Source organism: Halomonas sp. C22 (genome assembly GCF_007655045.1).
In the GTDB taxonomy this organism is placed as follows: Bacteria; Pseudomonadota; Gammaproteobacteria; order Pseudomonadales; family Halomonadaceae; genus Vreelandella; species Vreelandella hamiltonii.
The window spans coordinates 397,734-454,864 of the sequence record NZ_VBVC01000001.1 but is presented as its reverse complement, the minus strand read 5'-3'; the positions used below and the strand labels follow the sequence as shown (position 1 = coordinate 454,864).

General features: G+C 61.0%; 53 protein-coding genes and 2 pseudogenes (2 of these 55 cut by a window edge). 14 read left to right on the top strand and 41 right to left on the bottom strand.

What is annotated here, in order from left to right; translation table 11 throughout:
- Positions 1–77 carry the final stretch of a ZIP family metal transporter gene (locus FEU76_RS02125; RefSeq protein ID WP_016916429.1) on the top strand. 706 nt of this gene lie to the left of the window's left edge, so 77 of the gene's 783 nt are visible here — the last part of the coding sequence; its start codon lies off the left edge, out of view; the stop codon is at positions 75–77.
- Positions 78–105: 28 nt separating this feature from the next.
- Here FEU76_RS02125 and FEU76_RS02120 read toward each other — a convergent pair whose 3' ends face one another.
- Positions 106–564 (bottom strand): MerR family transcriptional regulator, encoded by a 459-nt coding sequence (locus FEU76_RS02120; protein WP_144979945.1) that lies wholly within the window; start codon positions 562–564, stop codon positions 106–108.
- An 86-nt stretch (positions 565–650) separates the two neighbouring features.
- Between FEU76_RS02120 and FEU76_RS02115 the strand changes: the two genes are divergently transcribed.
- From FEU76_RS02115 to FEU76_RS02100, 4 genes are read left to right on the top strand one after another with little or no spacing between them, the layout of a single operon-like run.
- Positions 651–2,837, top strand: a complete 2,187-nt coding sequence (locus tag FEU76_RS02115) for a heavy metal translocating P-type ATPase (RefSeq protein WP_144979941.1) — start codon at positions 651–653, stop codon at positions 2,835–2,837.
- On the top strand, positions 2,834–3,337 hold the full coding sequence (gene lspA / locus FEU76_RS02110; RefSeq protein ID WP_016916426.1) for a signal peptidase II: 504 nt from the start codon (positions 2,834–2,836) through the stop codon (positions 3,335–3,337). Before FEU76_RS02115 ends, lspA begins: the two co-directional genes overlap by 4 nt.
- Positions 3,338–3,341: 4 nt before the next feature.
- A complete protein-coding gene (lnt, locus tag FEU76_RS02105) occupies positions 3,342–4,874 on the top strand; it encodes an apolipoprotein N-acyltransferase (RefSeq protein ID WP_016916425.1) in 1,533 nt (510 codons plus the stop codon).
- 53 nt (positions 4,875–4,927) lie between these two features.
- A complete protein-coding gene (locus FEU76_RS02100; RefSeq protein ID WP_016916424.1) occupies positions 4,928–5,971 on the top strand; it encodes a L,D-transpeptidase family protein in 1,044 nt (347 codons plus the stop codon).
- Between the two features lie 126 nt (positions 5,972–6,097).
- On the opposite strand, the gene FEU76_RS02095 is transcribed toward FEU76_RS02100, so the two are convergent.
- The 6 genes and pseudogenes from FEU76_RS02095 to FEU76_RS02070 form a co-directional block, all read right to left on the bottom strand.
- Positions 6,098–6,715, bottom strand: a complete 618-nt coding sequence (locus tag FEU76_RS02095; RefSeq protein ID WP_232068200.1) for a hypothetical protein — start codon at positions 6,713–6,715, stop codon at positions 6,098–6,100.
- 806 nt (positions 6,716–7,521) lie between these two features.
- Complete coding sequence (locus FEU76_RS18795) at positions 7,522–8,610, bottom strand: TniQ family protein (protein ID WP_081139052.1); 1,089 nt, start codon at positions 8,608–8,610, stop codon at positions 7,522–7,524.
- A pseudogene (locus tag FEU76_RS02085) lies at positions 8,610–9,412 on the bottom strand (TniB family NTP-binding protein). The gene FEU76_RS18795 and the pseudogene FEU76_RS02085 overlap by 1 nt, the downstream one beginning before the upstream one ends.
- Positions 9,413–9,477: 65 nt before the next feature.
- Positions 9,478–11,406, bottom strand: coding sequence for a Mu transposase C-terminal domain-containing protein (locus FEU76_RS02080; protein WP_016916422.1), 1,929 nt, complete (start codon positions 11,404–11,406; stop codon positions 9,478–9,480).
- On the bottom strand, positions 11,399–12,079 hold the full coding sequence (locus FEU76_RS02075) for a heteromeric transposase endonuclease subunit TnsA (protein WP_022521280.1): 681 nt from the start codon (positions 12,077–12,079) through the stop codon (positions 11,399–11,401). Before FEU76_RS02075 ends, FEU76_RS02080 begins: the two co-directional genes overlap by 8 nt.
- Positions 12,080–12,199: 120 nt before the next feature.
- Positions 12,200–13,258 carry a transposase gene (locus FEU76_RS02070; RefSeq protein WP_016916420.1) on the bottom strand — a complete coding sequence of 353 codons (1,059 nt, stop codon included), beginning with the start codon at positions 13,256–13,258 and terminating at the stop codon, positions 12,200–12,202.
- Between the two features lie 190 nt (positions 13,259–13,448).
- Between FEU76_RS02070 and FEU76_RS02065 the strand changes: the two genes are divergently transcribed.
- Positions 13,449–13,943 carry an NfeD family protein gene (locus FEU76_RS02065; protein WP_039175771.1) on the top strand — a complete coding sequence of 165 codons (495 nt, stop codon included), beginning with the start codon at positions 13,449–13,451 and terminating at the stop codon, positions 13,941–13,943.
- Between the two features lie 2 nt (positions 13,944–13,945).
- Positions 13,946–15,001: an SPFH domain-containing protein gene (locus tag FEU76_RS02060; RefSeq protein WP_039175769.1), complete on the top strand. Its 1,056-nt coding sequence runs from the start codon at positions 13,946–13,948 to the stop codon at positions 14,999–15,001.
- Positions 15,002–15,075: 74 nt separating this feature from the next.
- Here the strand turns inward: FEU76_RS02060 and FEU76_RS02055 are convergent.
- Together FEU76_RS02055 and FEU76_RS02050 are read right to left on the bottom strand one after the other, a co-directional pair.
- Positions 15,076–16,556, bottom strand: a pseudogene (locus FEU76_RS02055) (sodium:solute symporter family protein).
- On the bottom strand, positions 16,549–16,776 hold the full coding sequence (locus FEU76_RS02050) for a hypothetical protein (protein WP_039175766.1): 228 nt from the start codon (positions 16,774–16,776) through the stop codon (positions 16,549–16,551). Before FEU76_RS02050 ends, FEU76_RS02055 begins: the two are co-directional and overlap by 8 nt.
- Before the next feature lie 21 nt (positions 16,777–16,797).
- Here FEU76_RS02050 and FEU76_RS02045 point away from each other — a divergent pair, with 21 nt between their 5' ends.
- Complete coding sequence (locus FEU76_RS02045; protein ID WP_222114772.1) at positions 16,798–18,099, top strand: glycosyltransferase; 1,302 nt, start codon at positions 16,798–16,800, stop codon at positions 18,097–18,099.
- Positions 18,100–18,249: 150 nt separating this feature from the next.
- Here FEU76_RS02045 and FEU76_RS02040 read toward each other — a convergent pair whose 3' ends face one another.
- The 10 genes from FEU76_RS02040 to fabV form a co-directional block, all read right to left on the bottom strand.
- Positions 18,250–19,278 carry a methionine synthase gene (locus tag FEU76_RS02040; RefSeq protein WP_144979938.1) on the bottom strand — a complete coding sequence of 343 codons (1,029 nt, stop codon included), beginning with the start codon at positions 19,276–19,278 and terminating at the stop codon, positions 18,250–18,252.
- A gap of 26 nt (positions 19,279–19,304) precedes the next feature.
- Positions 19,305–20,282 (bottom strand): DUF1852 domain-containing protein, encoded by a 978-nt coding sequence (locus tag FEU76_RS02035; protein ID WP_081192364.1) that lies wholly within the window; start codon positions 20,280–20,282, stop codon positions 19,305–19,307.
- A 210-nt stretch (positions 20,283–20,492) separates the two neighbouring features.
- Positions 20,493–21,842, bottom strand: coding sequence for an N-succinylarginine dihydrolase (gene astB, locus FEU76_RS02030; protein WP_144979935.1), 1,350 nt, complete (start codon positions 21,840–21,842; stop codon positions 20,493–20,495).
- Positions 21,839–23,311 carry a succinylglutamate-semialdehyde dehydrogenase gene (gene astD, locus FEU76_RS02025; protein ID WP_100731912.1) on the bottom strand — a complete coding sequence of 491 codons (1,473 nt, stop codon included), beginning with the start codon at positions 23,309–23,311 and terminating at the stop codon, positions 21,839–21,841. Before astD ends, astB begins: the two co-directional genes overlap by 4 nt.
- 74 nt (positions 23,312–23,385) lie before the next feature.
- Positions 23,386–24,417: an arginine N-succinyltransferase gene (gene astA, locus FEU76_RS02020; protein WP_016916412.1), complete on the bottom strand. Its 1,032-nt coding sequence runs from the start codon at positions 24,415–24,417 to the stop codon at positions 23,386–23,388.
- Positions 24,417–25,481, bottom strand: a complete 1,065-nt coding sequence (locus FEU76_RS02015; RefSeq protein ID WP_144979932.1) for an arginine N-succinyltransferase — start codon at positions 25,479–25,481, stop codon at positions 24,417–24,419. Before FEU76_RS02015 ends, astA begins: the two co-directional genes overlap by 1 nt.
- Positions 25,482–25,516: 35 nt before the next feature.
- A complete protein-coding gene (locus tag FEU76_RS02010) occupies positions 25,517–26,731 on the bottom strand; it encodes an aspartate aminotransferase family protein (protein ID WP_100731903.1) in 1,215 nt (404 codons plus the stop codon).
- Between the two features lie 100 nt (positions 26,732–26,831).
- Positions 26,832–27,806 (bottom strand): GlxA family transcriptional regulator, encoded by a 975-nt coding sequence (locus FEU76_RS02005; protein WP_170919521.1) that lies wholly within the window; start codon positions 27,804–27,806, stop codon positions 26,832–26,834.
- 186 nt (positions 27,807–27,992) lie between these two features.
- A complete protein-coding gene (locus tag FEU76_RS02000) occupies positions 27,993–28,208 on the bottom strand; it encodes a hypothetical protein (protein ID WP_016916408.1) in 216 nt (71 codons plus the stop codon).
- Positions 28,209–28,290: 82 nt separating this feature from the next.
- Complete coding sequence (gene fabV / locus FEU76_RS01995; RefSeq protein WP_144979929.1) at positions 28,291–29,496, bottom strand: enoyl-ACP reductase FabV; 1,206 nt, start codon at positions 29,494–29,496, stop codon at positions 28,291–28,293.
- 160 nt (positions 29,497–29,656) lie between these two features.
- Between fabV and FEU76_RS01990 the strand changes: the two genes are divergently transcribed.
- On the top strand, positions 29,657–30,040 hold the full coding sequence (locus FEU76_RS01990) for a DUF7079 family protein (RefSeq protein ID WP_039175751.1): 384 nt from the start codon (positions 29,657–29,659) through the stop codon (positions 30,038–30,040).
- A gap of 5 nt (positions 30,041–30,045) precedes the next feature.
- On the opposite strand, the gene FEU76_RS01985 is transcribed toward FEU76_RS01990, so the two are convergent.
- On the bottom strand, positions 30,046–30,531 hold the full coding sequence (locus FEU76_RS01985; RefSeq protein ID WP_016916405.1) for a glutathione peroxidase: 486 nt from the start codon (positions 30,529–30,531) through the stop codon (positions 30,046–30,048).
- Positions 30,532–30,632: 101 nt separating this feature from the next.
- Positions 30,633–31,250, bottom strand: a complete 618-nt coding sequence (locus FEU76_RS01980) for a LysE family translocator (protein ID WP_144979926.1) — start codon at positions 31,248–31,250, stop codon at positions 30,633–30,635.
- 238 nt (positions 31,251–31,488) lie between these two features.
- Here FEU76_RS01980 and FEU76_RS01975 point away from each other — a divergent pair, with 238 nt between their 5' ends.
- Positions 31,489–32,220: a YebC/PmpR family DNA-binding transcriptional regulator gene (locus FEU76_RS01975; protein WP_100731086.1), complete on the top strand. Its 732-nt coding sequence runs from the start codon at positions 31,489–31,491 to the stop codon at positions 32,218–32,220.
- 4 nt (positions 32,221–32,224) lie between these two features.
- Here FEU76_RS01975 and FEU76_RS01970 read toward each other — a convergent pair whose 3' ends face one another.
- From FEU76_RS01970 to FEU76_RS01960, 3 genes are read right to left on the bottom strand one after another with little or no spacing between them, the layout of a single operon-like run.
- Positions 32,225–32,986, bottom strand: a complete 762-nt coding sequence (locus tag FEU76_RS01970; RefSeq protein ID WP_144979923.1) for a DUF429 domain-containing protein — start codon at positions 32,984–32,986, stop codon at positions 32,225–32,227.
- Positions 32,983–33,813, bottom strand: a complete 831-nt coding sequence (locus FEU76_RS01965; RefSeq protein ID WP_144979920.1) for a mechanosensitive ion channel family protein — start codon at positions 33,811–33,813, stop codon at positions 32,983–32,985. Before FEU76_RS01965 ends, FEU76_RS01970 begins: the two co-directional genes overlap by 4 nt.
- Before the next feature lie 8 nt (positions 33,814–33,821).
- Positions 33,822–34,988, bottom strand: a complete 1,167-nt coding sequence (locus tag FEU76_RS01960; RefSeq protein ID WP_144979917.1) for a hypothetical protein — start codon at positions 34,986–34,988, stop codon at positions 33,822–33,824.
- Between the two features lie 137 nt (positions 34,989–35,125).
- Between FEU76_RS01960 and FEU76_RS01955 the strand changes: the two genes are divergently transcribed.
- On the top strand, positions 35,126–35,389 hold the full coding sequence (locus FEU76_RS01955) for a hypothetical protein (protein WP_016916399.1): 264 nt from the start codon (positions 35,126–35,128) through the stop codon (positions 35,387–35,389).
- A gap of 156 nt (positions 35,390–35,545) precedes the next feature.
- Here FEU76_RS01955 and FEU76_RS01950 read toward each other — a convergent pair whose 3' ends face one another.
- The 6 genes from FEU76_RS01950 to ybaK all read right to left on the bottom strand — a co-directional run bounded on the left by FEU76_RS01950 (position 35,546) and on the right by ybaK (position 42,714).
- Positions 35,546–36,553, bottom strand: coding sequence for a zinc-dependent alcohol dehydrogenase family protein (locus tag FEU76_RS01950; RefSeq protein WP_081192372.1), 1,008 nt, complete (start codon positions 36,551–36,553; stop codon positions 35,546–35,548).
- Positions 36,554–36,612: 59 nt separating this feature from the next.
- Complete coding sequence (locus tag FEU76_RS01945) at positions 36,613–38,505, bottom strand: ABC transporter ATP-binding protein (protein WP_144979914.1); 1,893 nt, start codon at positions 38,503–38,505, stop codon at positions 36,613–36,615.
- A gap of 48 nt (positions 38,506–38,553) precedes the next feature.
- Complete coding sequence (locus tag FEU76_RS01940; RefSeq protein ID WP_081192376.1) at positions 38,554–39,597, bottom strand: AbrB family transcriptional regulator; 1,044 nt, start codon at positions 39,595–39,597, stop codon at positions 38,554–38,556.
- 106 nt (positions 39,598–39,703) lie between these two features.
- Positions 39,704–40,561: a PA4780 family RIO1-like protein kinase gene (locus FEU76_RS01935; RefSeq protein WP_081139037.1), complete on the bottom strand. Its 858-nt coding sequence runs from the start codon at positions 40,559–40,561 to the stop codon at positions 39,704–39,706.
- A 20-nt stretch (positions 40,562–40,581) separates the two neighbouring features.
- Complete coding sequence (gene dbpA, locus FEU76_RS01930) at positions 40,582–41,979, bottom strand: ATP-dependent RNA helicase DbpA (RefSeq protein ID WP_144979911.1); 1,398 nt, start codon at positions 41,977–41,979, stop codon at positions 40,582–40,584.
- A gap of 267 nt (positions 41,980–42,246) precedes the next feature.
- The gene (gene ybaK, locus FEU76_RS01925; RefSeq protein ID WP_144979908.1) at positions 42,247–42,714 is read right to left on the bottom strand and encodes a Cys-tRNA(Pro) deacylase; all 468 of its coding nucleotides are present in this window, start codon (positions 42,712–42,714) and stop codon (positions 42,247–42,249) included.
- 105 nt (positions 42,715–42,819) lie between these two features.
- Between ybaK and FEU76_RS01920 the strand changes: the two genes are divergently transcribed.
- Positions 42,820–43,005, top strand: coding sequence for a DUF3008 family protein (locus FEU76_RS01920; RefSeq protein ID WP_016916392.1), 186 nt, complete (start codon positions 42,820–42,822; stop codon positions 43,003–43,005).
- 47 nt (positions 43,006–43,052) lie between these two features.
- Here the strand turns inward: FEU76_RS01920 and FEU76_RS01915 are convergent, their stop codons facing one another.
- Both FEU76_RS01915 and FEU76_RS01910 read right to left on the bottom strand, forming a co-directional pair.
- A complete protein-coding gene (locus FEU76_RS01915; protein ID WP_081139031.1) occupies positions 43,053–43,322 on the bottom strand; it encodes a hypothetical protein in 270 nt (89 codons plus the stop codon).
- 100 nt (positions 43,323–43,422) lie between these two features.
- Positions 43,423–44,286 (bottom strand): cation diffusion facilitator family transporter, encoded by an 864-nt coding sequence (locus FEU76_RS01910; protein ID WP_144979905.1) that lies wholly within the window; start codon positions 44,284–44,286, stop codon positions 43,423–43,425.
- Between the two features lie 109 nt (positions 44,287–44,395).
- Here FEU76_RS01910 and FEU76_RS01905 point away from each other — a divergent pair, with 109 nt between their 5' ends.
- Both FEU76_RS01905 and FEU76_RS01900 read left to right on the top strand, forming a co-directional pair.
- Positions 44,396–45,265, top strand: a complete 870-nt coding sequence (locus FEU76_RS01905) for a LysR family transcriptional regulator (RefSeq protein WP_144979902.1) — start codon at positions 44,396–44,398, stop codon at positions 45,263–45,265.
- A 204-nt stretch (positions 45,266–45,469) separates the two neighbouring features.
- Entirely contained in the window at positions 45,470–46,879 is a 1,410-nt protein-coding gene (locus FEU76_RS01900) for a PhoH family protein (protein ID WP_039175727.1), read from the top strand.
- A 71-nt stretch (positions 46,880–46,950) separates the two neighbouring features.
- On the opposite strand, the gene FEU76_RS01895 is transcribed toward FEU76_RS01900, so the two are convergent.
- From FEU76_RS01895 to FEU76_RS01855, 9 genes are all read right to left on the bottom strand, one after another.
- Positions 46,951–47,955, bottom strand: a complete 1,005-nt coding sequence (locus FEU76_RS01895; protein WP_039175725.1) for a YihY/virulence factor BrkB family protein — start codon at positions 47,953–47,955, stop codon at positions 46,951–46,953.
- Positions 47,952–49,721 carry a proton-conducting transporter transmembrane domain-containing protein gene (locus FEU76_RS01890; RefSeq protein WP_144979899.1) on the bottom strand — a complete coding sequence of 590 codons (1,770 nt, stop codon included), beginning with the start codon at positions 49,719–49,721 and terminating at the stop codon, positions 47,952–47,954. The genes FEU76_RS01895 and FEU76_RS01890 overlap by 4 nt, the downstream gene beginning before the upstream one ends.
- Positions 49,718–51,223, bottom strand: a complete 1,506-nt coding sequence (locus FEU76_RS01885; RefSeq protein WP_144979896.1) for a complex I subunit 5 family protein — start codon at positions 51,221–51,223, stop codon at positions 49,718–49,720. Before FEU76_RS01885 ends, FEU76_RS01890 begins: the two co-directional genes overlap by 4 nt.
- Positions 51,220–52,710: a complex I subunit 5 family protein gene (locus FEU76_RS01880; RefSeq protein ID WP_144979893.1), complete on the bottom strand. Its 1,491-nt coding sequence runs from the start codon at positions 52,708–52,710 to the stop codon at positions 51,220–51,222. The genes FEU76_RS01885 and FEU76_RS01880 overlap by 4 nt, the downstream gene beginning before the upstream one ends.
- Complete coding sequence (locus FEU76_RS01875; RefSeq protein ID WP_144979890.1) at positions 52,707–53,396, bottom strand: hypothetical protein; 690 nt, start codon at positions 53,394–53,396, stop codon at positions 52,707–52,709. Before FEU76_RS01875 ends, FEU76_RS01880 begins: the two co-directional genes overlap by 4 nt.
- Positions 53,397–53,446: 50 nt before the next feature.
- Positions 53,447–54,112, bottom strand: a complete 666-nt coding sequence (locus FEU76_RS01870; protein ID WP_144979887.1) for an alpha/beta hydrolase — start codon at positions 54,110–54,112, stop codon at positions 53,447–53,449.
- A 72-nt stretch (positions 54,113–54,184) separates the two neighbouring features.
- Positions 54,185–55,954 carry an SLC13 family permease gene (locus FEU76_RS01865; RefSeq protein WP_144979884.1) on the bottom strand — a complete coding sequence of 590 codons (1,770 nt, stop codon included), beginning with the start codon at positions 55,952–55,954 and terminating at the stop codon, positions 54,185–54,187.
- Between the two features lie 222 nt (positions 55,955–56,176).
- Positions 56,177–56,380 (bottom strand): cold-shock protein, encoded by a 204-nt coding sequence (locus FEU76_RS01860; RefSeq protein WP_009101184.1) that lies wholly within the window; start codon positions 56,378–56,380, stop codon positions 56,177–56,179.
- A gap of 190 nt (positions 56,381–56,570) precedes the next feature.
- Positions 56,571–57,131, bottom strand: the final stretch of a protein-coding gene (locus FEU76_RS01855; protein WP_144980293.1) for a GMC family oxidoreductase N-terminal domain-containing protein. Its footprint extends 1,107 nt past the window's final position; the window shows 561 of its 1,668 coding nt (coding positions 1,108–1,668); its start codon lies off the right edge, out of view; its stop codon occupies positions 56,571–56,573.

The following is a 57,131-nucleotide window of genomic DNA, read 5'->3' as shown; positions in this document are numbered from 1 at the left end:
GGCACCAAAAAAAGGCCACGCTGGGCCTCTCCATCGGATTGGTACTCATGCTGTTTTTGGATGTTTCGCTGGGCTGACCATTGGGCGTGGGGCGTAGCGTTAGTGCTAACCCAAGTCGAGAGCCCCTCCGTGCGATTTTTCAGTGATACAGAGTTGATGATCACTGATGACCTCAATGATTCGGCAGCTTTCCACTTTACCACCGGCACACTGCGTGATCATCCGTTGAAGCTCCTCACGCAGTATGGACAGTCGTTGAAGGCGGGACTCCACTTTCTTTAGGTGATGCGTGGCGATGGCATCGACTTCTTGGCAAGGCATATCAGGTTGATCTGACATGGCCAAAAGCTCTCGCACTGACTCCACCGAAAAGCCAAAGTCACGGGCATGACGAATAAAGGTCAAGCGCCGCACAGCGTCGTCTCCATAGCGGCGCTGCCCCCCACCGGTTCGTGTCGCATCGCGCAACAGCCCAATACGCTCGTAATAGCGAACCGTTTCAGGTTTGCAATCGGCTCGTCGTGCTAACTCACCAATGCTGATACTTTGGCCGATCATCGACATGGTAAAACTCCTTAGGCAGGGCTTGAAGCTGTAGTTGCTACAAGGTTTACACTTAAAAACCATAGCCCATTGGCAGGAGAGGCACCATGAAAACATCAACGCCGACAACAGCGCCTACCACCTTGACGCTGCGTGTTGAAGGCATGGACTGCGGCGGTTGTGAGCGCAAGGTTGTATCGGCGCTAGAGCGACTGGAAGGCATTGAGGAAGTCACGGCAAGCTCGGTCACGGGATCAGTGAAGATTCACCACCACGATCACGGGGCCCCCTCGCGAAAGACCATTGAGGGCATCCTGAACGAACTAGGCTATCAAGTGGCTTCCCATGATGGCCAAACACGCGCACCTGGTGCTTCATCCTCTTGGTGGCAAACCGCTAAAGGGCGCTTGGTCATTATCACAGGCAATTTGCTGATCGTAGCCTTCGCGCTTCGTTTAGCATGGCCTGCGCTGGGTAATATGCCTTTCATTTTGGCCACGCTAGTCGGCTTAATACCCATTGCGCAGAGTGCCTGGGGCGCCCTCAAAATGCGCAATCCCTTTACCATAGAGATGCTGATGTGCATCGCTGCGCTTGGCGCATTGGCCATCAATGCTGCCGCTGAAGCTGCGATGGTCGTGTTCTTGTTCGCCGTAGGTGAGCTACTCGAAGGGGTAGCTGCTTCACGAGCGCGCCGCAGTATCTCAGCCTTGGCAAATTTAACACCCTCAACGGCGAGGCTGATGGACAATGGCCAGCTGCGTGACGTCTCGGCGGAGTCACTTAAACCCGGGCAGCGTGTGCTGGTGCGGCCCGGTGATCGCGTACCCTGCGATGGACGCATCCTGGTGGGCACCTCCGACATTGACGAGTCGCCGGTAAACGGCGAGTCCATACCCCGTTCGCGAGCGCCTGGTGATGACATTTTTGCTGGCACAGTGAATCTTGATGCCGCCCTGGAGGTGGAGGTAACACGAGGCGCTGATGACAATACGATCGCTCGCGTTATTCGTCTGGTTGAAGAAGCACAGGCCGCCAAGGCACCGATAGCACGCTTTATTGATCGTTTTGCGTATTACTATATGCCCGCCGTCGTCTTACTCGCCCTACTGATGGCGATAGTGCCACCGCTGGTATCGACCATGGCATGGTCGGAGTCGATTTACCGTGCGTTAGCATTGCTGTTAATCGCATGCCCCTGCGCGTTGGTCATTTCTACCCCAGCCGCCATCGCCGCAGGTCTCTCGGCGGGCGCTCGGCGCGGACTACTGATCAAAGGGGGAGCCGTTCTTGAACAGTTAGGTAAGCTTCGCTTGGTGGCATTAGATAAAACGGGCACCCTCACTGCGGGTACCCCAAGAGTCACAGATGTGGAGTCTTGGATTGCTGAGGAAGACGATAACAGCGTATTGCGGCTCGCCGCCGCAATAGAGCGGGATTCCAGTCACCCTATCGCCACGGCTATCGTTGAGCATGCCAGACAGTCGGGCATCAACCTCCCCACCGTCACTGGCAGCCGCGCTCTGGCGGGGCGCGGTGTTTCCGGCCAGGTGGAGGGTCGCGAGCTGAGCTTAATGACGCCTCGTCACCTTCACGAGAAAGTCATCCTTGAGGAAAGTCTCAGTGCTCGAATTGTCGCGTTAGAAGAAGCCGGTAAGAGCCTCGCTCTCCTCGTCGAAGGCGAGCGTTTACTGGGCTTGATCGCGGTTCGCGATGAGCCACGCGAAGATGCCATTGAAGGCCTAGCGGCGCTATCCCGTTTAGGCGTACAGGCGGTCATGCTCAGCGGTGATAATGCCCGCACCGTCGCTGCCACGGGGGGTCGCTTAGGCATTGAAGCGTACGGCGAACTAATGCCTGAAGACAAGGCAGCGTATGTTCGAGACTGGCAAGCGGCAGGCCGTGGCCCCATCGGTAAAGTAGGTGATGGCATCAACGATGCACCGGCACTCGCGGCAGCAGATGTGGGTATCGCGATGGGGGGTGGCACGGATGTGGCGTTGGAAACCGCCGATGCAGCCTTGCTCAAGAACCGCGTTACCGGCATCGCTGAGCTGATAGACCTCTCTCGTGCCACGCTGCGCAATGTGAAAACCAACGTTGTTCTCGCCCTTGGCTTAAAAGCCATTTTCCTAGTTACAACGGCGCTGGGTATTACCGGCATGTGGATTGCGGTGATGGCCGATACCGGTGCTACCGTCCTGGTGACGTTGAACGCCATGCGACTGCTGGGTTACCGCTTTTCGCCCAGTACCGCAATGACAGGCCTGTCACAAGGAAAAACAACGTCATGAGAACAGCGCCAAACGATAGCCCTTCACGTCGCTGGCCATGGTTCACATTAGCTTGCGTGATGGCTCTAGCCGATCAACTGGTCAAGGAAATTGTGCATGCCCAGATGTCGTTTGGCCAAGTCATTCCGCTAACGCCGTTTTTTAACTGGGTTTATACCGGGAACACAGGAGCCGCTTTCAGCTTTCTCGCAGAAGCAGGGGGTTGGCAGCGCTACCTCTTTCTTGGTTTAGCGTTGGTGGTGGTCGTCGTATTGGTTGTGCAGCTATGCAAACCCCTGTCGCGCTTGGAGGCCTGTGCGTACAGCCTGATTCTTGGCGGCGCGCTCGGTAATACTGTTGATCGCTTAGCGCGAGGGTACGTCGTCGACTATCTGGACATTTACTGGGGCGAATGGCATTGGCCCGCCTTTAACATGGCCGATATCGCGCTATTTGCCGGTGTATTGATGTTCGCGGTGGCGTTATGGCGTGAAAGTCCTGCTTTTAAGCGCTCTGAGTAACGCTATGGATGTGGTCGATAAAGATAAAGAATATACGCTTTTTGCTGGGCGCTCCTCACCAATAGTCGATTGCGTTGTAGCGCTCGCCGCTGGGGTGCTGACCACCTTGAGTGCCGCCCCCTTTTCCCTATGGTGGCTTGGCCCAGTGAGCGTGGCACTGGTCTATTGGAGAATAGCGTCGCTAACGCCCGCCATGGCCACCCTGCGTGGGTGGTGCTATGGGGTAGGCCTGTTCGGTTCAGGCACGTCGTGGGTCTTCGTTGCTATTCACGATTTCAGTGGCACCGGGGCCTTGGTGGCGATGCTCCTCACCACTCTTTTTGTCAGCGTCCTGGCGCTCTTCTTTGCAGTCCCCTTTGGGCTCTATCGACGCATCACGGGGCCACGGTTCGCCTTTCTTAGCTTTGCCGGTATGTGGGTGGTGAGCGAATGGCTACGCACTTGGATGCTCACCGGCTTTCCCTGGTTATTGCTGGGCACCTCTCAGATTGATTCTCCACTAGCCCCATGGGCGCCCGTTGGTGGTGTGTACTTGCTGTCACTCATGACCGCGCTGACAGGTACGTTAGGGGTAGAGGTACTGCGTCGCCGCTGGAGTTTCCTTGTCCCAATGGCCGCCTTGTGGATCGTTCCATTCCTATTGCCCGCCCAATGGACAACCCCGGCTGGCAAGCCCATCCGGGTGGCATTGCTGCAAGGGAATCTTGACCAGCGCATTAAGTGGACTGCCCAAGGGCAGCGCGAAGCGATCAGTATCTACACGACGATGACACGGGAGCAAGCAAGGGATATCGATCTCATCGTTTGGCCTGAGGCAGCCCTTCCCATGCTTGAGCAGGAAGCACAGCAAATACTTGAGCAAGTAGCGTCCGACCTGGGGCCTGACACCGCCTTGTTGACCGGCATTTTGCAACGCGACAGTGAAGGGCGCTCTTATAACAGCGTCATAGGGCTAAATGATGTGCAGGGCGAATACCAGAAGGCGCACTTGGTGCCCTTTGGCGAGTATTTGCCATTCCAAAGTCTCCTCGCTGGCACCCTTGCTTTTTTCGACTTGCCAGTACCTCGCCTGACCCCAGGGTCAGGCGAACAGGCTCCGTTACACGTGGCTGGAGCCACCATTGGCAATGCCATTTGTTACGAAATCATTTTTGCCGACCATGTCGCCCAACAGGCGCGTAATGCCGAGCTGCTATTAACGGTTTCCAACGATACGTGGTTTGGGCGCTCCATTGGCCCACACCAACATCTTCAAATGGCGCGTCTACGTGCCTTAGAAAATGGTCGTCACCTACTTCGAGCTACCAGTAATGGCGTGACGGCCATCATCGATTCACAAGGTCACGTCACAGCCCGTGCCCCACAGTTTGAACAGGCCAGTTTAACGGGCGAGGTGACCCCGATGCAGGGCCTAACTCCTTTCACACGCACCGGTAGTGGCCCCGCTTGGATACTCGCTGCGGTGCTGACACTGCTCGGGTTACAACTGAACTTATCTCGATCAAAAAACGACGCATTAGATGAAAAAGGAACCTAGCGATGCTCTTGGCAAAGAACGCAGCAATACTTAAGAGATTCCTCCCATGGCCAATGCAGATCGGCTTCATCGTGAGTGTGATGGTTTCGTTTCTGGCATGGCTCCCTGTCGCCATGGCGGCACAACCTTCCACTGCCCAGGAGACGGAATGGCCCAAGGGGCATTACCCGCTACCTGAGGAAGGCAATATTATCGGAGAGGCTGACACCTTCATCGTGAAGAATTACGAGGATACTCTGATTGATATTGCCAGACGTCACAACCTTGGCTACCAGGAGATTGTACGTGCTAACCCAGAGGTCAGTATTTGGGTGCCCGGAGTGGGTACTGAAGTAACCATTCCAGGACGCTTCATCCTGCCGAATGTCGAGCGTACTGGGGTCGTCATCAATATCGCCGAGCTGCGGCTTTACTACTACCCAGATGTCAAAACCGGTGAGACACCGCGCGTTGAGACCTATCCTATCGGCATCGGTCGCGAAGGGTTTGATACACCCCTTGGTGTGACCGAGACCACCATGAACATTAAAAACCCCGCATGGTACCCGCCTGAGTCGGTAAAACGTGAAGCGGAAGCACGCGGCGAAACCGCACCAAGCGTTGTACCGCCCGGCCCCGATAACCCGCTAGGAGACCATGCCATCATCCTAGGCTTCGATGGCTATTTGATTCACGGCACCAACCAGCCCGATGGCATTGGCATGCGCGCAAGCCGAGGTTGTATCCGCATGTTACCCAAAGACATCGAATCTATATTTGACCGCATTCCACCCGGCACCCAAGTCAACATCATCAATCAGCCGATCAAGATAGGTTGGGAAGGCGGTCAGCCGCTGATTCAAGCCTTTCCGCCGCTTGGAGAAGAAGAGCACAGTATGACCGCACTCACAGAGACCATGACACGCCTTAACCAATACAATGTCGATAACGTAAACCTCGATTACGAGCAGCTCAGCGATGTCCTGTCACTCTCTAACGGGCTTATAACCCCACTACATCCAAAGCAGGAACAGGAGCCACAGCGCCACAGCCCAGAAGAGAAGGCTATCAAGGGCATTTATGAAGACCTGGTTTTGACGTCATCTCAACGGTCATGACACGCCTTTTGGCACCCCGTTGAGCCCTGGCATATAGGTAGAGAGCCATAGCCCCGTCCAAACGGCGGGGCGACATTCGCCTACAGAGTCGCGGGGCCCTCCAAGTGACTGCGCGCTATCAGTGTCTTAGCACTCAATATCCAGAGGCAGCCAGTAGGTAACGCCACCCACTACCACCTGTATCCCGTCTGTCGTCCGCTCTACGGTCTGTTGTCGAAGCATTTTCTGCGTTAATTTTGTGTCATGGAAATACTCCATGGCAGCAACGATCCATGCCTCCCTCCAGGCCTCTCCTTGATCAGCACACCGGGCCATCGTCATCAGGGTGCGGGCTAGTGTTTCTTTTCGCCGCTTTCTTGCCCGTTTTACATCCACCCGAGGAGCCAACGTGGTGGCATGTTGGCGATTTAAGAAATTAGTAAACCCCGTGACCGAGGCTGCTTGTCCGGGCACCGCATGCAAATAGTTGTCCACATCGCCCTGTTGAGGCAGTCGCTGCCCCTCCCGGTCAGTAGCGAGTAGCAATGCGGCTGCCGCTCTTAGTGCAAGTCGTGCGGAGGTGTGGGACGTTTTGCCCGCCTCTATACGGGTTTCCAATTGCAGCCAATAGGCTTGCAGCACTTGGTCTGATAGCGAAGCGAACGGCATAGAACTGAGACACGCTTGAATACGTCTTTTCTCTGAGTCGATCCGCTTTGCTTGGTGATCCGGCTCTACCCCTTGCTCTTCATGCAACCATCGCATGGGAAGCCTCACACGCCGCAAGCCCTCCGCCCCGAAGTGATGAAGTAGCTCCGAATAGCTCGGTATCCGTGACCATGCCTGGTCGAGCTCAAGGAAGAACGAGAAGAAATGATTGATCTTGAGGGCAGCCTTATGCGGCCCAGTGATACGAATCAGCCATTCACCAAATTCCCCAAAGGCCTCACTTAACGCTTTGGTAGTGATACCGGCTTGGCCAATGGTGATGCGTTTACGGCATGTTCGCGTCCAATAGCAGGGCTCACAGGCATCACCTCGACCCGCTGGCATGGGATTACCACACGATGGGCAGGCAATTTCCCCTTGCTCATTACAGGCTTTGCACAACGCATCCCCGTTGGGTGCCACCACCAATAAACGATGTCGACGACATGCAGAACAGGTACCGTGGTCTGCTGTCGAACAGCGTGGACATAAGCGATGATCATGCCCCATACGCGCCACTCGGGTAAGACGTTGAGATGCTTTCCCACACGCCTCGCAGGGCTCTGGTTCTTTGAAATAGGGAGCGCAGGCGATACAGACAGGGCCGTAGGGAGTGACCTTGCCGATGTTGTAGTCTGAACTGGCTTTTCCACATCGTGCACACGGTTTGTCAACGTTGCACTGACGACAGACGGCGTCTGGGTCATTCTTAGGCAGACGGGCTAACTCACCACATCGTGGGCACATCCGCCGCTTAAACACACGAGCATAGCAAGTTGAACAGTAGCCGTGCCCTTTATGGCGTCGCCACAATTTGGAGACTTCTCGGCCACACTCATCGCAGTCGACCGTTTGGTGTTGATTCAAGAGGTTGGCTCCGCTTTCATTCTGCGTTTTAAACGCGCCCATGAGGCTCTAACAGCGCGTTCCGACATGGGGCGACAAGCCGGGGGAACACGGCGGCGATGCGGCCCATGAGGGTGGTGAGATAACCGTGATAGCAGCGGCAACAACACAACGGGGGGCGACCTTCGGGGATCATGAAGCGCGCTCGTTTTGACATTGCACGCGACCAGAACGCTGAACGTTTCTTCAAGGCCCATACTGAGCAAGCGTTCCAACGCTACCAATAAGGCACTACGCTCGCTGACAGCCAGCAGCTCAAACGCCAGGCCAGACACAGGCATTCGGCAATCCGTAACCGAAATGCCCAATGAAAGAAGCGCATCGGCCAGGGGTGACACAGGCCGCCGACTTGCACGCCGTATAACGCCAATAAAAAAGGCCACCATAGAAAACCAATCGGCGGGTGCGATAGAGGCCTGCCTAAACGTCACCTTATCCTGTTCTAACACACGATCAGCCATCACTTGAACACTGAACGCTTCAGGTAAAGGCGACGTGCATACCGCCTTTCTAAAATCGTTATGACACCGGCTGCATTGAGCTAAATGTTGATCTTCCGCTGTCAGGCGATGGGGCTCTATAGGGGCCTTGCATGCTGGGCACTCATCTACCAGCTGCACCCCATGAAAGCGGCACCCAGTGTGCCAAGCGAATCGCCAGTGCCGGCGCAAGTAGGGGGTTGAGTCCTCTGCCAAGCACAACGTGCATACCTGTTGTCCTCCATGGCGGGTTCGATTTCGGCTGCCGAGTGCCAACAACCAGGGCCAAGTCCGGGTTTCCGGTAACGAGTAACCGACCACTTTCTCACAATCGTCCCGCATCCCCGCTTTCTGAAACTTAGCGGAAGATATCCCCGAGGCATTCACTAATGGGCGCATTCTTGCGAGGGGTATTTCCCTATCAATGTCCCTCGTCCATATACGCCATGTTGGCCAAATAGCCCCGGTGAGCGACAAAGGATCACACCCCTGTCGCAACGCCGCCCGAACGAGCCATGATGAAAGGGACTCCTCAGGCAGCAGGGGCACACTCAGCGCCCAGGTCATTACAGCATCACTTCCCTAATGCCACGGGTGGGCCGCACCCATGATTTACTCTGAATAATTTTCTCATCGATGCACTCAGCTCCAGACAAAATAGCGGCATTTGCACACTCAATCAGCAGCCGGTGCAGGTCACCCAAATTACCGCCAGAAATCGCGTGGAGCTGGGTCGCCAATTGGGGCTCATGCAGTTGGGAAGGATGTTTGAGAGGTAATATCTTCTCAAAGCCAGCGAGCAGCTTCTGAAACTCCTGATTGAGCTCCCACTTTGGTAACGCGACCACATCAAAGCGACTCGCATGCTGTGGGTCTGAATGCAGCACACGCACAGCATCTTGCGTCCCCACACCAACGATGGGAATCATTAGCTCATTGCATAAAAGCTTAATGGCATTCATCGTTTCGCGCTGCTTAACAGCACCACCGGTTAACAGAGAGTGAAACTCATCGATGATCAGTAAGCGCGTATGGCAAGCACGCAGTTGATGAATCACCTGGTAGCGCAGCTTGGGAACAGGATCTGTAGGCCGGTAGGGAGCCCAGAAACTCTCTAGCACTGCGATATACAGACTTTTCTCATCGGCACTCGGGGGAGCCTGAGTGACAACAACAGGCTTCACGGGCTCTACGTCTTCATTCACGTAGCCTTCACCGTACTGCTTACGAAACTTGTCTTTCCGTTGTTGGAGTCACCCACGAGCAAGAGGTTAGGCATACGAGGACGACTGGGCTTCTCCATCAACCCACGCATGACCTCAATGACACGATTGGCCAATGGATAGCCCAACCAGCGCGGTTGATCCATAAACTCCATTCGCTCTTTAGCGGACAGCCCCAAGACGTGACGAAGATCAGGATGAAGGTGTGTGCTCATGCTATGTCCCAGTTCACATCGATATCACCCGTTAAAAGACCGTCCCCTTGAGCGGGTGTCTCTTTAGGGGCCGCAGTTGAGGGCGCATGTAAAAGGGGATCTGCAGGCGTCACCTTCTTCTCATGCTCTTTACGTCGTTGTGCCTGACGGCGACTTCGCTTAGTACGTGCTTGCGACTCCTCCACATGGGTTCGCAGCTCACTAATAGCGCGTAGAATTTCAGTCTCATTGACCGAGTTTCTTCCTTCCTGCCGAAGGCGCGCTTTAGCTTGGGCATACTCCCAAACACTCATCGAGGGGAGGGCAAGATTGGCAAAGGGCACGCGAAAATAGTGCCCGAGCTCCGGGTCTTTGAACCAAATGACACTAATGTCGCGAGGGTCGCGCCGGAAAACAAAGGTGCGTTTCTTGTCTGGCATGTCTGGATCTTTGGCATTGATCCAAGGTCTTAGCGCTTCATCGTAATAGTTTATGCCATCGATGGTCACACCAAAGGTCTGGATCGTACGCTGAAAGCTGGGCAAAAAATCGAGCAATACAGAGAGCCTGTCAGCAGGCCTCGGCGCTAATCCCACTCCCTGCACATCCGCATTGCCAAACACACCAATTTCCCACTTTTTCATCGGCGACATACCAATCCCAGAATGAAGGCGCTGGTGGTAAACCTTGCAAATCAACGTCACCAGCCACTCTTCAAACTCGCTTTTCGTCATGGCCGCGTGCTTCTCTGGATCGTATCCCTCTTTCTCTTTAATGGAGGAGAAGGTCGTCCCAGGCAGGTTATGGATTTCCTTTAGAAGAGAGCCCAGTACCCGCTCAATGTGGCCACCATAACGAGGCTGCTTAACAGGCCGAAACTCAAGGTTGACCCCATAGGCTAGGCATGAGCGCCGAAACGTCTCAGAGCGAAAATCTGGGCCGTTATCGACATGAATCGTGGCGGGTGTGCCCCATACCGGCCACTCAGCCTCCACATTATGCAGTAGCAACCACTCATCTTTAGGAAGCATGGAGTGCGCCACACACATGCCGACAGATGTTTCAGAGGGCGGGTCAAACGACAAGTAATACCCCGTGACCATGCGAGTAAACACGTCCATGGCCAACGTAATCCATGGGCGACCAATCGGCTTGCGATACACGTCATCGACCAAAATAATATCGGCAGGCGTGTGGTCAATCTGCATAACGGCTAACGGATAGTCCGCATTGGGAAATTTTCCGGCAGCCGGCTGGAACTTGTTAATGGCTTTGTCTCTAAAACCATGGCCACGCAACCGGTCACGCTCTGGGATATCACGCAGACGAGCACGAACGGTACCAGGGCTCGGCGGGTCGATGCGCCGTTCATGGCAGCGCCGCATGACTTCCTGTACCGCTTTTTGTGCGGACGGACGCTGCAGCGTCAAATACACCTCTTTGATGACTTCCTGAATCACTGCCTCGGCATGCGCGGGAATACGCGACTTTCCCTTCTTCCACCCTGGCTTTTGAGGAATCAATGCGAGCACCGAGCCCGTCGCTTTATACCGCTTCAACCAACGGTAGATCGTAGCCGTATCAACCCCCGTTTGTTTCGCACGCTCCTCCGCTGCATCCCGCCCCACCGTATGGCGATCCACCAAGGGCTTAATGATGGAAAAGCGATGCTCGGCCTCCCGCCAATCGGCATCCCCAATCTCGGACATATCCTGCTCAGGGGATACGGACCCGCTATTGAGAGGCGCTAGTTCTTTGATGCGAAGCGGGCAACTACGCCCGGACTCAACGGCAATGCCAATGACTGTCTCAAAATCGAGCACCTGGGAAATTCGGTAAACGGTGCCATCTTTCTGAACCTGCTCACCCACCATAATCTGCAAGTGTTGGCGTGTTTGGGCGACGCCGTTATTGGGTTCAGTTGCGCTGCCACGATGGTTATTCATAATCGGGTACCCATACCTCCGATAGAGGACTGAAGGATTGGGCCATATCGCAATCTAACTGCCGAGTCGCCAGTAGATGCCATAAATGCGCAATCCCCTCTGCCCGGTAAATATCGCCCATAAAGTGCCGAGAAAGCAGGTAATCCAAGGTCGCCACCCCCATTTCCCTCACCGTGTTGAGGACTGCCTGGCTTTCGACAGAGGGAAACACCATCCGCTTGTAGCGCGCTAGGAAGGTAATGTTGTCCAAGGTCTTATCACGAATGCGGCTTTCATCATGAATGCGAAACGCCCAGCCCTCATTGTTGGCATGCCGTATCGCCGCCTTCCATTTAGGCGACCATTCACGCCAATGTGCTTGCCACTTTTCCCGTGGTTTGACCTCCACCAGGAGAGGTTTTGGGTAATCCCTGTAATGACGGTTACCGAGACGGTAATAAACCAAATAGTCAGGTGTGTAGGTGTAGCGCCTACCGGTCACGGGATGATGAAACGGGATCTCGCACGGCTGGGATATCACACCAAGGACGCTCACATCAAAGTCAGCCTTGATGAGGAAATCACGTTCGAGCGTCGACTCGAACGCAATAGACTCCTCCCCGCGAAAGGCATAGTAGCCAGACACACTTCGTCGGGTAGGGCCGATTTTACGAACGGATGTAGGCAGTGGCATGGGCAGTCGCACCAAATGTTGAATAAAACAAGACCTGTCGCATCAATTGCTATTAATTCTGTCGCACTCAATCCTGTACAGACTACCATAATAGCCCGATATTACGCCCTGAGGGTCGCACTAATTGCTGAAAATGACAAGCAGTGCCCAGGCCAGGCTGGCCAGCGCCACCAGGTTCTGCAGCGTCGTGAAACGGCGTGCCTGGACACCCTCTAGGTCGAACCCCTGCTTGGTGAACCGGTACCCCTCCTCGCAGGCCCAGCGATCCAGGTAAGCCTGAATCATCCGCTCGCCTTGGCGGCGACCACGCACCGGGCGCGTCGTCACCAGCACCAGGCGCTCCGACTTCTCATGATCGACAACGATCATCCACAGCGGCGTCTCCGGATGCTCCCGCAGTGTGACCTTGGTGATGCCGAACCGCACCGGGATATGCTGCCCACGGCGCAAGTGGCCGCGGTGCTTCAGTGGCAGATCTCGGGCAATCTGCTGCGACGTCTTGGCGGTATCTCGCCACTGCCAGAAGCGCTGATTGGCGGCCCGGACCAGCACATGACGCTCGGCGCGCAGCCAGGCATCCCACAGCCGCCCTCGATCGCCGCCACGATCGATGACCCACAGTGGCCGGCCCTCCACATGGCGCTGCACGGTATCCATCACGCTCAGGATATCGGTGTTTTCACTGCGGTAGCCGCCGCGAGCCGGCGATAGCAGCCGCGTGAGCAGTGGCCAGGTGGTGCCCCGCTTCAGGTCGCGTGCCACCACGCTGATCAGCGGATAACCGCCGACGATCTCGCCGGTATCACCGTCGCGAACGCGGGTTCGGTATTCACTGGTCGGGGCGCCATCCCGGTTCAGGTCGCCCGGATCGATGGCCAGCACCATGTCATCGGTGATATAGGGCGTGATCCGCTGGAGCTGCAGTTGCTCCGCGGCCCAGGCAAGCTCGCTGTGCCGGGACAGCATGCGCGACAACCGCTTCTGCGTGTGGTGTAGCCGACAGGGTTCCTTCAAGGCGCGGGCGATCTCGGCCTGGCGCAAACTACCGCTGGCCAGGATGCCAAAGAGCGTTTCTGCCGCCAGCTTCACGACGGGTCGAGCGAGGTGATCCGACAGGTCGTCACACCAGTCGATCAGGCGAGCTTTCCATTTGGCGCGGTCTTTGGCATCTTGAAGCATCGGGGCTTTCCTTTTGGTTCATGGTGTTAGGGGTAACAACATGATACCGGCGGGAAAGCCCCGATCTCGTTGATAGCACTGAAATTTTCAACGCTATTCAGGCAGTTACAGCACCACCTGTGGAAAAGTGGGGAGACGCTAGGCCTAAGGTACGTTACCCTTGGGGGAGTCCACTTGATAAGGAGTGCTCATGGATTGGAATCCGGCCTACACCTGGCTAGTCATCGCGCTGCTGCTCAGTCTCGGCGAGCTGACCTCTGGCGCCATGGTCCTCCTGGCGCTGGGCATCGCCGCCGCCTTGACCGCCGCCGTCACCGCGCTGGGGCTGACACTGCCCTGGCAACTGCTCAGCATGGGCATCTTCGCGGGTATTCTGGTGCCCGTGGGCGTGATGGTGATTCGCCCGCGCTTTTCGCCCAAGGGGGTCGCCTACGGCACCACCGGTACCGGTGTGGAAAAGAACCAACACTATGTCACCCTGACCCGCGACTTCGATAATGCCACCGGCATCAAGGTCAATGGCGACTTCTATCGACTACGCGTGCTGGAGAGCGGAGCCACCGAGCTGCCCTCCGGCACTCCGGTGGTGTTCAAACGTTTCGAGGGCACCACCGCCCTGGTCATGCTGGCCCCTGCCAGCAACCCGGTTCCCCAGGACGACCATTCGCAACACAAGGAGCTTTAACCATGGATCTACCCATCAGCCCAGGCCTGTTGATCAGCCTGATCATCGTGGTCATCGGTATTCTGATCATTTCCAAGGGCTTGGTGATCGTTCGCCAATCGGAAGTCATGGTGATCGAGCGACTAGGCTCGTTTCACCGGGTGCTGGAGAGCGGCATCAACATCATCATTCCCTTTATCGAGCAGCCCCGCGCCATCACCATGATTCGCTACAAGAAGATGGGCGAGGAGTATCACCCCATCACCAGCGATGAAATTCGTATCGACCGTCGGGAAACCGTCATGGACTTTCCGGGCCAGCCGGTCGTGACCACCGACAACGTCACGGTGCGGATCAACGGCGCGCTCTACTATCAGATCATCGACCCCAAGCGAGCAGTCTATGAAGTCGAGAACATGAGCCAGGCCGTGGAGGTACTGGCCAAGACCACGCTGCGTTCGGTGGTCGGCAAGATGGAGCTGGATAAGCTGTTCGAATCCCGGGCCGAGGTGAACAACGAGATTCAGGCTGCCATGGAAGAGCCTGCTTCCAAGTGGGGGGTCAAGATCTCCCGGGTCGAAGTTCAGGACATCGCCATGCCGGAAGAGGTGGAGTCGGCCATGCGTCTGCAAATGGCTGCCGAGCGTAAACGTCGTGCAACGGTCACCGAAGCCGAGGGCGAAAAATCAGCCGCCATTGCCATGGCCCAGGGCCAGCGTGAGTCAGCCATCCTCAACGCCCAGGGCGATAAAGAGTCGGCCATTCTGCGCGCCCAGGGTGAGCAGGAGTCGATCAAGCTGGTGCTCAGCGCTATTGGCGATAGCGAAGAGAACAAGCGCACGGTGGTGGGTTACCTGCTTGGCCAAAGCTATATCAAAGTGCTGCCCACCATGGCGAAAGACGGCGAGCGCGTGTTTGTGCCTTACGAGTCTTCTGCTCTGCTGGGTTCCATGGGGATGTTCCGTGAAATGGCAGGCTCCCCGGAAGACACCGTGGCCAACCATCTGGATCACGCCAATTCTCGTCAGGGCGGCTTCCGCAGTGGCATCGTGGGGGGCGCTGCTGGCGGCCAATCGTAGCCATACCCGCGAGGCCAGCGTCAGCGCTGGCCTCGTCTGTTCTCTGTTCTCTGTTCTCTGTTCTCTCTTCTCCTCTAACGCCCCAGCCGGGTCAGCCCTCGTGGCGCCGAAATGCGAAAGAACCGCTCGACCACCTCACTGTCCCCCGCTGGAGTGACCAGCGACACGGCAAAAAAGAGCGGCAGATTGACCATCAGCCCCCAGAATCCGGCATGAATCCCCAACGGGTGTGGCCACACGGCGGTGAATGCCACCGTTACCATGAAGCCCGCCACGATGCCCGCCATGACACCCAGCTTCGACGCTCTGGGCCAAAAGAACATGCCGATGAACGCAGGCAGCACTTGAGAAGCAAACCCCAGCCCCACCAGCAGAATCATCACCAGGCTTCCCGGCTCGGCAATCGCCAGCGGCGCAATCAGCAAGAACATGATGGGTAGAATCAAAAGCCGCGCCAACTGGGCGGTGGTGCCCTCCGAGAGCTTGAAAAGCGGCTGCAGCACGTCTTTGCTCACCGAGAGAGAAACCGAGTGAATGAATGGCTCGCTGGAGGACATGGAGGCTGCCAGAGTGCCCGCGCCCAGCAGCCCCACCAGCACCACGGGCAAGTGCTGCATGGCATACTCCAGCACGACGGTGTCTGCCCGCGCCAGCTCCGGCAATGAAAAGATACCGATGAAACCCACGGTGACCATGGGCAAAATCACGATGTAGTAGGTCGGCAGCCAGGTCGCACTACGGCGTATCGTGCGTGCCGAGGAAGCACTCATCCACTGGGTCCATACGGGCGGCATGAATGACAACATCGAAACGATGATCGAAGTGGTCCAGAAACTGAGCTCATGTCGCCCGCCGCTCCAGGCAGCGTCAGAAACTCCCCGTGGTCAGTCTGAATACGCTCGAACACAGCCGCAAAACTCACGCTGCCCGTCGCACTCTGCATCGCCCAAAGCCCGACGGCCCAGGCCACGACCAGCATCAGCGCCCCTTGAAACGCGTTGGTGCGCCCAATCGCGCGCTGACCGCTGGCGCACAGATACACGGCGATACACGCCAGCACCAGCACCACCCCCAGCCACACCGGAATGGCCCCGCCGCTCATCACGAAGAGAATGTATGCCGACCCCACCGTTTGCAGCACCGCATAGGCAATCGAGCCTACCGCCATGACGCTGGCCGCCAGCGCGCCCAGCGCCACACTCTGGTAGCGGTCGGCAATGGCACTGGCCTGGGTGACATGGCCAAACTGCTTGCCGAACTGCCATACCTTGGGCCCGAAATACCAGGCCACCAGCGCCAGATAGGCCAGGTAAACGGCCACGTAGAACACTGCCACGCCTTTGGAGTAGGCCCAGCCGGGCGCGCCCATGAAGGTGTAGGCACTGACGCTGCCGGCCGCTATCAGCAGGTACAGCGTGACAGGCCCCATGCTGCGCCCTGCCACCCCCCACTCCTCCAGGCTATTCATGGAACGGCCCGCTCGGGCGCGCAGGCCAAGCAGCATGGCAGCGGCCACATACAGCAGCGTGATGGTCAGCGGCCAGAGGCTACTCATGGTCGTCACGCTCCACGATGCGATTGCCCACCAGCATGACGACCACGCAGGCCAATATGATCACGTAGCTCCACACCACCAGCAGCGGCAACCCCATGACCAGCGTCGCTCGGTTGACCCAGCCAATGACCGGCCAGATTCCAGCACCGACCAGCCCCACAAACGCTACCAACAACCACCAGCCCGCACGGGAGGTAGGCAATACCCATAAACGTCGCATCACGATTCCATTTGAGTGAACATGCCGCTGCCCAACCAGGCAGCCTCTCGGCGTCGAACGCCACCCCAGGCGCAGGGCCATTGTCACGGCGGCGTCACGGCACTATGGCAGATTGACCTTACCCTGCCAGCCGCCAAGTCGCCTAACATGAAGATTCTAATGCTTTCCGACGTGTACTTCCCGCGCGTTAACGGCGTTTCCACTTCGATCGAGAGCTTCCGCAACGCCCTGGAGCGCCAGGGCCACGAAGTGCACCTGATCTGCCCCGACTACCCTGCTCACACAGCTCAGGAGCCGCGCACCTGGCGCATCGACTCACGCGGGGTCATCGGCGATCCTGAAGACCGCATGATGCGGTACCAGCGCATCATGGCGATGGCCAGTTCCCTGGCCTGCCTGAAGTTCGACCTGATTCATGTGCATACGCCTTTCGTGGCGCATTATGCAGGCATTGCCTTGGGTAAACGGCTGAACGTTCCGGTGGTGGGCACCTACCACACGCTTTTCGAAGAGTATCTTCATCATTACGTGCCAGGATTGCCGCGCCGCAGCCTGCGGTTTGCCGCTCGACGCTTTTCGGTGCACCAATGCCACCAGCTCGCTGCCGTGATCGCACCATCGTCGGCCATGGCCAACACGCTGAAAACCTATGGCGTTCAGTCACCTCTCGCGACGATTGCTACCGGTTTGTCACTTGACCGCTTCGTCACCAGTACGGCAGGTGGGCACTTTCGGGAGCGCCACGGCCTCCCCACCCAAGGACACTTGCTGCTGTTCGTGGGCCGTGCCGCCTATCAAAAGAACATCGGCTTTCTGATCGACATGCTACCCAAGGTACGCCAACGGCACCCGGATACCTGCCTGGTAGTCGTAGGAGAAGGGCCTGCCTTGGCGTCGTTGAAACGCCAAGCAACGCAAGCAGGATTGGCAGAGGCGGTGTTTTTCGTGGGCTACCTGTCCCGCGATGGCGCCTTGCAGGACGCTTATCGAGCCGCCGACGCCTTCGTGTTTGCCTCCCCCACCGAAACCCAAGGGTTGGTACTGCTGGAAGCCATGGCCCTGGGAACGCCGGTGGTTTCTACTGCGGCCATGGGCACGCTGGACGTACTGCAACAAGGCGAAGGCTGCCTGATCGCGGAAGCGCACCCTGCTCGCTTCGCAGAACACGTCAATTGTCTGCTCACCAATGACGTCCTGCGCCGCTACCTAGGCCAACGCGGCCAGGCCTATGCCCAGCGCTGGAGCGAAGAGAGCAAAGCAGAAACACTGACAGCCCTCTATGAACAGCTGTGCCACAGCGTGCTGGCCACCACGGCGGCTTGATGCGCCTCGTCGGCGAGGCGCGAGAGGGCCGATGACTTGCCTATGGCACCCCAATGGCGTGCGGCACGGGTGTTTCGATAAGGATTTGGCCTGTTTATCGGGCCAGGCTATCGAGCCTAGTTATCCAAGAGCCTGTTATCGAGGAGCCTGTTATCGAGAAAGCTCCTGGCGCACGATGTCGGCACCTGCGCTCAATGCCTTCAGCTTGCCTTGCGCGACGTTGCGCGGCAGGGGCGTCATGCCGCAGTTGGTGCAGGGGTAGAGCTTGTCGGCGTCCACAAAACGTAGCGCCTTGCGCAGGGTATCGGCGACTTGTTCCGGGGTTTCGACGGTGTGGGTGGCCACGTCGATGGCCCCGACCATCACCTTCTTGCCGCGAATCAGCTCGATCAGCTCCATGGGCACGTGGGAGTTCTGGCACTCCAGCGAGACGATGTCGATGTTCGAGGCCTGCAGTTTGGGGAAGATTTCCTCGTACTGGCGCCACTCGGACCCCAGCGTCTTCTTCCAATCGGTGTTGGCCTTGATGCCGTAGCCGTAGCAGATATGCACGCCGGTCTCGCAGGTGACGCCTTCGATGGCTTTTTCCAAGGCGGCGATGCCCCAGTCGTTCACCTCATCGAAGAACACATTGAAGGCGGGCTCATCGAACTGAATGATGTCTACCCCCGCCGCCGCCAGATCACGGGCTTCCTGGTTGAGAATCTTGGCAAATTCCCAGGCGAGTTTTTCACGGCTCTTGTAGTGGCCGTCATAGAGGGTGTCGACCATGGTCATGGGGCCTGGCAGCGCCCACTTGATGGGCTGGTCGGTCTGCTGACGCAGGAATTTGGCATCGTCGACGAATACCGGTTTTTCCCGCGAGACAGGGCCCAGCACCGAAGGCACGCTGGCCTCGTAGCGATCACGGATCTTGACCGTCTTGCGCTGCTCGAAATCGACACCATCGAGGTGCTCGATGAACGTCGTCACGAAGTGCTGGCGAGTTTGCTCGCCGTCGCTGACGATGTCGATGCCTGCCTGACGCTGATCGTGCAGGCACGCCCGCAGCGCGTCCTGCTTGCCTTCCGCCAGCTCGTCGCCCTGCAGTTTCCAGGGGGACCAGAGCGTCTCGGGCTCGGCCAGCCAGGCGGGCTTGGGCAAACTACCGGCGGTCGAGGTGGGCAACAGTGTCTTCATAAGAAATAACCTTCATGATGAGGGGATCAAAGGGCGTAATCGGCCGACCACTTGTCGAGTATTTGGCGGAAGGGCTTGATGAAATATTGCTCGGTAAAGCGCCCCTGCTCGATGGCCAGTTGGCTGCGCTCTTCACGGTCGTACACGATGCGCGTCAGCGAGTAGTCCTGGTGCTTCAGGCTAGGCTGATAGAGCTTGCCTGCCGCCGAGTTGGCGTTATAGATCTCGGGGCGGTAAATCTTCTGAAACGTCTCCATGGTGCTGATGGCGCTGATCAGTTCAAGGTCGGTGTAATCGGCCAGCAGGTCGCCGGAGAAATAGAACGCCAATGGCGCCACGCTATGGGGCGGCATGAAGTAGCGCACCTGCAGGCCCATCTTGGCGAAGTAGAAATCCGTGAGCGACGGCTCGTCGTTGACGTACTCGACGCCCAGCACGGGGTGGCAATTTTCCGTCTGACGATACACCTTGCTGTGGGACACGCTCAGGCAGATGACCGGCGCCTTGCTGAACGATGCGCGGTAGGCGTCGGAATGAATGAAACGCTTGAACAGCTTGCCATGCAGGTCGCCAAACCCTTCCGGGATGCCAAACTCCGAGCGCCCCTGATTGTGCTCGGCTAGCCACACGCTGAAGTCGTAGTCGCGAACATAGGAAGAGAAATTGTTCCCCATCATGCCCTCGATGCGCTTGTCGAGATGCTGATCGATGATGGTCGTCTTCAGCATTTCAATCGCGGGGAAGGCATCGCTCGCGTTTGCCATGTTCAGCTCGCCGGTGATGATATCCAGCTCGACGGCGTAGCGATCTGCCCTGGGGTTATCCCAATGCGCCAGGGTATTGAAGCGGTTGTTGATCATGGTCAGCGCATTGCGCAGGTTTTCCTGGCAGCGCTCGCCTCTCGCCAGATTGGCGAAGTTGGTCGTGGTACGCGTGCTCTCGGCAGGACGGTAGTTTTCGTCGAACCGGACGCTCTTGATATCGAAGGTAAAGTCGTAGCTCATCGCGAACAAACACCCTGTTGGTCGAGATTGGCGACGGCGCCGCAATGCAGCTCAGCGCTCGATGCCATATGTGACGTTTCGATACACGGGCGTTAGCGCCACGTCATCGAAGAGGATGTGTTCTTTATGCCAGACCACCACATGAATGAAAAGCGACATTAATTCAACTCATCATGAGAGAATCTCATGATGGGCTGTGTGGCAGGGCGCTTACCCCTGTTGAAACGGATACACCGAGCCAATGTTCAGCAGCTGCGTCAGCTCATCCAGCGCGGTGAGGACTTCCGTGACGAGCTGCGGGTCGGCCAGGTCGTCGGTGGCGAGGCGGTCGCGGTAGTGGCGGCTCACCCAGGCGGTGAGGTCGTTATAGAGCGCATCGTCGAGCAGCACGCGGCCGCTGAGGGCTGCGCGCTCGGCGTCGCTGAGCACCACGCGCAGGCGCAGGCAGGCGGGGCCGCCGCCGTTGCGCATGCTCTGCTTCACGTCCTTGACGATCACTTCGCCAATGGGGTTATTGCCTGCCAGGATGAAGTCCTGCAGCGTGCGCCACACGGCCTCCCGCTCCTGACACTCGCTGGGCACCACCAGGGTCATGGTGCCATCCGGGTTGGAAAGCAGCTGGGAGTTGAACAGGTACGACGCCACCGCGTCTTCCATGCTCACCGCTTCCGCCGAGACCCGAATGGGAATCAGCGGCGTACTCATTTTGGCGCGTAGCTCGTCCAGGGTCCGCGCCTCGTCCAGAAACGCCATTTCGTGGTAGAGCAGCACCGGGCCGTTGCCCACGGCAATCACATCGTTGTGGAACACGCCCGCATCGATGGCCTCCGGGTGCTGCTGGGCGAACACGGTCTGGGCGTCGCTTAGCCCGTGCTGGCGAGCCACCGCCTGGCTGGCTTCCAGCGTTTGCCGGGCGGGATAGCGCTTGGGCTCGCTGCGCCCGCCGCCAAACGCCTGGCGACCATACACGAACAGGTGCACGCCGGGCTCGCCGTACTCACCGCACAACCGGGTATGGTTAGCCGCCCCTTCATCGGAAAACGCGGGAGTGGCGGGCAGCACCGGGTGGTGGGCGAAGTGCTGCTCATCGCGGAAAATCGCCTGGAGTACGCGCCCCGTGGTGCGCGGCTCCAGGTAGCGGTGGAAGCTCGACTGCAGGTTGGCCGGGGTAAAGTGTACCCGACCATCCGGCGCATCCACGCCAGGCGTAATGGTGCCCGCGTTGGCGGTCCACATGCTGGAAGCCGAGCACACCGCCCGCAGCAGCTGTGGCGCTTGCTGCGCCGCTCGAGCGAGGATATCTCGGTTGCTGCCGCTGAAGCCCAAGTCGCGCAGCGCGCCCAGGTCCGGCCGCTGCTGCGGGGGCAGAACGCCCTGGGCGTAGCCTGCATCCATCAGCGACTTCATCTTGGCCAGCCCCTGCAGCGCGCCCTCTCGGGGGTTGGAGACCAGGCCCCCGTGGCTCATGGAGGCCACATTACCGTGGGCCAGTCCCGAGTAGTTGTGGGTCAGCCCGACCAGGCCGTCGAAGTTGACTTCCCGAATGCTGTGGACGCTCATAGAGTGACTCCCGGTGGCAGGGTTTCCGGCATTTCCAGACTGTCGGCCTCCATGGAGGCAACGGGGTAGGCGCAGTAGTCGGCGGCATAAAAAGCGCTGGGGCGGTGATTGCCGCTATCGCCTACGCCGCCGAAGGGCGCGTCACCCGATGCCCCCGTGGTCTGGCGGTTCCAGTTCACGATGCCTGCGCGAATACGCAGCAGGAAGTCGTCCCAATCCGCCTGTTCGCCGCCGATCAACCCCGCCGAAAGGCCGTAGCGGGTGTCGTTGGCCAGTGCCAACGCCTCGTCCCAATCGGCATAGCGATGGATTTTCAGCAGCGGGCCAAAGTGCTCTTCATCGGGCACCTCCAGGCCGGTCACGTCGATCAGCGCGGGGCTGAGCAGGCTGGTGTTCTCTGCCAGGCGCTGCATACGGTTGATCACCGTGCCGCCCATGGCTTCCAGTTCGTCCTGCGCCTTGAGCAGGCCATCGGCCGCGGCCACGCTCACCAGGCCGCCATAGAACGGCGCGGGCTCCTCGTCGAACTGCCCGGCCACGTGCAGCTTGGCAATCGCCTCGGAGAGTGCGTCGATGAGACGATCTCCCACCTCCCCCTGGGGAATCATCAGACGACGGGCGCAGGTGCAGCGCTGGCCGCCGGAAAGAAACGCCGACTGCAAAATGGTCAGGACAGCTGCGCGCTGATCATCCACCTCCTTGACCACCAGCGGGTTGTTGCCCCCGAGCTCCAAGGCGAGGATTTTATCCAGCTGCCCGGCAAACTGCTGCTGCAACAGGCCGCCCACTTTGGCGCTGCCGGTAAACAGCAGGCCATCGATACCCGGGTGGGCAGAGAGCGCCTGCCCCACAGCCACGCCGCCTTGTACCAGGTTGATCACCCCGGCGGGCAAGCCGGCTTCCAGCCAGCACTGCAGGGTCAAATCCGCGGTGAGCGGGGTCTGGTCGCTGGGCTTGAACACCACCGTGTTACCCGCCAACAGCGCGGGCACCATGTGGCCGTTGGGCAGGTGCCCAGGGAAGTTATAGGGGCCGAATACGGCCATTACCCCGTGGGGGCGATGGCGCAGGACCGCCCTGGCGGTACCCACCTCTTTTTCACGTTCGCCGGTGCGCTCGTGGTACGCCTTGATGGAGAGCGCCACCTTTCCCACCATGGCTCCGACTTCGGTACGCGCTTCCCATAGCGGCTTGCCGGTTTCTGCGGCAATCGCCACGGCCAGGTCTTCCTGGCGCGCCTTGAGCACCTCGACGAACCGCTCCACCAGCGCCTGACGCTCGGCAAAGGGAGTGCGCGCCCAACCGGGGAAGGCGGCCCTGGCGGCCTCGACTGCCCGCCCCACCTGGGGCTGCGACGCCGAAGCCCCTTGCCAGAGCAGCGTGCCTGCCACGGGGTCGTGCTTGGTCACGGGGGCGGCCTCGCCGACCACCCAGGCCCCATCGATCAACTGCTGCTGTTGGGCGGGCATACGCGGGGTGCGTGCGTTCGGGTTATGCATGACGCTCTCCTTTGCTGAGCCGGGTAGTCGGGTATGTGGGCAGATCAGGTTTCCAGCAGACGCAGCGTGTCGCCCGTGGCGACGCCCAACCGCTCGGCCTCCTGAGGGGTCAGAACGACGGTGCTTTCGTCGGCGGGGCCTCGGCCAATCCAGCCAGCGGTAAAGTGCTGCATCTGGGTGGTGGCCGCCAGCCAGCGGCTGACGCTTTCTGCGGCAGCGTCGGGCGACACCTCCACCTGATAGCAGCGTGAATTGCGGATCGCCCGCACATCATCGATATAGGCTTCCACCGTGGGGCCGCCGTCGAAGATGTCGATGTAGCCTTCCCAGCGCAGCCCCTCTTTCTTGAGCATCTCCAGCGCCGGGCGGGTGTGGCGATGTACCTGACCAATACAGGCCCGCGCCTCTTCCGACATGAACGTGGTGTAAATGGGAAACTTGGGCATCAGCTCGCCAATGAAGCTTTTCTGCCCCAGGCCAGTCAGCCGGTCTGCCTCGCTGAAATCCATGGGGAAGAAGTGCTTGCCCAGGCTTTGCCAGAACGGGCTGACGTTGTTTTCATCGAACACGCCGCGCATTTCGGCAAGCACCTTCTCGGGAAAACGGTCGCGGAACTGAGCCATGAACAGCCAGCGCGCCTTGGAAAGCAGCGCACCGTTGCGCAAATGCTTGTTGGCCTCGCCACGGTACTCCGGGCGCAGGAACAGCGAGCACACCTCGGCATCGCCGGTATGATCCGAGCTCAAAAACAGCGTATCGATGGTGCGATGCAGATCGAGCTGTACCGAAGAGTGGGCCAGGGTGCCAAGCCGATAGTTGTAGAACGGCACCTCACGACCCACCTGACCTTCAATGGCGCAGCAGCCTGCCAGTTCGCCGTTGGACTCATCTTCCAGTACAAAAAAGTAGAGCCGGTCGTCCACTGGCGTACGCTCTTCGAACGCACGGGCGGCGGCGTCGATCTTGCCCGCCAGGAACTCACGGTTATCCGGCAGCGAGGTAAAGCCAACGCCTGCCTGCTGCGCCAGCGCCTGGAGCCCATCCAGATCATCACGGGCAATGGGGCGAATGCGCATTACATCTCTCCTTCATCGAGCGCATCGACGGCGCTGGGCAGGGCTAACGGTGCCGCCAATACGGCACGCCCCTCTTCTACCCCCAGGCGCTCCGCATGCTGCGGGGAAAGCATTAGCTGCCCGGTGGGCGAAAGCGCATAGCGCGCCACGATGCAGCGAAAATCGCTCAGCGTCTGGTTGGCGATCATCGCCGGTTCGGCATCCGGCAAGGCATGCTCCGGGCGCACCCGCACCGGGTGCCAGGCGGCACGACGACAGGTTTCCAGCCGTTCGCGCTCGGCCTTGACGATGGGCCCGGCATCGAAGATATCCACGTGCCGGGAACGAACGAAGCCTTCCGCCAGCATTTCCGCCAGCGCCGCTTCATGGGCCGGATGTTCACGGCCAATGGCTGCCCTGGCGGGCGGCGTCAATAGCGGCAGGTAGAGCGGAAACTGGGGCATCACCTCGGCGATGAAGCTTTTCGAGCGCACCCCGGCCATGTGGTTCATCTCCTGGAAACCGCGGGCAAAGAAGTGGCGGCCCACGCTCTCCCAGAAGGGTGATTCATTCTGACGATCCAGGTACCCCGGAAACGCCACGGCGAGAATCCGCGAGAAGCGCTCCGGGTACTGGGCAATGAACATCAGCCGCGCCCGCCGCAGCAGGCTCTCGGCGCTGGTGCCCTTGTAACGCGGGTTGAGCGACAGCGCACAGAGCAGCGTGGCGTCCGAGACCTCGTGGGACAGCGCCAGGGTCTGTACTTCCCGGCGCACGTTGAGCTGCTGGGAGGCGTGGATCAGCGTCTCCTGGCGGTAGGTATAGTAGGCTTCGGCGGCCCCCGCCTGGGCGCGGATGGTGGCGGTACCGAGTACCTCATGACGATGATCGTCCGCCAGCACGAACATGTACTGCTCGTTACCCGGAAAATCGACCTCGCTGCCAAACGCCTCCTGGGAGCGCAGGATGCGCTCCTCTAACCGCTCACGGTTGGCAGGCAGGTTGGTCAGCCGAGGAACGGCGTGCTCGGCCAGCTGTTCCAGGGCAGGCAGGTCAGCCAGAGTGACCGGACGTATAACCAGCATGCTCAACGCTCCTTCTGGTAACGCTTGCGGCCTGCTCATGCGCTGGCAACAAGGCGCTCGATGGCTCGTTCGAGACGCGCCATGCCTTCGGCGATGTCGGCCTCGGGGATCACCAGCGACGGCGCCATGCGCAGCACATTGGGACCTGCGATCAGCGCCATCACGCCCTCTTCCATGGCCAGCGGCAGGATATCCTTGGCGCGACCTTCGAAGGCATCGGACATCTGTGCGCCCATCAACAGGCCCATGCCGCGGATTTCCTTGAACACGCCGTGCTTGCGGTTGATGGTTTCCAGATGCTCACGGAACAGGTCGTGACGCTGCTTGACCCCTTGCAGCACTTCGGGGGTGTCGATGAACTCGACCGCCGCCAGGGCCACCGCCGATGCCAGCGCGTTGCCGCCGTAAGTGGAACCATGGGTACCGATCACCAGCGACTGGGCAATGGCGTCGGTGGTCAAGGTGGCGCCGATCGGGAAGCCACCGCCCAGCGATTTGGCGCTGGTGAGAATGTCCGGAGTGATGCCGAAGTTCTTGTAGGCGTACAGCTCGCCGCTGCGGCCAACGCCGGTTTGCACTTCATCGAAAATCAGCAGCGCGTTGTGCTCGTCGCACAGATCGCGCAGGCCCTGCAGGAACTCCTGGGTGGCAGGCACGATGCCGCCCTCCCCCTGCATGGGCTCGACCATGATGGCGCAGGTGTCATCGCCCACCAGCTTGCGCACGCTCTCCAGGTCGTTGAAGTTGGCGTGCAGAATGCCGCCGGGCACCGGGCCAAAGCCCTGGGAGTATTTTGGCTGCCCGCCCACGCTCACGGTGAAGAAGGTGCGGCCATGGAAAGACTGGTAGAACGAGATGATCTTGTCCTTGTGCTCGCCGTGGTGATCCACCGCCCAGCGGCGCGCCAGCTTCAGCGCCGCCTCGTTGGCTTCACCGCCGGAAGAGCACAGGAATACCTTGTCGGCGAAGGTGCGCTCGGTGAGCGTCCTGGCCAGCTTGAGCGCAGGCTCGTTGGTGAACACGTTGGACAAGTGCCAGAGCTTCTCGCCCTGCTCTTTCAACGCATTGACCAGTACCGGGTGGCAGTGGCCCAGCGAGTTCACCGCAATCCCCCCGGCAAAATCGATGTATTCACGGCCTTGCTGATCCCACAGGCGGCTGCCTTCACCACGCACCGGAATGCTCTGTTGCGGTGAGTAGTTGGGCATCATGTAGTGGTCGAAATCCTGGCGACTTGGGGTGTGGCTCATGAAACAAATCCTCCGGTGGAGTCAGCGATGACATCAGTATACGAGGGGCGGTGGCCGCCCTGCTTTCACGATTGGGACGCTAAATTATGAAAAGCTGCGCCTACCCCAGCCGCTCTTCCCGCGGGGTGATCCCAAAGTGGTTACGGTAGGCGGTGGAAAAGTGCGCGCCCGAGGAGAAACCGGTCATCAGGGCAATGTCGCCCACGGGACGGTCGCTCTCTCTGAGCTGTTTGCGGGCTTCCTGCAGCCGCAAGTCCAGATAATAACGGCTGGGCACCGCCTGCAGGAACTTCTTGAACAGCCGCTCCAACTGACGCCGGGAAATGCCCAGATGTTCGGCCAGTTCCAGGGTCGAAAGCGGCTCTTCGATATTGGCTTCCATCAGCGTGACCGCATCCACCAGGCTTTGCGGGGCGTGGCCCAGGCGGTGGCGCAGCGGTACGTGCTGGCGCTCATCGGCAAGGCGAATGCGATCGCACACGAACTGCTCCGAGACCTGCTCTGCCAGCCGTGGGCCGTGATGCTTGCCGATCAACGTCAGCATCATGTCCATGGCGGCGGTGCCGCCCGCGCAGGTCAGACGGTCACGGTCGATCTCGAACAGCTGCTGGGAAAGCGTGACCTGGGGGTACGCCTGAGCAAATGCGTCGAAGCGCTGCCAGGGCAGCGTCGCGCGATAGCCTTCCAGCAGCCCGCAGCGGGCCAGCACTTCGGTGCCCCCCGCCAGGCCGCCTAGCGCAACGCCCCTGCCCTGATGACCGCGCAGCCACTCGTGAAGCCTGGCGGGCAGTACGTAGGGTAGCGGTGTCGGTGCGCAGACCAGCAGCATGTCCAGCGGCCCAAGAGCGGCTTCCAACGAGTGCTGGGCCAGCAGCGAAAGCTGCGCTGCACTGCGCACGGGCTCGTCATCCAGGCTGAGCGTCACCGTGTGATACAGCATCTGGCCACTGAGCTGATTGGCCATCTGCAGTGGCTCGATGGCGCTGGCATGGGCCAATAACGAAAACCCGGGAAGCAGCACAAAGGCAACCCGCCGACGCTGATCGGGGGAAGGCGTCAACGGCCGAGTGGGCATGTGAAGGTGTGACAAGGTGAGAGGCACTGCATGGAAACCGCCGCTGGCTGTCGAGATAACGTGTTCAAATCAAACGTCATCTTACCCAATTGCGGCGCGGAAGGCAGCGCCATGACCGCAGGAACAAAAACACGGCGCATAAATGCAAATTGCCGGGCCACTGGCCCGGCAAACGAAGGTGCTGCGTCAACCGCCGCTGTTGCCCATGCCAAGGATAACAAAGGCCGCCACCACCAGGCCCAGGCCAATGATCACCACGGGCAGCAGCTTGTGCATGCCACTGGGGGGCTTCTTGGCCTCCGGCTGTTTATGCGGCGCCGCCTTGTCGAAATCTTCGGGCAACCGCTGGTTCAGTACGTGCTCTTTCTCTTCTTCCGGGGTCTTGCTCTCTCTGGTATCCATACTCCACCTCTTCCTGACCGGTTAGATGAAACAGCGCGGCGGCTTCTCGCTCCGTCGCACCAAAGGTTACAGGGTTACGACTTCATAAGGTTACGACATCGAACGCCACATCGGGGTTCACATCGGCATCGTAGTCCACATCGTCACGTTCGAAGCCAAACAGCTTCAGGAACTCATGCTTGTAACCAGCATAGTCGGTAATGTCGAACAGGTTCTCGGTGGTGACGTTTGGCCACAGGTCCTGACAGGCTTTTTGAACGTCGTCACGCAGCTCCCAGTCGTCCAGACGCAGACGGCCCTGCTCGTCGGTGGCCATCTCACCGGGCTGGTCTGAGTAGAGGCGCTCGCCGAACAGACGGTTCAACTGGTCGATGGTGCCTTCGTGCAGGCCCTGCTCTTTCATGATGCGGTACACCATGGCGATGTACAGCGGCATCACCGGAATCGCCGCGCTGGCCTGGGTAACGACGGATTTCAGCACCGCCACGTTGGCACCGCCGCCGCTCTCTTGCAGCTTGGCATCGATGGCCGCCGCTGCGCGGTCCAGGTCTTCCTTGGCTTTCCCCAGGGCACCGTGCCAGTAGATCGGCCAGGTGATTTCGGTGCCGATATAGCTGAACGCCACGCTGCGGGCACCTTTGGCCAGCACGCCTGCGTCTGCCAGAGCGCTCATCCACAGCTCCCAGTCTTCGCCGCCCATCACGGTGATGGTGTCGTCGATCTCCTGCTGCGTCGCCGGCTCCACCTCGGCTTCGATGATCACGTCCTTGTTGGTATCGATGGCCGTGGCGCGGTAGGTCTCACCGATGGGCTTCAGGCTGGAGCGCTTGAGCTCGCCGGTATCGGGCATCTTGCGCACCGGCGAGGCCAGTGAGTAAACCACCAGGTCGATCTCGCCCATGTCCTGCTTGATCAGCTCGATGGCTTTCTCGCGAGCTTCATGGGAGAACGCATCGCCGTTGATGGACTTGCTGTACAGCCCTTCCTGCTTGGCAAACTTGTCGAAGGCCGCGCTGTTGTACCAGCCCGCCGTGCCGGGCTTCTTCTCGCTGCCGGGCTTTTCGAAGAACACGCCCAGGGTATCGGCACCGTAGCCGAAGGCCGCCGTGATACGCGCCGCCAGGCCGTAGCCGCTGGAAGCCCCGATCACCAGCACTTTCTTCGGGCCCTGGCGCTTGTCCAAACCACGGGCGCGGGTCGCTTCGATCTGTTCGAGAACGTTCTGTTCGCAGCCTTTAGGATGAGTAGTGGTGCAGATAAAGCCCCGAACTTTCGGTTTAATGATCACATTGGACCCCTTCATCGGATGAGTATCATCGGAGCACCCTCGTGCTCACTTGCCAGTAGGCGCTATTCTAGCGGGCCAGGCGCGCCCTGTCCGCTCTTGAGGTTATGGGGGATTCACGGCAGGATAACGCCCTGCCCACTTCCTGCCGATGAGAACCGTGATGAATGCACAGCAGCTAGTCGATGAACGCGGCGACCTCTGGTTGGCGCTCGCCCCGCTTTGGCTGGACCGCGAACCCACCGAGCGCGACTACGCCCGCATGATCGAGGTCATCGAACAGCACGGGCTACCGCTCAAGGAGCTCGAGTGGGTGTTCCGTATCGAGCTGGCCCCGGTGCTGTCACGCCATCAGCTGTCGGTGGCCAGCGAGTGGCGCAAGTTCGATGACTACAAGCTGATGAAGCAGCTGGTCAATCACAACCTGCGCCTGAAGGGTTGGCGGCGCAAAACCTGGGCGCTGTTTTCGGGCTTGACCACCATGATGGTACGCCACCGTTGGAACGACCTGATGCAGCGGCTGATGGTCAGCCGGGGCGAGCTCTAGCCCCTTCACGCCTTGTCCAGCGCCGCCTCCACGGCCAGGCGCAGACGTGGGCCATGGTCTCGTGGGCCAAAACGCGCCAGCACTTGCCCGTCTCTGGCGACCAGAAACTTGGTGAAGTTCCACTTGATGGCCCGCGTGCCCAGCACGCCTGGCGCTCCCTGCTTGAGCAGCGTAAAGAGCGGATGCGCGTTGCCCCCGTTGACGTTCACCTTCTCCATGAGCGGAAAGCTGACCCCGAACTGCTGCTCCCCGAAGGTGCAGAATGCTTCGGCGCTTTCGGGCGACTGCCGCCCAAACTGGTTGCAGGGAAAGCCCAGCACAGTAAAGCCACGGTCACGGTAGCGTTGGTACAGGCTTTCCAGCTCCTTGAGCTGGGGCGTAAAGCCACACTGGCTGGCGACGTTGACCACCAACAGCACCTGGCCGCGCAGCGCACGCAGGTTGAAGGGCTGGCCCTGATGGGTGTAGCAATCCTGTTCGTAAATGCTCATCACACACCCTCTTGCTATCGTCTGACGCTACCTTGCCACGAGGCGGCCTGCCAGCACCAGCCCGGCGGCTCACGCCTGCGCGAATTTTCCACCATGGCTGCTTATAGCAGTGGCCCCGCCACGACCCTCAGCGCCAGCGCGATCAGCAGCACACCGGTAACACGGTTGACCCAGTGGGCGTGGCGCTGCAGCCAGGGCAGCACTCGCGAGTGCGACAGCCCCACGGCCACCAGCACGTACCAGCCGCCATCGATGACCATCGCCGTGGCCACGATGATGCCCTTGGCCAACGGGCTCATGTCCGGCGTCACGAACTGACTGAGCAGGGCCACGAAAAAGATGATCAGCTTGGGATTGCCCAGAGCCACCAGCACCGCTTCTCGGGCCGCCTGGCCTGACGTGGTGACCACCGCATCGGCCGCCAGCGAGCTGGCGCGCCCGGCCCGCAAGGCCTTGATCCCCAGCCACGCCAGGTAGGCGGCCCCACCCCAGGTGATCAGCTGAAAGACCTCGGGGTGGCGTACCACCAGCGCCCCCAGCCCCAGCACGGTCAACAGGGCATAAAAACCCACACCCAGGGCATGGAACACCGCCGCGGTCACGCCGGGCAGCCGCCCGCCTCCCAGGGTATGGCGCAGTACCAGCGCGAGGCTTGGCCCCGGGGACATGGCCCCCATGGCACAGATGGCGGCCAGCGATAACCAGAGCGTCAGCGGCATGCGTTTCTCCATGAGTCCAGCGGTTGATCAACGCACCAGTATACGCCAGCTCAAGCGCAGGCGGGTGGCTGCCTGGGCCGCGCATCGTGGAATCCTCCCCCGGCCTTGAATACGGCCTTAAATAACGCTGTTAGCATGGTACGCTGTTGGGTAAAATTTTCCTTTTTCAGAACGTTCGGCAACGCCGATCAATGACGCCTGCCGTGCAGGCAGTTCATGGTTAATAAAGGACTTCAATATGGGTAGGGCGTTTCAGAACCGTAAGGAATCCATGGCCAAGACGGCCGCTGCGAAAACCAAGGTGTACAGCAAGTACGGGCGTGAAATCTACGTCTGCGCCAAGGCAGGGGGCACCGACCCCAATGGCAACCTGGCGCTACGCGGCCTGATGGAGCGTGCCAAGAAAGACCAGGTGCCGTCCCACGTCATCGACAAGGCCCTCGACAAGGCCAGCGGTGCCGGAGGCGAGGACTTCTCGTCCGCTCGTTACGAGGGCTTCGGCCCCGGCAACGCCATGGTCATCGTCGACTGCCTCACCGACAACCCCAACCGCACCTTTGGCGATGTGCGCGGCTGCTTTACCAAGACCAAGAGCAAGATCGGCACGCCGGGCAGTGTGAGCCACATGTTCGATCACTGCGCCATCTTCTCGTTTAGCGGTGGCGATGAAGAAGCCGTGCTGGAAGCGTTGATGGAAGCCGACGTGGACGTCACCGACATCGAGCAGGAAGACGGTCGCATCACGGTATTTGCTCCGAACACCGATTACGCCAAGGCCAAGCAGGCACTGCTGGACGCCTTTGGCGAGATCGACTTCGAAGTGGATGAAATCCAGTTCCTGCCGCAGAACACCACGCCGGTGGAAGGTGACGACGTCGCCATGTTCGAAAAGCTGCTGAACATGCTCAACGAGCTGGACGACGTGCAGAACGTCTTCCACAGCGCCGAACTGCCGGAAGAGAACACCTGAGCGGCTAGCCCTTCAGCGCATCACCAGGAACGAAAATCCATCCTTCGGCCGTCGGCATCTCCGCTGGCGGCCAGGCAACCTGTTGGGGCGCATGCTCCAGTGCCCAGGCCAGCAACGCACACTGCCATGCATCGTGCATGTCCTGCTGGCGGGGGGTGGGCTGGTGCAGCACCGCCTGCCATTGGGCCGGGATCACGCAGCGCTGGCGCAAAGCGGCAAAGCCCTCGGAGCGTTTGGCGGGGGATGGATACCCCTCCACGACAGTCAGCTCCCCCTGCTCGCTCTGCCACTGACCGCACGCCACGCTCTGCGGCGCAAAGCGCGCCAGCACGTGCATGCCTTTGGTGGCCTGGCTGCCAATCATGTCCTTGATGGGCGATAGCGGCGTGACGCCACGTTCGAACAGCCAACGCTCGGTGTGTCGGTAGAGATAGGGGTTTTCCTGAGAGCGGCCCAGTGACGCGACGGCTTCCCCTCTGGCCAGGGCCAGCAGTGCCTGCGGCAGCGCCAGCGGTGTATCCACCGCCATGAAGACCCGTTCACCACCGCCCGCCACGTGCTGACAGAGCCCCAACAGGCGCGTGATCAGATCACCAGGCGAGGCGGCGTCATTGAGCGTCTCGCGCAGATTGCCCCGCCAGGGCGCTCCCACCAGGGTCAGTGACGCATCGAGTACCACCAGCGCATCTCGGCTGGCCGGGTTATGGTCGCAATTCCAGCCGCCCACGTCCCAGCCGATGTAGAGCCTCTCGCCCTGCGCCTTCATGTCCGCCCCGCGCTCTGGGCATCCATCAGCATCTCAGGGGACAGTAGCGCGGGACGAATACCGGCATCGCTCAGAATCGCCTTGCCGCGTACCGTCAAATCGGTCACGAACAGGAACTGCTGACGCGGGTCGACGGGATAAGCACGAATGCGATAGTGCGTTCCCCAGGGTTTCTCCTCGGCCACGACGATGATGGGCTTGTCGAACTTCAGGTAGGCGCTGGTCAACGCTACGTCGCGCAGCGCTTGGCGCACCCAGCCGCCTTCGTGCTCAGGGTGCAGGTAGAAGCTGGCCACACACTGGAGGCTGGCGCCGCCATTGTTGGCGTTGTAGATGGCCGAATCCCAAAGCTTCAAGTGCGGCACGGCCACCAGATCATCGTCCGGCGTTTGAATCTCTACCGTACGCATCCCCACATGCTTGACCTCTCCGTAGGTGCCTTCGATATTGACCCAGTCTCCGGGCCGATAGGGCAGTTCGACGGCAGAGACCACGCCCGCAATCAGGCTGCTGACATACTCCTTCAGGGCAAAACCGATGGCCAGGCCTATGGCCCCCAACAGCGTCACCATGTTGGGTAAAGAGGGCTCGATGACGATGGGCACCGCAATGGCCAGGGCCGTGATCAGGATCAGCAGACGCGTCAGCGGCACCAGCGCAAAGACCCGAAACCTGATCGGGCCATGCAACCGATTGGCCAGCCAGTTGAGCCCCCGCTGGCTGGCAATGATCAGCACGATGGCACCTGCCAGCAGCAGCCCCAGCGTGATGAAGGCTTCGCTATCCAGCTCGTTAAACAGGCGGGCATACTGTTCGTGATCGTCCATGGGGGCTCCTAAAGCGGGTCTACCAGGTAGTGTCTCGATTCCAGCAGTTGCCGAACGCTGGCGTAGCTCAAGGGTGCCACCTGCCACCGCCCCTGATGGCAGTGCAGCATGCCGCGACTGGCCAGCGCGAACCTAACGCTCACTATCTCGTGTTCCGAGAAAGGCAGCACGTGGGCCAACGCCTGATCCTCCAGCCCCCCATGGATCAACAGGGTGTGCAGCAGCAGGGTGGCCAGATCGCCAGTGTCGGCGGGGAGCTCCGCATCCGCCAGCGTATCCAGCAGCCATAGCGATGTTTCGCCATGATCGGAACGGTTGCCCGAGTGAGCGCGGGCGTCCTCGGCCGGTTCACGCAGGCGCTCACGCCAATAGTGCCAGGCAATTCCCAGGTGGCCGCGACTATGGGCCGCCAACTGCTGGAGCTCCTTGAACACGCCCTTTTGTTTGGGGGAGTCCTCCAGCACGGGCTGTCGTGTACGGGTGCTGTAAACGGGCGGGCACTGGCCTGCAGCCTGGGAAAAATAGTCCGCCAGCTGTGCGCCTTCTAGCCCTTGCAGCGTCAACACGGGAACCCCTTCCAGCCCGACGGCCTGCTTCAGAAAGGCGTAGCTCCAGCTATCACACCCCAACACGCCCTGCCCCAGCCGCCCGCCCTGGGCACGCTCCACCAGCGCGCGCACGCCCTGCAAACCGTAGGCATGACGCAGGAAATGCCGCTCCAGCGCCGGAATGGCCCAGCGCTTTGCCGGGGCAGCCGCCGTTACCCACGCCAGCTCTCCAGCCATGCGCTCGGCAAAGGTAGGCACCTCCAGGCATTCGATGCCGTGCTGTCCCGCCCAGTGGCCAACGATATCCGCATGCCCACCGTGGGGAGGCGACACGAACAGCACCAGCGGTGCCTCTTGATAGGCGGCCAGCGCCCGATGCAAGCTCATCGCGGCAGGCGTCCAATCCACCGAAGGCGCCCAGTGGGCGAGTTTCACTTCCGGCAAGGCGCGCAGCTCACTCTCCAGTGCCGCCTGACGCCTGTCGGCACGGTTTCCCAGCATCCAGGCAGTGGCCACGCGCCAACTGCGCTTCCACTGGCTGGCCTGGGTATGCTGCGGTGTTTGAAAGGCTTCCAGTTCCACTACTTCCCACGGAGCTGGCGCTGCATTCGTCGGGCCTTGATCCATATCGCGCCTCGCGCCGGTAAAGTAGATCAAGATTAGCATGCCCCACGTACGACCACGCAGATAGCCGAACTTATCGTCTAGAATAAAGTCGTTAGGATAAGGCCAATACATTGATGAGCGATGCGCAGGAGGCAACGATGAGCGTGGTTGACGTCACCAGGGAAGAGCTACACGAGAAGCTTGCGAAGTGCATTGCTGGGGAGCGGGTGCTGATCGAACAAGACGGTAATCGGTTCAGCGCGCGCATACAGCACGTGGGTATGACGGGGGTCAAAGTGATCCCGGAGACCTTCATCAAGAACAGCACCGGTGACCCCGGGGATATAGATGGTGTCACCGTGCCCTACGATGATATCTGGGAGCTCGAGGTCAAGGGCGTGGTATTCAGCTGCAAAGCGTAGCGAGCCCGTTCAGCGTCATTCCCTTTTCGCTGGTATGAAACACAACGCCCGCCACCAACGCCCGCCATAGTGGCGGGCGTTGTGCTTGTCGCTATCTGACACGGGCTTGATCTGCTCGGGTTCGATCACTTTGCCTTCGATCAAGCGGTCACCCGATCAATAGCTGAGGCAGATTTTACCGAAGTGCTTGCCAGACTCCTGATGACGAAACGCATCCGCGATATCGGCCAGCGCAAACTCCCGGTCGATCACCGGCTTCAGATTGGCTGCCTCGATCGCCTTGATCATCTCCATCTGATGGCGGCGGCTGCCCACGATCAGCCCCTGCAAACGTGCCTGCTTGGCCATCAGCTTTGCCGTGGGCACCTCGCCTTCACGGCCGGTCAGCACGCCGATCAGCGAAATGTGCCCGCCGATTTTCACGGCGTCGATGGATTGCGGCAAGGTGCCCGGCCCACCGACTTCCACCACGTGATCGACCCCTTCACCGTGGGTCAACTCCAGCACGCGCTTGCCCCACTCCGGCGTGTCACGATAGTTGATGGTGTGCTCGGCGCCCAGTTCACGCAGGCGCTCCAGCTTGGCATCGGACGACGAGGTGGCGATGACCCGGGCGCCCATCAGCTTGGCAAACTGCAGAGCAAAGATGGAGACGCCCCCGGTGCCCAGCACCATCACGCTATCGCCCGCTTTCAGCCCGCCGTCTACCACCAGTGAACGCCAGGCGGTCAACCCCGCCGTGGTCAGCGTGGCGGACTCGGCATGGCTGTAACCCTTCGGCTGGTGGGTGAACCAGTTGGCCGGACGCACCACCTGCTCACGGGCATAGCCATCGACGCCATCGCCGGGTGTGGTGGCAAAATCGCCTACCCGAGCGGGGCCTTCCAGCCAATCGGGGAAGAACGTCGAGACCACTGCATCACCGACGGCAAACTCCTCTACTCCCTCGCCCACGGCCTCCACGACCCCGGCCCCATCCGACATGGGGATACGGCCATCAGCGGCAGGGATCATCCCCGCCACCACGGCATAGTCATGGAAGTTCAGCGAGCTGGCGTGCAGGCGCACCTTGATCTCGCCGGGGCCGGGCTCGCCGGGCGCAGCGAGGTCGACGACATCGAGGTGGTCCAGCCCACCGGGGGCGCGTAGCTGTATGGCTTGCATCACTATCTCCTTTGCATGCGCCAAAAATAGGCGACCGGTCTAGTATTGACTCTCTACGGCTACATGGGGGTCGCCTGTTCAGAATCAAGGTCATTGCCCAAAAAACCGCCCGACTGGCGCTGCCACAGGCCGGCGTAAATGCCGTTGCGGGCCAGCAGCTCCTGATGGGTGCCGCTCTCTACCAGGCGGCCTTCATCCACCACGATCAAGCGATCCAGCATGGCAATGGTCGAAAGCCGATGGGCAATGGCGATGACGGTCTTGCCTTCCATCAGAGCATCCAGCTGCTCCTGAATGGCGGCCTCCACTTCGGAGTCCAGCGCCGAGGTGGCTTCGTCCAGCACCAGAATAGGCGCATTCTTGAGCAGTACCCGAGCAATGGCGATGCGCTGACGCTGGCCCCCGGAGAGCTTGACGCCCCGCTCGCCCACATGGGCATCCAGGCCCCGGCGCCCCTGTGGGTCGACCAGATCATGAACGAACGTATCGGCATGGGCGCGGCACACCGCCTGCCATACATCGTCATCGCTGGCCTGGGGGCTGCCGTAACGAATGTTGTCGCGCAGCGAGCGGTGCAGCAGCGACGTGTCCTGGGTGACCATGCCGATCTGGTGGCGCAGCGACGTTTGGGTGACCTCGGCAATGTTCTGGCCGTCGATCAGAATGCGCCCTCCCTGCAGATCGTAAAAACGCAGCAGCAGGTTCGCCAGGGTCGACTTACCCGCCCCGGAGCGGCCAATCAGGCCGATCTTCTCGCCGGGTCGAATGGTCAGGCTCAGCCCGTCGAACACGTGTCGGCTCTGCCCCTTGGCCTGGGCATACTGGAAGCGCAGGGCGTCGAAGACGATTTCGCCTTTGGGCACGCTCAGCGCCTTGGCGTTGGGGGCATCCTTGACCGTCGGCTGCTGGGCGATGGTGTTCATGCCATCCTGCACCGTACCGATATTCTCGAACAGCCCGGCGACCTCCCAGAGAATCCAGTCCGACATGAAGCGGATACGCATCACCAGCGCAATGGCAATGGCCAACACCCCCAGCGAGATCGCCTCCAGGAACCAGGCCGCAATGGCCATACCGGCGGTGCCGACCAGCAGCAGCGTATTGAGCAGCGTCAGGCAGACACTCATCACCGTGACCAGCCGCATCTGACGGTGTACGGTGATCATGAAGCCTTCCATGGCATCCTTGGCGTAGCGCTCTTCGCGCTGGGTGTCGGCAAACAGCTTGATGGTCTGAATGTTGCTATAACTATCGACGACCCGGCCGGTCATCTGCGCACGGGCATCCGCCTGGGCCATGGAAACGTCCCGCAGCCGGGGCACGAAGTAGCGCATGATGCCCAGATAGCCCACCAGCCAGGCACCCAGCGGCAGCAGCAGCCAGGGGTCTGCCCGCCCCAGTAGAATCGCCGCACCGGTAAAGTAGACGATGGCGTAGACCATCAGGTCCATGATCTTGGTGACGGTCTCCCGCACGGCCAGCGCCGTTTGCATCACTTTCTGCGACACGCGCCCGGCAAACTCGTCCTGATAGAACGCCAGACTCTGGCTCAGCATATGGCGATGCGAGAGCCAGCGGCCAATCATCGGGTAGTTGCCAAAAATACTCTGGTGGGTAATCAGCGACTGGCCCAGTACCAGCAGGGGCAGCCCGACCACCACCGCCAAGCCGACGCCCGCCAGCCACAGCCCGTGCTGCGCCCAGAAGTCGGCCCGCTCGACCCGGCCCAGCCAATCCACCAGCTCGCCCATGTAGCTGAAGAACATTACCTCGGCGGCGGACACCACGGCAGTCATCAGCGACATCAGCAGCAGCCAGGGCCAGACTGGCCGCGAAAAGTGCCAGATAAACGGCAGCAGCCCGTGGGGAGGCGTCGACACCTCACCTTCCGGGTAGGGGTTTACGCGGCGTTCAAAAAACTGGAACAGCGGCAACAGCAGGCGTGACAACATGGGAAGTCCTTGACGAAGGAGCCTTTGAAGAGAGCCGAATGGCGTCTGTCAGTGCGCTCGGCGGCGGCTCAACAGCCAGCGCGCCCAGAACGGCGCGAACACCATCAGAGTAATCATGCGCAGCAGGTGATGAAATGCCACGAAGACCGGGTCGATATCCAGGGCAACGGCCAGAATCGCCATTTCACCGATGCCGCCAGGGGCCAGCGCCAGCAGCGCCACATCTCGGCCCACCCCCACGGTACGATGAATGAGTTCGGCGAATACCGCCAGGGCCATCAGGGCCAGCAGGGTCGCCACGCCCGATTGCCACAGGTAGCGGCCCAGCAACCTGCGGGTCATGCCCTGGAAACGCGAGCCAATGGCACTGCCCAGTACCCACAGCATCAGGTTCATGCCCCACTGGGGCAGCGCCAGGCTGGCCATGTCCAGCCCCGACAGCAGGGCGGCCATGAGCAAGGGAGTCAGCAGCGCCGAGCTGGGGATGCGCAGCCAGCGGCCCAGCGGTATCAGCAGGGGAATGGTCAGCAGCATCCAGCCGTGTTCCAGCGACGAAGCGGCTGGCCCCAACGAGCCTTCGCCCCCTTCAAAGGCCCAGAACAGCGGTGGCAGGAAGAGAATGACCAGAATAATGCGCAGCGACTGGGCTACGGCGATGCGCTGAGGGTCACCACCACACTTTTCGCCCAGCAGAATCATTGCCGTCATCGCGCCCGGAGCGGCACCAAACCAGGCGCTCACCGGGTCGAACCCGCAGCGCCGGTACCAGGCCGAGGCCACCGCCGTGGAGGCGGCCACCCCGAGCAGCAGCAGCGCCGCCGACAGCGGCCAGTCCAGCACACGATGTGCCAGCTCCGGCGTTACCTGGCTGCCCAGCACCAGCCCCATGACGGCCAGGAACACGTTGCGCAGCGGCTCGGGCACTGCAACGCTGGCGCCCTTGGCGGAGGCCAGCAGATTGGCCACCAGCGGGCCCAGCATCCAGGCCAGGGGAAGGTTCAGCAGTTGAAACAGCAGGCCGCCCAGGGCGCCGACACCCAGCGACACGGCCAGCGCTCTGGCACTTGCTGCACTGAAACGACTTCCCTTCACGCCCCTCCCTGAAACGTGACCTACTCAAGCACTGGCGACCGGCCGCCGACACCCGCGCATGTCGTTACTCTGCTAATGGATAGCCTAGTGTACACGATATCGGCGGCTAATCTTCGTCGTCATCGCCGCGCAGGCGCGCCAGGCGTTCGGCTTCTTCTTCCTTGGCGTCGTCAATGACTTCCATCAGCTCTGCCACGTTGGCAATGTGGCTGTCGAACTCGAAGTGGCCGGTCAGCTGGCTTTCGGGGTGCAGCTCGCCGGACTCATAGAGCGCCCACATCTCCTTGCCGTAGTGGGTGTCCAGCAGCTCCGGAGCAAAACGGCCAAAATAGGCGCGCATGTTGTTGACGTCGCGCTCGAGCATGGCGGCGGCGCTGTTGTTACCTGCGGCATCCACCGCCTGGGGCAGGTCGATGATGACCGGGCCGTCGGCATCCACCAGCACGTTGAACTCGGATAAATCGCCGTGGATGAGACCGGCACACAGCATACGCACCACGTCCTGGATCACTTTGGCGTGATAGCGCAGCGCCTGCTCGTGGGTCAGGGTGACATCGTCAAGGCGCGGGGCCACGTCGCCTGCGGCGTCGGTGATCATCTCCATCAGCAGCACGCCATCCACGAAACCATAGGGCTTGGGAACCCGCACGTCGGCAGCGGCCAGACGATACAGCGCGTCCACCTCGGCGGTGAGCCACGCCTGTTCCTGCTCTTTCTGACCGTAGCGGGTCTTCTTGGCCATGGCCCTCGCGCGGCGGCTGTTGCGCTCCTTGCGCCCTTCCTGATACTGCACCGCCTGCTTGAAGCTGCGCTGCTTGGCCTCCTTGAAGACCTTGGCGCAGCGCGTCTCGTCACCACAGCGTACGACGTACACCTGCGCTTCCTTGCCGCTCATCAACTGCATCAGCACCTCATCGATCAGGCCATCGTCGACCAGGGGCTGTAATCGTTTGGGTGTTTTCATGGCTTGCTGCGCTGATCCTGTTAGTGACGAATGCGGCGCACTCGGAAAGCACGCCCCTTGAGTTTATCCCGCTCCAGCTTGGCCTGGGCGCGTTGAACGGCACCGCGCTCCACCGCCACGTAAGCGCTGCGGGCCAGTACCTTGATCTTGCCCACCTGATTTCCCCGCAGGCCGCCTTCACTGGTCAAGGCGCCCAGAATGTCGCCAGGGCGCAGCTTGTCTTTTTTGCCACCTGCCAGCTGTAGCGTGGCCATGGGTGGCTCGAACGGAGTGCTGTCGGACGCTTTGGGCAGCGGCTCGGTGGTCAGCGGCTCGCCCAGCAGCTCCGCAAGGCGTTCGAGGCGATACTGCTCCTGCGGGGTCACCAGCGTGCAGGCGATACCGCTGGCACCGGCACGCCCGGTGCGCCCGACCCGGTGTACATGAACCTCCAGCTCGCGGGCGATCTGGTAATTGAAGACGGCATCCAGCTGGGCGATGTCCAGCCCACGGGCGGCCACGTCCGTGGCAACCAGAATCGACGCACTCTGGTTGGCAAACAGCACCAGCAGTCGATCACGATCCTTCTGCTCCAGGTCGCCGTGCAGGGCCACCGCACTGAAACCCGCATCGACCAGGCTGTCGGCCACCGCCTGGGTTTCGCGCTTGGTGTTGCAGAACACCACGCTGGTGGTGGGGCGCGTGGCCAGCAGCAGCTGTTTCAGCGCCGCAAAGCGTGCGTCGTCGTTGGCCACGGCGTAGAAGTGCTGCTCGATGGTGGTGGCATCGTGGGTCTCTTCCACCTTGACGCTGACCGGGTCGCGCATGACACCCCGTGTCATGATGGCCAGGCCTTCGGTCGACTGCTCGTCCGGGAAGGTGGCGCTGAACAGCAGCGTCTGGCGGTCGGCAGGCGTGTCGGCAATGATGTCGTCGATGGTGGCTTGAAAGCCCATATCGAGCATGCGGTCGGCTTCGTCCAGCACCAGGGTGGTCAGTGACCCCAGCGTCAGCGAGCCTCTGCGCAAGTGCTCGTCAATGCGCCCCGGCGTGCCCACCACGATATGCGCACCGTGCTCCAGGGAGGCCAGTTGCGGGCCAAAGGCGGCGCCGCCACACAGCGTCAGCACTTTCACGTTGGCCATGCCGCGCGCCAGACGGCGCAGCTCTTCGGCTACCTGGTCTGCCAGCTCCCGGGTCGGGCACAGCACCAGCCCTTGCACGCTGAACGCTTCCACCCGGAGCTGAGAGAGCAGCGCCAGGCCAAACGCGGCGGTCTTACCCGAGCCGGTCTTGGCCTGGGCCATCACGTCGCGGCCCGCCAGCATGGGCGGCAGGCTCTGCGCCTGAACCGGCGTCATCTGGTGATAGCCAAGGGAGTCCAGCGTGGCAAGCAGCGCAGGCGACAGCGCAAGAGATGCAAAAGAGGTATCTGACACAAGAAATTCCTGAAGGGGCATAAGGCCCAGCGATTCGATAATGTGAAGCACCATACCAGAAAGCGCCCTGCCCTGCCTGACTGGGAGCGGGCCGCCCTTGGCATGGCGTCAGGCTTTGTACGAAAAGTCGGCGAGCGATGGCCAGACAAGGCAAAAATCGGCGAAAAGACGGAGTTTACAAGGTGTAAATGAGTACTTTGATCGGACTCGCGCACGAGCCGATTTTTAACGCCGTATGGGCGAGCGTAGGCAGTTTTCGTACAAAGCCTAGGCGGAGAGCGCCGCGAATTGCCCCTGGCTCAAGGCCGCCAGGTCATCGGGGGAGAGTTCGATCTCCAAACCGCGACGCCCGGCACTGACATACAGCGTGGGCCACGCCTTTGCAGAGGCATCGATGAAGGTGGGCAAACGCTTTTTCTGGCCCAGCGGGCTGACGCCGCCCAGCACGTAACCGGTGCTGCGCTCCACTGCTTCAGGCGCTGCCATCGCCGCCTTCTTGGCCCCTGCGGCCTTGGCAATCTGCTTCAGCCCCAGCTGGCAATCGACCGGTACGATCCCCACGGCCAGCTGCTTGCCATCCAGGCTGACCACCAACGTCTTGAACACTTGTGCCGGTGAAACACCCAGCTTATCGGCGGCTTCCAGGCCGTAGGACATGGCCGCTGCATCATGTGGATAGTCGTGTAGTTGAAAGGCAATGCCTGCTTGCCGTGCGCTATTGATGGCCGGGGTCATGGAGGTCTCGTGAGTTGAACGTGGCGGTGGACATCTCATCGTCTACTGCCAAACTTAATAGCGTGCCAACGCTTTGGAAGTCAACCGACAGAAAGGAGTCTGACCATGAAGGCCACTTCAAAAGCACAGCAAAAGGCGGCGGGCGCTGCCCTTTCCGCCAAACGCGGGGAAAGCAAACCCGGTGAGCTCTATGGCGCATCGAAAGAGATGTACGACGACATGAGTGAAGCCGAGCTGGAAGAGATGGCGGGCACGCCTCGCAAGGGAAAACCACAAAAGCGCGAAGCGTGAGCACCGCGCCAGCCCGCAGGCTGGCGCGAGGCTTTAGGTGCCTTCGCTCAGGGGCAAGGCACCACGCGACGCAGGGTATCCTTGGCCCATAGCGTCTGGCCATCCGGCGTGCGGCCGTGCTCGTTCCAACGCTCGGTGGTTTCCAGGCAATAGGAGCCGGCATCTTCCGTGCGCGGGTCAGCGCTGACGGGGCGCTCACCACCGATACGCATGACGTCCGGGTTATCCGTGGTGTAACGGGGGGCAACGGTATTACTGGCACAGCCAACCACCAGGACGGTAGCCAGCAGTACGGGCAAACAGCGGCGCAATGGCATGTTTTTACAACCCTCACAAGCAGTGATAAACCGACACCAGTTGTCGGTAGCGCTAAATACCACTCGCCCAGCGCCACCGTCAATCTTTTTTGATGCGGGCTCAGGTCACCAGTGTAATGCTCATGACCGGGCGCAAATTACGCTGCTTGCAGTGCTGCTCGACGCTTTCCACGATCTCTTCGGCGTCATCGATCTGCTGCTTGTCCAGTTGGATATCCACCATCAGGAAACTGCCCACCTGGGCCAGGCGCACATCGTCGTCGGCAATATCGAAATCCGCCACTTCCTGAATCACTTCCTGACGAACGCTGCCCACGGGCTCACCGAACATCAGTTCACGCAAGGCATCCTTGACCATGCGAATCGGCATGGGCAAGAAATAGCCCGCGATAATCAGCACCATGACCGGGTCGGCGAACCGTGCCAGATGCGCCCAGGGCGTCAACGTCAGCCCCCAGGTCAGCACGAACCCCAGCATCACGGCGGCACTCAGCCAGGTATCCATCTGCCACTGACGAAGCTCGGCATTCAATAGCGAAGACTTGGCAACCCGCGCATGACGCGCCAGCCACCACCACGTCACCAGACACCCCGTGACGTTGACCACACCAAAGATCAGAGCCAGGTCCAGGGTCACCAGGCGGCCTCCCTGAACCAGGCTCCACAGCGCCGAGACCAGCGAAAACAGGCAGACCAGGGCAATCACCACGCCTTTGAGCAGCACTGCCAACGGCTCTACCGTTAGCCGCCCAAAGGGGTAGTGATCATCAGCGGGCTTGCGCGCCTGCTGAAGGGCAAACAGCGACAGCGAGGCCAGCACTAAACTTAATAGCGAATAGCCGCTGTCGAAGAGTATCGTGATCGAGCCACTGGCCAGGCCGAGCGCCAGGCCGGTAAACGCGAACAGACTGGCAGAAATGGCGGAAAATCTGAGCGCACGGCGCTCTGCGATGAAGGGGGTCACGCGAATTGCTCCATGAAAAGTAGGGATAGCGCGGGGTATCATAGGGAGACCTGCCACGTTAAACCAATCGCTCAGCGCCAATATTATTGGCACCCAGGAAGGCAACATCATGCGCGCAGAACAGGTGGAAGCGTTTATCGAAGTGACCGAACACGGCTCCTTTGCGGCGGCGGCTCGGCATACCGGCATGAAACGCAGCACGCTCAGTGCGGCCGTGAACGCCCTGGAAGATAGCCTGGGGGTGGCGCTGTTCGAACGCTCGGGCAACAGCCTGCAGCTCACGGCGGTGGGCGAAAGCGTGCTGCCGGACTGCTACCGCCTGCTGACCAGTGCCAGCCGGATCAAGAAGCATTGCCAGCAGCATTTGCAAGGCGTCGAGAGCCAGCTGTGCATTGCCCGCGACGATGCGCTGCCCGAAGCCTTCTGGCGTCAGGTCATGCACGAACTGAAGCAGCGCTACCCGCTGACCGCCATTTCGGTGTACCTGCTGCCCCCGCAAGAGCACCCGCAGTTCGTGGTGCGCCAAACCGTGGACATCGCTTTCGGCCTGTATACCGCCGAGGGCACCACGGTGAAGGCCAATCACTTGGCACCGGTCAGCATGAGTCTGGTGGCCGCTCCCGATCACCCGCTCAGCCGCCTGCCCAGCGTCACCCGAGATGATCTGGCCCAGTACACGCAGGTGTGCCTGACCTTCGACCAGGGCGACAGGCTGGTCAGCGAAGCGCTGTTTTCGACCAACTACCTGGGGTTGACGATGTTCGAGGTGATCCGTGATGCGGCGATCAACGGCACCGGCTGGGCACTCCTGCCCTACCCGTTGGTCAAAGAAGCATTGGCCAGCGGCCAGCTCTGCGCGCTCAATCATGACCTGGCGCTGGAGAGCCACTACTACCGCTACGTGGAGGGCGAAAGCCTTGGCGTGGTAGCCACCGCGCTATTGACCAGCGTTACGCGTTTTCTGAGCGCGACTCGCTAGGCCTCGAACGTCATCACCACAGGGATCAATGACTACGTTGAAATATCGCGGTGGCGAAAATGGCCAAAGCCTTCCACGCTATAAGCAAGTACTTAACAAGGAGGAGCAGGACACGCTAGCGAAGCGGCACAGGTAAGTGTCATCCAAGCGTAAAGAGCATCTGCCAGTGTCGGTATTGCCGTCAACCAAGGAGTAGTTTCCGCGATGGTACGACTCGATAAGAAAGCCACCAGGCTGTATGTGCTGGATACCAACGTCCTGATTCACGACCCCGCCGCGCTCTATCATTTCGATGAGCACGATGTGGTCATCCCCATGACCGTGCTTGAAGAGCTGGACAAGCACAAGAACGGCATCCGTGAAATTGCCCGCACTGCTCGCCAGATCAGCCGCACCCTGTCCGACCTGACCAATCAGGTCACCTTCGATGAAATCCAGAAAGGCATCCCCATTCCACGTATCAGCGGGGAGTCCGGTCGGCTGCACTTTTTGTGCTACAACGACCTGAAGCCGTTCGACGCGCTGGATGACAGTCCCGACAACCGCATCCTGGCAGAGACCTGCCGCCTGCGTGACGAGCGCCCGGATGCCTCGGTGATTCTGATCACCAAGGACATCAATCTTCGCGTCAAGGCTGCCGCGCTGAAAGTGCCCGTCGAGGACTACCTCAACGACCGCGCCTTCTCCGATAGCGATGCGATGATCGAAGGGGCAAAGGTGTACGAGGCCGCGGGCCTGGGCGGTGCCTCGCTTTGGGAAAGTCTCAACGTGGAGGTCAATGTCGAGCGCGTCGCGCACCACACTTTCTACCAGCTCAGCGGCACCATGCCCCGGGACTGGCATGTCGGCATGCTGGTGTCGGATAGCGAAAACGGCGCGGAATTCGAAGCCATCGTTCGGGAGCTATCGCCCTCCTCTGCCCGCTTGCAGCTGCTTACCAACTACCGCCACCACGCAGGCGTCTGGGGGGTGCACGCCCATGACAGCCGCCAGAACTTTACCCTCAACCTGCTCATGGACCCCGAGATCGACCTGGTGACCATTGCCGGTAATGCGGGCACCGGTAAAACCTTCATGACCCTGGCCGCCGCGTTTCAGCAGACCCTGGACAGCAAACGCTTCGAACGCATCGTGTTCACTCGAGCACCCATTCCCATGGGCGAAGACATCGGCTTTCTGCCGGGCACGGAAGAGGAAAAGATGTCGCCGTGGATGGGGGCCTTCCATGACAACATGGATAACCTGCTGCGCAACGAGGAGGGAGAGTCGAGCTGGGACAACGGTGCCACGCGGCAGTTGATCGGCTCGCGGGTGCAGATCCGCTCGCCCAGCTTCATGCGCGGGCGCACGCTCAACGATACGTTTCTGATCATCGACGAGGCGCAAAACTTCACGCCCAAGCAGCTCAAGTCGCTGGTGACGCGGGCAGGGCGTAACACCAAGATCGTCTGCCTCGGCAACGTGGGGCAGATCGACACCCCCTATCTGACCGCCAACACCTGCGGCATGGCCGCCGTGGTGGAGCGGTTCCGGGATTGGCCCCATGCAGGTCACATAACGCTGAAAAGCGTCGAGCGCTCACGGCTGGCACTGGCAGCAGAGGAACTGCTTTGAACAGCCGCTGACGTCGTCGCCCCTACCATCCAACCCACGACCGCCCAGCCTGGCTGGGCGGTCGCCGCTGTTCAATTCTGCGAGTCGCGATCCTGCCAGGGGGTCTTCACGCCCACCGTATCCGCAGCAAAGGCGTCTCTTTCACCCAGCGGGCGCGGCTCGCCTGTGGTGGTGTCCTGGTAGGTCTGGCGCTCCATTTCACAGTTGATTTCGGCCCCCAGCAGCACCACGAAAGCCGACATCCAGAACCACAGCATCAGCGCCACCACGGCGCCCAGTGAACCGTAAAGTTCGCTGAAAGAGGAGAAGTAGCGCACGTAAAGCGACAACCCCCCAGACCCCAGCAGCCAGGTGGCGGTGGCCAGCAGCGTGCCGTAGCTCAGCCAGCGCCACTTGGCCGCTCGGCGGTACGGTGCAAAGCGATACAACAGCGCAATCAGCAGGCTCATCAGCACCAGCAGCGCTGGCCAGCGCAGCCACTGCAACAGCTTGTCAAAGGGAGGCTCCACCATCAGCCACTCCACCAGCATGGGCACCACGGCAATGAACCCCAGCGACACCAGGGTCATGCCGATGAGCCCAAACGTCAGCGCCACTAGCACGACCAGGCGCAGCAGTGCGGGCCGCTTCTCACGCTCGCCGTAAACCACGTTGAGCCCCACCACCAGCGCCGACACCCCTTTGGAAGCGATGTACATGGCCACCAGCAACCCTGCCAGGGCGGCCATGACGTTGCCACGCTGGGCACTTTCCACCACGTCCTGGGCCTGCTGGTCGATCAGGTTGGCCGCATCGGGCGGCATGAAACGGCTGATTTCATAAAGCTGGCGCCCTGCTTCTACCGGGTCGAACAGCAGCCCCCAAATGGAAATCACGGCGGCTATGGTGGGGAACAGCGCCAGCAAGGCGTAGAACGCCACGCAGGCAGCGTACATGGTCACCCGGTCTCGGCGGGCCGCCCTCAACACGCGCCAGCCGATATCCAGCCAGCCCAGCCGGGGTATGTCATCCGGCGTCACGGCCTGACGCCCTCGGTCTTCCTGGTACGCTTGCGACCCCGTCTGCGGCTTGCTCATGCCCGTCCCTCCCACATCAACAGTAGCGCCAGCAGCACGGCCATGGCCATCATCAGCCCGCTGCCGTGCTGGCGCAGCCAGGGCTCTGCACGCAGGCTATGCCTGAGCAGTTGCATGGCCGTTCGCTCGAAAGCCAGGCTGTGCGCCACCGACGCAGCTTTGACGCGCCCCAGCGCATCACTGAAGCGCTGACAGCCCTGCAGGGCATAGCCTGCCAGCGGCGCGTATAGCCACCATAGATCGCCCGCTGGCGGTGGAGAAACTTTCACACGCTGGCGCAGGGAAAGCGCTACCACCAACGCCAACAGACCCACCGGGAAAGGCCAGACGATACCGGCCCACTCGGCCAACGGCGGCACCTCGGCACCGTACAGCGGCAGCCATAGCGGGGTGGCCAGCGCGGCCACCACGGCGGCCAACCAGGCGCCCCACTGCATGGGGTGGCTGCCCCCGCTCTTGCGCAGCTGCCACTGCCGCCACAGGCACACGCTCACCAGCAGCGAGGTGCCCACGGCCGCCCAGGTCAGCAACAGCACCAGCGTGGTCAGTTGGGCATCGTAAAGCACCGATTTGACTCCCCACTTGCTGACCAGCCCGGCTGCCAGGGCACCTGTCAGCGATACGCCCGGCAGCGCCATCAGCGCAAACAGCAGCGGTACACGCCAGCGGGGCATGTGTTCGCTGACGCTGGTTCCCATGAACAGCGCCCCTTTGGCCAGCGCATGATGGGCCGCAAACAGCACCAGTCCGGGCAGCAGCAGTAGCCACGCCTGAGGCACCGTCAACCCGGTGCCTACCAGCGCCGTCAGCATGCCCATCTGGCTGATACTCGAATAGGCCAGTACGGCCTTGGGGTGACGCTGCCACACACCATACAGGGCAGCCCCGAACGCGGCGGCCAGCCCCAGCGCCATCATGGCCTGGCCAAGCAGTACCAGTTCAGGCGCCAGGCCCGACTCGCCCAGGGGCAGCACGTTCAGCCAGCCCAATAGCCCGGCCTTGATCATGGCACCGCTGAGCACGGCGCTGGCAGGCGCAGGGGCGACCGGGTGGGCCAGCGGGAGCCACACATGCAGCCCCACCACCCCGGCCTTGACGCCAAACCCCAGCCATAGCAGCAGTGCCATCCAGGCACCGTGCTCCGAGCGAGCAATGGCCTCGCGAACGCCCTCCAGGGTCAAGGTGTCGATGGAGCCAGCCGCCCATAGCAGCCCCCCCAGAATCAGCCCTTCGCCCAGCACGGCAAGGATCAGGTAGGCCCGAGCCCCCAGCCGCGCCTCGGCGCTGCCGCTATGCACCACCAGCGCGTAGGCGGCAAAGGTCATGAGCGCAAAGCCCAGGTAAAAGCTGGCAATGTCCTGGGCAAGGATCAGCAGGACATTGCCCAGCAGGGCCAGGGGCCACAACAGCGTCAACCGCTGCAAGCGCCGCTGGGCGTCGTCATCGCCCCCCCGAGCCAAGGCTTCCTCGGCGGCAAAGTAGCCCCGGGCATGCAGCGCTGCCAGGCTCCATAGCAGCGCGCTGAAGGCCAGCCAGGGGCGGCTGAGCGCATTCAGCTCCCACCAGCCCCCCAGCATCCAGGCTTCCAGCACCCAACGGCCTTCAGCCATATAAGCCAGCAGTAACGCGGGCCAGGCGGCGCTGCCCCATAGCCAGGAACAGTAGCGCCGCTGCGCTGGCGGGGTGCGATAGGCATGCCATACCGCCCCGGCAGCCACGCACAGCGGCCAGAGCAAGGCCACGGCCAGCAGCAGTGTCGTCATCATGGTAGATACTCCCCTACCGCCACCCGAGTTGCCCAGTCCAGAGGGCTAAACGGCAAGCCTGCCAGCAGCCCAGCCCCCAGGCTGGCCAGCGCGGTAAACACGGCTGGCCACAACAGCCAGCCATGGGTTTCCAGGCGCCCCAGACGCTGCTCGTTGGGCCACGCACCCACCCCGTGATCGGGCCCCTGCCGGAACCAGAGCCGATGCAGGATAGGCAGAAAGTAAATGGCATTCAGCGTGCTGCTGGCCACCAGCACCGCCACCACCCAATACATCTCAGCCTGAATGGCGCCAATGCCCAGGTACCACTTGGTGATGAACCCCGCGATGGGCGGTAGCCCGATCATGCCCAGCGCCCCCACGGTAAAGGCCAGACTGGTCAGCGGCATGCGCTTGCCAGCACCGTCCATCTCATCGATGCGATGAATGCCCAGCTCTTCGGCGTAGTTGCCCGCACAGAAAAACAGCGTGACCTTCATCAGCCCCTGGTGGAGCAGATGGGCGAGCGCACCGATGGTGCCGAAAGGCCCAAACAGGCTGACCCCCAGAATCACATACGACACCTGACTGATGGTCGAGAAGGCCAGCCGTGGCTTGAGCTCCTGCTGAGCGATGGCCCTCAGCGAGCCATAGATGATGGTGATGGAGGCCGCGATGGCCAAAGCCGTGGTCACCCCCAGTTCGACGCTCAGCTCGATCCCGTAGAGGTCATAGATCACGCGGAGAATGCCGAAGGCCCCCGCCTTGACCACCGCCACGGCATGCAACAGCGCGCTCACCGGCGCAGGCGCCACCATGGCTCTGGGCAGCCAGCCGTGCAGCGGCACCATGGCCGCCTTGACCGCCAGGCCGCCGACCAGCAGCACGAAGATAAGCGTCAGCAGGCCACGGTGGTCTGCCAGGTAAGGCGACAGACCCCGCTCGGAGGCAAAGGAGTGGTCGCCTGTCAGGCTATACAGCAGCACGACCCCCAACAACAGCACGACCCCGCCGGTCAGGGTGTAACGCAAATACACGCGCCCTGCCGCCAGCGCCTTGGCCGTGCCCGAATGCACTACCAGCGGGTAGGTCGACAGCGTCAGCATTTCGTAAAAAATCAGGAAGGTAAACAGGTTGCCGGAGAGCGCAATGCCCAGCGTGCTGGCCACGCAGAGGCTGAAAAAGCCAAAGAAGCGCTTACGGTTGGCCGCATGCTCCAGGTAGCCAATGGCGTACACCGTGGTGCACAGCCAGAGCAGCGATGAGAGCCCGGCAAACATCACGCCCAGCGCATCGGCGCGCAGTACGAAATCGACGCCCTCGACAATCTGGAAGCTGAAGGTGTCCTCGTAGCCTTCCGCCACGCGCCCGACCATCAGCACGACCAGCACGATCTTGCTGACCGCCGCCAGCAGGTTGATGCCGGTACGCCAGCGCCGCGCCTCTTCGGGTAGCGCAAAAATGGCCACGGCGGCCAGCATGGACGTCGCCAGTGTGGTCAGCGGTAACCAGGCTGCGTTCATGCGCCACCTCCTTGTAGCAGGGCCAACGGCAAGTGGGCCAACAGACCCAGCAGCAGCGCGGCCAGGGCGAGCGCCAGTGCCACCGCATCCATGCCCGGTGCCAACGGCTGGTAGTCATGGCGCGGTGCGGTTTCATCGAACGAGTAGCGAAAGACCCTGAACACGTAGGCCGCGGTCAGCAGGGTGCCCACCAACAGGGCGGCAACGGCAAGCCACTGCTGAGTAAGCACCATGGCCTGCAGCAGCAGCCACTTGGCCGTGAAACCGCTGCTGGGTGGCAGGCCCATCAGCGTGATGGAGGCGATGCCGAAAGTCAGCAGCGAGAGTGGCAATCGGCGGCTGGTGCCCGCCAGCGCCTGCAGAGCGCTCTTGCCGGTGGCCAGCAGCAGGTTGCCGGCCGCCAGGAACATCGCCGCCTTGGCCAGCGAGTGCCCCATCAGCTGTAGCCAGAAACCCTCCCAGGCCAGCGCCTGGGGCAGTGGCGAGGCTTGCGGCCCCAGCAGTAGCGGAAATGCCACCATCAAATAGCCCAGCTGGCCCACCGTGGACGAGGCGATCAGGGTTTTCAGCGACGCTGCCCGCCATGCCACCAGCCCGCCCCACAGGATGGCCGCCATTCCCAGCCAGCCCACCAACTGCGGGGCCAGCCAGGTATCGGGCAACAGCACGCTCCACACCATCAGCAGAATGAACAGCGAGGCCTTGATGACCAGCGCCGCGTGCAGGGCGCTCACCGGCGTCCAGGCGTTTTCGTGCACCGGGGTCAGCCAGCCATGCAGCGGAAACAGTGCAGCCTTCAGCGCCAGCCCCGCGCCCATCAGTGCCGCCGCGACCCAGCTCACCGGGCCTGGCTCGACGACTTGGGCCAGGCCCATCAGCGTCAGTTCTCCCCAGTACCCCAGCAGCAGGGCAATGCCCAGCAGGAACGCCAACGACCCCACCAACGCCAGCAGCAGGTAGCGCATACCGGCCTTGAGCGCACTGCCCTTGCCCGACAGCAGCAGCATGCCGACGGCGGCCAGCCCCATCAGCTCCAAAGCGGCGTAGAGGGTCAGCAAATCGGCCGCCATCCAGATCAACGACAGCGCGCTCACCAGAACGCCCATGAGCGGCCACAGCCAGCGCCCCTGGGAGCCAGGCCGGGAAAGCGCCAAGTGCCCAGGGGTATACAGCGCAGCGGCCAACGCGACCCACTGGGTAATCAGCAGCATGAAGCCGCTCACGCCACTGAAGCGCAGCGCCAGATCCACCCCTGCCAGCTGCCACTGCCAGCGCAACACGCCCGCCTGCTGGGCATCCATGACCATCCACAGGCCTGCTACCAGCACCGGCGTACAGGCCAGCAGGACGGGCACCATGCGCGCGGGACGCAACCAGGCCCCCAGCAGGCCTAACAGGGCAGGTAGCAGCAGAACGACCAGCAGCGCCCAGTGGGTCGACCACAACGGCTCGAAAGTGCTGTCATGCAAGCCAAAACGCCAGCTCATTGCGAAGCCTCTCGGGTTGCCTGGGAGTCTGACGGCTCATCGACCAGGGCCGACACCCCTTCCAGCTGCAGCAGATGTCGTATCAACAGCACGCCCAGCAGGGTGCCCAGCCAGGCAATCAGCAAGCCCACGCCAATCAACGCCTGGGCATTGGGCAAGGGGCCCGCCATGCCTACCAACAGCAGAAACACACCCGACCCCAGCACGTTGAAGGCCATCAGCCGACGCAGCCAGTGTCGATGCAGTGCAAAAGCCCCCATGGCCGCCGAGACCATGACGACCGCCGCCAGCATCAAGGGGTGTTCGCTCAACGAGTAGGCCATGTCGGGCAAGAGGTAGCGCAGCGCGGCGCCGATCATCACGCTCCACGCCAGCGCCAGCAGCCCACGGCTGATGACATGCCCGGCCCCGTGCTGCACTCGGTCGTAGTGGGCAGCCTCCGGGTGAGCCGAGGGAAATGCCTTCAGGGCATAGAAGAAGCTGCCGCCGGTGAGCGCGCCACCCAGCACCAGCTCCATCAGCCCCAACCAGGGCGCCTGCCACTGCCACCAGGCCAGGCTCATCAGCAGCGTGAACAGCAAAAACAGCCGACAGGTCCGCAGCAGATGGCGGTCCAACAGACAGGCGAGCGCCACTGCCACCAGGCACAGCGCCAGCCCAGCTTCCAATATATCCACCGACATCATGAAGTGCCTCCGCCTATCCTGTGCATTGGCCAGCGAAAAAGGAGGCCGTACTACGCGAGCCGCTCGCTCAACCACCTGCCAATATCGTTGACCTGCTGCGGGCAGAGCGCGTGGGCCATGGGATATTGACGATAGTTCACCGAGTAACCGAGCGCCTTGAGACGCTCGGCGCCAGTGCGGCCAAGCGTTTCAGGCACGATGGGGTCAAAGTTACCATGATGCACCTCAAGGGGGATATGGCGGTTGGCCTCGGCCAGTTCAATGCTGTCGGCGGTGGCAAAGTAGGTCGACATCGCCAGCAACCCGCCCAGCGGCTGGGGGAACGAGAGGGCCGCCTGATAGGCCACCGCGCCGCCCTGAGAGAACCCCGCCACGATGATGCGCTGGCTATCGATGCCTTGATCGATCTGCTCCTGAATCAGCGCCTGAATGCGCGCAGCGGAGGTTTTCAGCTGCACTTCGTCGACCCGGCGCCCCAGGTCCATGGCCAGAATGTCATACCAGGCAGGCATCACCATGCCCCCATTGATGGTCACCGGCAGGCGCGGCGCATGGGGCATGATGAAGCGCACATGGGCGCTTTCCGGCAAGGCCAGCGCAGGCACCAGCGGCTCGAAATCGTGCCCGTCGGCACCGAGTCCATGAATGATGAACACGCACGCATCGGCGGGTTGACCATGTTGCGGCTCGATAATCAGTTCGCCTGGAGCTGTCATGTCGCATTCCTTGGTGGCTTTCAAAAGCGCCACCCTAGCGTAAAGCGACGCGTTGGGCGAGTCCTTCCCCGCTTAAAACGGCCACACCCACGGAATCAACGTCACCGCAATGGCCCCGGTCAGCAGGTTCAATCCACCTCCTACGCGCAGAAAGTCCCCTAGCCGATACCCCCCTGGGCCATGCACCATCAGATTGGTCTGGTAGCCAATGGGGGTCAGAAAACTGGCCGACGCAGCAAACATGACGGCCACCACGTAGGGCATGGGATTGACGCCCAGGCTTTCGGCCGCCGCCATCACTACCGGAAAGATGATCACCGCCGCCGCGTTATTGGTCACCATCTCGGTGAGCAGCGCCACCACGCAGTAGGTGCCCAACAGCAGTAGCCAGGGATTACCTGCCACCAGAGAGAGAATACCGCCCGCCATCACGTCGGCTGCTCCAGAGGTTTGCAGCGCCGCCCCCACGCCGAACGAGGCCGCAATGGTCAGCAGAACCTGAGTATCCAGACCCCGCTTGGCCGCGCCTACTGTACAGCAACCGGTCAGCAGCACCATGGCAGCGCCCAGCATGGCGGCATTGAGCATGCTGAGCACGCCAAAGGTCGCCAGCATCACCGCCCCCAGCAGGATCGCCCAAGCCAGCGGCGCCTTTTCATGCACCGGCCTGGCCGCACCGTTGAGTTCACTGATCAGCAGGAAATCCCTGGACTGGCGATGGCGCTCGATGAACGGCGGGCGAGCCTCGAGCAGCAGCACGTCCGCTGGCTGCAGACGTACCTGTCCGAGGTTGCCGGTCACCCGCTCGCCGCCGCGGCAAATCGCCAACACCGCCGCCCCGTATAGAGTTCGAAAGCGGCCGTCGCGAATACGCTGGCCAATGAACTGGCACTGGCTGGAGACCACGGCTTCTACCAACCGTCGCTCCTTGAACTCCTTCTCCAGGCTGGAAGCGCCATCCCGAGAGGGAATCAGACCCCGGATCTGCTGCAGCTCCACGGCCGCCGCCGACGTGCCCACGAACACCAGCCGGTCACCGCCCTTGAGCTGCTCGCCCGGCCCCACCACGCTGACCACGTTACCGTCACGCTCGATCTCGACCAGAAACAGCTCCTGAAGATGCCGCAGCCCCGCCTCCTCCACGGTGCGGTTCACCAGCACGCCGGTGGGGTCCACCTCCATCTCGATGGTAAATTCCCTCGGGTTGGCAAAGGCACTGGCGACGCCTTTGCGGGCAGGCAGGATGCGCGGCCCCAGCACGATCAGGTAGGTAAGCCCGGCCAGAGCCACCGGCAGGCCAACCCAAGCCAGGTCGAACAGCCCCATGGCCAGCTCCGGGTAGCGCTCCACCAGCAGCCCATGCACCACCAGATTGGTGCTGGTGCCGATCAGCGTGATAGTCCCGCCAAGAATGGAGGCAAAGCTCAGCGGCATCAGCAGCCGCTGGGGAGACAACTTCAAACGGCGGCTCCAGCTCATCACCGCAGGGATATAGGTGGCCACCACCGGGGTATTGTTGAGGAAGCCGCTCAGCGTTGCCACCGGCAGCAGCAGCCTGGTCAGGGCGCCCCGCTCGGTGGCTGGGCGACCCAGCACATAGCGAATGATCAAATCGATGCCGCCGGTTTCACGGATGCTGGCCACCAGCACGTACATGAACGCCACGGTGAACAGACCGCTGTTGGAGAAGCCTCCCAGCGCCTGCTGCGGGTCGATGACCCCCAGGGTCAGCAATACCACCACGGCCCCCATTAGAATGATATCGGGGCCCAGGCGCGACAGCGCCATGAGGGGGAAAATCGTCAGCACCACCCCAACGGCAATCCAGGCATCCAGCGACATAAACCCATATCCTTGATAAACGAACCTGGGGATATTGTGCCGCCTGCCTAATATTCTAAAAAGTTATTTTTAGAAACACAGTAAGAACAAAATAGAATATATCCATGAGGGGTGAGGGGTGAGGGGTGAAGCGAAAATCGTGACAAACAAAAAACCCCGCACGAAGGCGGGGTTTTTCTACAGACTGACCCGTAGGTCAGCTGACAACATCATTCGTTCAGATTACAGAACTTTGATGTTGGAAGCCTGAAGGCCTTTTTTACCCTGGGTGACGTCGAAGGAAACCTTCTGGCCGTCTTGCAGAGTTTTGAAGCCGTCAGCTTGAATTTCGGAGAAGTGCGCGAACAGGTCGTCGCCATTGTCGTCCGGAGAAATGAAGCCGAAGCCTTTAGTGTCGTTAAACCACTTAACGGTACCAGTTGCCATGATCGAAATCCTCGATTTAGCTTAATGAAGAGCCGGGTAATACCCGAGTTGCAGTGGGTAGAACAAGAAACTTTCACCAGACTCAACGCGAGAGCGTTTCGATACTGCTGACTACGTTCGACTTGCTAACCAACTGCATGCAGCATGCGCTTAACGACGCTGCACGTCAACACTATGATGGAAAAAAATGTCAGTGCAATGAATTTTCTTCCAAAATCCATCCGGCGGCCTTTTCGGCGATCATCAGCGTCGGCGAATTGGTGTTACCACTGGTGATGGTGGGCATCACTCCTGCGTCGGCCACCCTCAGTCCAGACACCCCGCGAACCCGCAATTGCGCATCCACCACGGCCATGGGGTCGTCGTCTTTTCCCATCCGCGTGGTGCCGACCGGATGGAAAATCGTCGTGCCAATATCCCCTGCCAAACGGGCCAGCTCCTCGTCGGTCTGGTACTCCACGCCCGGCTTGATCTCTTCCGGGGCGTATCTGGCAAAGGCGGGCTGCTCGGCGATGCGTCGCGTCACCCGCAGCGAATCGGCGGCCACCTTGCGGTCCTCGGGGGTGCTCAGATAGTTCGGCGCGATTGCAGGTGCCTGGCGCGGGTCGGCGCTTTTCAGGCGCACGGTGCCTCGGCTGGTAGGATTCAAGTTGCACACGCTGGCGGTGATCGCAGGGTACGGGTGCAGAGGCTGCCCAAAGGCTTCGAGACTCAACGGCTGCACGTGGTACTGGATATTGGGATACGGCTG

Coding starts and splice junctions, on each gene's coding strand:
- FEU76_RS02120 (WP_144979945.1), bottom strand. CDS start 564: ATGTCGATGATCGGCCAAAGTATCAGCATTGGTGAGTTAGCACGACGA.
- FEU76_RS02115 (WP_144979941.1), top strand. CDS start 651: ATGAAAACATCAACGCCGACAACAGCGCCTACCACCTTGACGCTGCGT.
- lspA (WP_016916426.1), top strand. CDS start 2,834: ATGAGAACAGCGCCAAACGATAGCCCTTCACGTCGCTGGCCATGGTTC.
- lnt (WP_016916425.1), top strand. CDS start 3,342: ATGGATGTGGTCGATAAAGATAAAGAATATACGCTTTTTGCTGGGCGC.
- FEU76_RS02100 (WP_016916424.1), top strand. CDS start 4,928: ATGCAGATCGGCTTCATCGTGAGTGTGATGGTTTCGTTTCTGGCATGG.
- FEU76_RS02095 (WP_232068200.1), bottom strand. CDS start 6,715: ATGCGATGGTTGCATGAAGAGCAAGGGGTAGAGCCGGATCACCAAGCA.
- FEU76_RS18795 (WP_081139052.1), bottom strand. CDS start 8,610: ATGACCTGGGCGCTGAGTGTGCCCCTGCTGCCTGAGGAGTCCCTTTCA.
- FEU76_RS02080 (WP_016916422.1), bottom strand. CDS start 11,406: ATGAATAACCATCGTGGCAGCGCAACTGAACCCAATAACGGCGTCGCC.
- FEU76_RS02075 (WP_022521280.1), bottom strand. CDS start 12,079: ATGCCACTGCCTACATCCGTTCGTAAAATCGGCCCTACCCGACGAAGT.
- FEU76_RS02070 (WP_016916420.1), bottom strand. CDS start 13,258: ATGCTTCAAGATGCCAAAGACCGCGCCAAATGGAAAGCTCGCCTGATC.
- FEU76_RS02065 (WP_039175771.1), top strand. CDS start 13,449: ATGGATTGGAATCCGGCCTACACCTGGCTAGTCATCGCGCTGCTGCTC.
- FEU76_RS02060 (WP_039175769.1), top strand. CDS start 13,946: ATGGATCTACCCATCAGCCCAGGCCTGTTGATCAGCCTGATCATCGTG.
- FEU76_RS02050 (WP_039175766.1), bottom strand. CDS start 16,776: ATGCGACGTTTATGGGTATTGCCTACCTCCCGTGCGGGCTGGTGGTTG.
- FEU76_RS02045 (WP_222114772.1), top strand. CDS start 16,798: ATGCCGCTGCCCAACCAGGCAGCCTCTCGGCGTCGAACGCCACCCCAG.
- FEU76_RS02040 (WP_144979938.1), bottom strand. CDS start 19,278: ATGAAGACACTGTTGCCCACCTCGACCGCCGGTAGTTTGCCCAAGCCC.
- FEU76_RS02035 (WP_081192364.1), bottom strand. CDS start 20,282: ATGAGCTACGACTTTACCTTCGATATCAAGAGCGTCCGGTTCGACGAA.
- astB (WP_144979935.1), bottom strand. CDS start 21,842: ATGAGCGTCCACAGCATTCGGGAAGTCAACTTCGACGGCCTGGTCGGG.
- astD (WP_100731912.1), bottom strand. CDS start 23,311: ATGCCCGCCCAACAGCAGCAGTTGATCGATGGGGCCTGGGTGGTCGGC.
- astA (WP_016916412.1), bottom strand. CDS start 24,417: ATGCGCATTCGCCCCATTGCCCGTGATGATCTGGATGGGCTCCAGGCG.
- FEU76_RS02015 (WP_144979932.1), bottom strand. CDS start 25,481: ATGCTGGTTATACGTCCGGTCACTCTGGCTGACCTGCCTGCCCTGGAA.
- FEU76_RS02010 (WP_100731903.1), bottom strand. CDS start 26,731: ATGAGCCACACCCCAAGTCGCCAGGATTTCGACCACTACATGATGCCC.
- FEU76_RS02005 (WP_170919521.1), bottom strand. CDS start 27,806: ATGCCCACTCGGCCGTTGACGCCTTCCCCCGATCAGCGTCGGCGGGTT.
- FEU76_RS02000 (WP_016916408.1), bottom strand. CDS start 28,208: ATGGATACCAGAGAGAGCAAGACCCCGGAAGAAGAGAAAGAGCACGTA.
- FEU76_RS01990 (WP_039175751.1), top strand. CDS start 29,657: ATGAATGCACAGCAGCTAGTCGATGAACGCGGCGACCTCTGGTTGGCG.
- FEU76_RS01985 (WP_016916405.1), bottom strand. CDS start 30,531: ATGAGCATTTACGAACAGGATTGCTACACCCATCAGGGCCAGCCCTTC.
- FEU76_RS01980 (WP_144979926.1), bottom strand. CDS start 31,250: ATGCCGCTGACGCTCTGGTTATCGCTGGCCGCCATCTGTGCCATGGGG.
- FEU76_RS01975 (WP_100731086.1), top strand. CDS start 31,489: ATGGGTAGGGCGTTTCAGAACCGTAAGGAATCCATGGCCAAGACGGCC.
- FEU76_RS01970 (WP_144979923.1), bottom strand. CDS start 32,986: ATGAAGGCGCAGGGCGAGAGGCTCTACATCGGCTGGGACGTGGGCGGC.
- FEU76_RS01965 (WP_144979920.1), bottom strand. CDS start 33,813: ATGGACGATCACGAACAGTATGCCCGCCTGTTTAACGAGCTGGATAGC.
- FEU76_RS01960 (WP_144979917.1), bottom strand. CDS start 34,988: ATGGATCAAGGCCCGACGAATGCAGCGCCAGCTCCGTGGGAAGTAGTG.
- FEU76_RS01955 (WP_016916399.1), top strand. CDS start 35,126: ATGAGCGTGGTTGACGTCACCAGGGAAGAGCTACACGAGAAGCTTGCG.
- FEU76_RS01950 (WP_081192372.1), bottom strand. CDS start 36,553: ATGCAAGCCATACAGCTACGCGCCCCCGGTGGGCTGGACCACCTCGAT.
- FEU76_RS01945 (WP_144979914.1), bottom strand. CDS start 38,505: ATGTTGTCACGCCTGCTGTTGCCGCTGTTCCAGTTTTTTGAACGCCGC.
- FEU76_RS01935 (WP_081139037.1), bottom strand. CDS start 40,561: ATGAAAACACCCAAACGATTACAGCCCCTGGTCGACGATGGCCTGATC.
- ybaK (WP_144979908.1), bottom strand. CDS start 42,714: ATGACCCCGGCCATCAATAGCGCACGGCAAGCAGGCATTGCCTTTCAA.
- FEU76_RS01920 (WP_016916392.1), top strand. CDS start 42,820: ATGAAGGCCACTTCAAAAGCACAGCAAAAGGCGGCGGGCGCTGCCCTT.
- FEU76_RS01915 (WP_081139031.1), bottom strand. CDS start 43,322: ATGCCATTGCGCCGCTGTTTGCCCGTACTGCTGGCTACCGTCCTGGTG.
- FEU76_RS01905 (WP_144979902.1), top strand. CDS start 44,396: ATGCGCGCAGAACAGGTGGAAGCGTTTATCGAAGTGACCGAACACGGC.
- FEU76_RS01900 (WP_039175727.1), top strand. CDS start 45,470: ATGGTACGACTCGATAAGAAAGCCACCAGGCTGTATGTGCTGGATACC.
- FEU76_RS01895 (WP_039175725.1), bottom strand. CDS start 47,955: ATGAGCAAGCCGCAGACGGGGTCGCAAGCGTACCAGGAAGACCGAGGG.
- FEU76_RS01890 (WP_144979899.1), bottom strand. CDS start 49,721: ATGATGACGACACTGCTGCTGGCCGTGGCCTTGCTCTGGCCGCTGTGC.
- FEU76_RS01885 (WP_144979896.1), bottom strand. CDS start 51,223: ATGAACGCAGCCTGGTTACCGCTGACCACACTGGCGACGTCCATGCTG.
- FEU76_RS01880 (WP_144979893.1), bottom strand. CDS start 52,710: ATGAGCTGGCGTTTTGGCTTGCATGACAGCACTTTCGAGCCGTTGTGG.
- FEU76_RS01875 (WP_144979890.1), bottom strand. CDS start 53,396: ATGATGTCGGTGGATATATTGGAAGCTGGGCTGGCGCTGTGCCTGGTG.
- FEU76_RS01870 (WP_144979887.1), bottom strand. CDS start 54,112: ATGACAGCTCCAGGCGAACTGATTATCGAGCCGCAACATGGTCAACCC.
- FEU76_RS01865 (WP_144979884.1), bottom strand. CDS start 55,954: ATGTCGCTGGATGCCTGGATTGCCGTTGGGGTGGTGCTGACGATTTTC.
- FEU76_RS01860 (WP_009101184.1), bottom strand. CDS start 56,380: ATGGCAACTGGTACCGTTAAGTGGTTTAACGACACTAAAGGCTTCGGC.